Origin of the sequence: Alteromonas sp. MmMcT2-2, from assembly GCF_022348305.1 — a bacterium.
Lineage (GTDB): Bacteria > Pseudomonadota > Gammaproteobacteria > Enterobacterales > Alteromonadaceae > Alteromonas > Alteromonas macleodii.
The window spans coordinates 346029-403699 of sequence record NZ_JAKRFA010000001.1 but is presented as its reverse complement, the minus strand read 5'-3'; the positions used below and the strand labels follow the sequence as shown (position 1 = coordinate 403699).

45 protein-coding genes (2 of these 45 cut by a window edge) are annotated in these 57671 nt (G+C 46.0%); 27 read left to right on the top strand and 18 right to left on the bottom strand.

Going from position 1 to position 57671, the window contains the following annotated elements:
• From MHM99_RS01670 to MHM99_RS01655, 4 genes are all read right to left on the bottom strand, one after another.
• Positions 1-243, bottom strand: the start of a protein-coding gene (locus MHM99_RS01670) for an AarF/ABC1/UbiB kinase family protein (RefSeq protein WP_239217897.1). The gene continues 1125 nt to the left of window position 1, outside the view; only the first 243 of its 1368 coding nucleotides appear in the window; it begins with the start codon at positions 241-243; the stop codon falls past the left edge of the window.
• A gap of 375 nt (positions 244-618) precedes the next feature.
• The gene (locus MHM99_RS01665) at positions 619-1038 is read right to left on the bottom strand and encodes a hypothetical protein (RefSeq protein ID WP_239217895.1); all 420 of its coding nucleotides are present in this window, start codon (positions 1036-1038) and stop codon (positions 619-621) included.
• Between the two features lie 277 nt (positions 1039-1315).
• Positions 1316-1900, bottom strand: coding sequence for a DUF6702 family protein (locus tag MHM99_RS01660; RefSeq protein ID WP_014977821.1), 585 nt, complete (start codon positions 1898-1900; stop codon positions 1316-1318).
• Entirely contained in the window at positions 1890-4352 is a 2463-nt protein-coding gene (locus MHM99_RS01655; RefSeq protein WP_014980757.1) for a M1 family aminopeptidase, read from the bottom strand. Before MHM99_RS01655 ends, MHM99_RS01660 begins: the two co-directional genes overlap by 11 nt.
• Positions 4353-4545: 193 nt before the next feature.
• On the opposite strand from MHM99_RS01655, the gene proB reads away from it, so the two are divergent.
• The 4 genes from proB to MHM99_RS01635 all read left to right on the top strand — a co-directional run bounded on the left by proB (position 4546) and on the right by MHM99_RS01635 (position 8141).
• Positions 4546-5646, top strand: coding sequence for a glutamate 5-kinase (gene proB, locus MHM99_RS01650; RefSeq protein ID WP_014951417.1), 1101 nt, complete (start codon positions 4546-4548; stop codon positions 5644-5646).
• 125 nt (positions 5647-5771) lie between these two features.
• A complete protein-coding gene (locus tag MHM99_RS01645; RefSeq protein ID WP_014951416.1) occupies positions 5772-6209 on the top strand; it encodes a thioesterase family protein in 438 nt (145 codons plus the stop codon).
• A 3-nt stretch (positions 6210-6212) separates the two neighbouring features.
• Complete coding sequence (locus tag MHM99_RS01640; RefSeq protein ID WP_239217893.1) at positions 6213-7229, top strand: D-2-hydroxyacid dehydrogenase; 1017 nt, start codon at positions 6213-6215, stop codon at positions 7227-7229.
• Between the two features lie 9 nt (positions 7230-7238).
• The gene (locus MHM99_RS01635; RefSeq protein ID WP_049586437.1) at positions 7239-8141 is read left to right on the top strand and encodes an EamA family transporter; all 903 of its coding nucleotides are present in this window, start codon (positions 7239-7241) and stop codon (positions 8139-8141) included.
• A gap of 16 nt (positions 8142-8157) precedes the next feature.
• Here MHM99_RS01635 and MHM99_RS01630 read toward each other — a convergent pair whose 3' ends face one another.
• Positions 8158-8433, bottom strand: a complete 276-nt coding sequence (locus MHM99_RS01630; RefSeq protein ID WP_239217891.1) for a hypothetical protein — start codon at positions 8431-8433, stop codon at positions 8158-8160.
• Between the two features lie 210 nt (positions 8434-8643).
• On the opposite strand from MHM99_RS01630, the gene MHM99_RS01625 reads away from it, so the two are divergent.
• Positions 8644-9150 (top strand): sigma-70 family RNA polymerase sigma factor, encoded by a 507-nt coding sequence (locus tag MHM99_RS01625; RefSeq protein WP_014980752.1) that lies wholly within the window; start codon positions 8644-8646, stop codon positions 9148-9150.
• Positions 9143-9763 (top strand): hypothetical protein, encoded by a 621-nt coding sequence (locus MHM99_RS01620; RefSeq protein ID WP_239217889.1) that lies wholly within the window; start codon positions 9143-9145, stop codon positions 9761-9763. The genes MHM99_RS01625 and MHM99_RS01620 overlap by 8 nt, the downstream gene beginning before the upstream one ends.
• 42 nt (positions 9764-9805) lie before the next feature.
• On the opposite strand, the gene MHM99_RS01615 is transcribed toward MHM99_RS01620, so the two are convergent.
• Together MHM99_RS01615 and MHM99_RS01610 are read right to left on the bottom strand one after the other, a co-directional pair.
• The gene (locus tag MHM99_RS01615) at positions 9806-13690 is read right to left on the bottom strand and encodes a translocation/assembly module TamB domain-containing protein (RefSeq protein ID WP_239217886.1); all 3885 of its coding nucleotides are present in this window, start codon (positions 13688-13690) and stop codon (positions 9806-9808) included.
• Positions 13687-15525: an autotransporter assembly complex family protein gene (locus tag MHM99_RS01610; RefSeq protein ID WP_239217884.1), complete on the bottom strand. Its 1839-nt coding sequence runs from the start codon at positions 15523-15525 to the stop codon at positions 13687-13689. Before MHM99_RS01610 ends, MHM99_RS01615 begins: the two co-directional genes overlap by 4 nt.
• A gap of 367 nt (positions 15526-15892) precedes the next feature.
• Here MHM99_RS01610 and MHM99_RS01605 point away from each other — a divergent pair, with 367 nt between their 5' ends.
• Positions 15893-17884 carry an alpha/beta fold hydrolase gene (locus MHM99_RS01605; RefSeq protein WP_202941484.1) on the top strand — a complete coding sequence of 664 codons (1992 nt, stop codon included), beginning with the start codon at positions 15893-15895 and terminating at the stop codon, positions 17882-17884.
• Between the two features lie 140 nt (positions 17885-18024).
• Positions 18025-19272: a multidrug effflux MFS transporter gene (locus MHM99_RS01600; RefSeq protein WP_187289704.1), complete on the top strand. Its 1248-nt coding sequence runs from the start codon at positions 18025-18027 to the stop codon at positions 19270-19272.
• A 133-nt stretch (positions 19273-19405) separates the two neighbouring features.
• Here MHM99_RS01600 and ilvC read toward each other — a convergent pair whose 3' ends face one another.
• A complete protein-coding gene (ilvC, locus tag MHM99_RS01595) occupies positions 19406-20884 on the bottom strand; it encodes a ketol-acid reductoisomerase (RefSeq protein WP_014951396.1) in 1479 nt (492 codons plus the stop codon).
• A 157-nt stretch (positions 20885-21041) separates the two neighbouring features.
• Here ilvC and ilvY point away from each other — a divergent pair, with 157 nt between their 5' ends.
• Entirely contained in the window at positions 21042-21914 is an 873-nt protein-coding gene (gene ilvY / locus MHM99_RS01590; RefSeq protein ID WP_239217882.1) for an HTH-type transcriptional activator IlvY, read from the top strand.
• Between the two features lie 20 nt (positions 21915-21934).
• Here the strand turns inward: ilvY and MHM99_RS01585 are convergent, their stop codons facing one another.
• Both MHM99_RS01585 and MHM99_RS01580 read right to left on the bottom strand, forming a co-directional pair.
• Positions 21935-23449 carry a YifB family Mg chelatase-like AAA ATPase gene (locus MHM99_RS01585; RefSeq protein ID WP_239217880.1) on the bottom strand — a complete coding sequence of 505 codons (1515 nt, stop codon included), beginning with the start codon at positions 23447-23449 and terminating at the stop codon, positions 21935-21937.
• 208 nt (positions 23450-23657) lie between these two features.
• Positions 23658-24275 (bottom strand): trimeric intracellular cation channel family protein, encoded by a 618-nt coding sequence (locus MHM99_RS01580; RefSeq protein ID WP_014951393.1) that lies wholly within the window; start codon positions 24273-24275, stop codon positions 23658-23660.
• A 442-nt stretch (positions 24276-24717) separates the two neighbouring features.
• Here MHM99_RS01580 and ilvD point away from each other — a divergent pair, with 442 nt between their 5' ends.
• A complete protein-coding gene (ilvD, locus tag MHM99_RS01575) occupies positions 24718-26568 on the top strand; it encodes a dihydroxy-acid dehydratase (RefSeq protein ID WP_014977810.1) in 1851 nt (616 codons plus the stop codon).
• Positions 26568-28121: a threonine ammonia-lyase, biosynthetic gene (gene ilvA / locus MHM99_RS01570; protein WP_239217878.1), complete on the top strand. Its 1554-nt coding sequence runs from the start codon at positions 26568-26570 to the stop codon at positions 28119-28121. Before ilvD ends, ilvA begins: the two co-directional genes overlap by 1 nt.
• Before the next feature lie 245 nt (positions 28122-28366).
• Here the strand turns inward: ilvA and plsB are convergent, their stop codons facing one another.
• On the bottom strand, positions 28367-30820 hold the full coding sequence (plsB, locus tag MHM99_RS01565) for a glycerol-3-phosphate 1-O-acyltransferase PlsB (RefSeq protein ID WP_014951390.1): 2454 nt from the start codon (positions 30818-30820) through the stop codon (positions 28367-28369).
• Positions 30821-31087: 267 nt separating this feature from the next.
• Here plsB and MHM99_RS01560 point away from each other — a divergent pair, with 267 nt between their 5' ends.
• From MHM99_RS01560 to MHM99_RS01530, 7 genes are all read left to right on the top strand, one after another.
• Positions 31088-33373, top strand: a complete 2286-nt coding sequence (locus MHM99_RS01560) for a diguanylate cyclase (RefSeq protein WP_239217876.1) — start codon at positions 31088-31090, stop codon at positions 33371-33373.
• Between the two features lie 172 nt (positions 33374-33545).
• Positions 33546-37106: a hypothetical protein gene (locus MHM99_RS01555; protein WP_239217874.1), complete on the top strand. Its 3561-nt coding sequence runs from the start codon at positions 33546-33548 to the stop codon at positions 37104-37106.
• 112 nt (positions 37107-37218) lie between these two features.
• Positions 37219-37845, top strand: a complete 627-nt coding sequence (lexA, locus tag MHM99_RS01550) for a transcriptional repressor LexA (RefSeq protein WP_014951387.1) — start codon at positions 37219-37221, stop codon at positions 37843-37845.
• Between the two features lie 582 nt (positions 37846-38427).
• Positions 38428-39591, top strand: a complete 1164-nt coding sequence (gene coxB / locus MHM99_RS01545) for a cytochrome c oxidase subunit II (protein WP_239217872.1) — start codon at positions 38428-38430, stop codon at positions 39589-39591.
• A 9-nt stretch (positions 39592-39600) separates the two neighbouring features.
• On the top strand, positions 39601-41244 hold the full coding sequence (ctaD, locus tag MHM99_RS01540) for a cytochrome c oxidase subunit I (RefSeq protein WP_014977806.1): 1644 nt from the start codon (positions 39601-39603) through the stop codon (positions 41242-41244).
• Positions 41245-41391: 147 nt separating this feature from the next.
• Positions 41392-41979 carry a cytochrome c oxidase assembly protein gene (locus MHM99_RS01535; protein ID WP_239217963.1) on the top strand — a complete coding sequence of 196 codons (588 nt, stop codon included), beginning with the start codon at positions 41392-41394 and terminating at the stop codon, positions 41977-41979.
• A 23-nt stretch (positions 41980-42002) separates the two neighbouring features.
• Positions 42003-42896: a cytochrome c oxidase subunit 3 gene (locus MHM99_RS01530; RefSeq protein WP_239217870.1), complete on the top strand. Its 894-nt coding sequence runs from the start codon at positions 42003-42005 to the stop codon at positions 42894-42896.
• Between the two features lie 15 nt (positions 42897-42911).
• On the opposite strand, the gene MHM99_RS01525 is transcribed toward MHM99_RS01530, so the two are convergent.
• On the bottom strand, positions 42912-43121 hold the full coding sequence (locus tag MHM99_RS01525; RefSeq protein WP_039221374.1) for a DUF2909 domain-containing protein: 210 nt from the start codon (positions 43119-43121) through the stop codon (positions 42912-42914).
• Between the two features lie 45 nt (positions 43122-43166).
• Between MHM99_RS01525 and MHM99_RS01520 the strand changes: the two genes are divergently transcribed.
• The 6 genes from MHM99_RS01520 to MHM99_RS01495 are packed head-to-tail and all read left to right on the top strand — an operon-like array spanning position 43167 to position 47766.
• Entirely contained in the window at positions 43167-43871 is a 705-nt protein-coding gene (locus tag MHM99_RS01520) for an SURF1 family protein (protein ID WP_239217868.1), read from the top strand.
• Positions 43864-44403, top strand: a complete 540-nt coding sequence (locus tag MHM99_RS01515; RefSeq protein WP_239217866.1) for a hypothetical protein — start codon at positions 43864-43866, stop codon at positions 44401-44403. The genes MHM99_RS01520 and MHM99_RS01515 overlap by 8 nt, the downstream gene beginning before the upstream one ends.
• 5 nt (positions 44404-44408) lie before the next feature.
• Positions 44409-45626 carry a COX15/CtaA family protein gene (locus tag MHM99_RS01510; RefSeq protein WP_239217864.1) on the top strand — a complete coding sequence of 406 codons (1218 nt, stop codon included), beginning with the start codon at positions 44409-44411 and terminating at the stop codon, positions 45624-45626.
• Complete coding sequence (gene cyoE, locus MHM99_RS01505) at positions 45619-46536, top strand: heme o synthase (RefSeq protein WP_014980735.1); 918 nt, start codon at positions 45619-45621, stop codon at positions 46534-46536. The genes MHM99_RS01510 and cyoE overlap by 8 nt, the downstream gene beginning before the upstream one ends.
• Entirely contained in the window at positions 46533-47177 is a 645-nt protein-coding gene (locus MHM99_RS01500; protein ID WP_014977801.1) for an SCO family protein, read from the top strand. Before cyoE ends, MHM99_RS01500 begins: the two co-directional genes overlap by 4 nt.
• A gap of 1 nt (position 47178) precedes the next feature.
• Complete coding sequence (locus MHM99_RS01495) at positions 47179-47766, top strand: GNAT family N-acetyltransferase (RefSeq protein ID WP_014951376.1); 588 nt, start codon at positions 47179-47181, stop codon at positions 47764-47766.
• Positions 47767-47845: 79 nt separating this feature from the next.
• Here MHM99_RS01495 and MHM99_RS01490 read toward each other — a convergent pair whose 3' ends face one another.
• Positions 47846-49072 carry a polysaccharide deacetylase family protein gene (locus MHM99_RS01490; RefSeq protein ID WP_343213251.1) on the bottom strand — a complete coding sequence of 409 codons (1227 nt, stop codon included), beginning with the start codon at positions 49070-49072 and terminating at the stop codon, positions 47846-47848.
• 121 nt (positions 49073-49193) lie between these two features.
• On the opposite strand from MHM99_RS01490, the gene MHM99_RS01485 reads away from it, so the two are divergent.
• Positions 49194-50540, top strand: a complete 1347-nt coding sequence (locus MHM99_RS01485; RefSeq protein ID WP_061486841.1) for an MATE family efflux transporter — start codon at positions 49194-49196, stop codon at positions 50538-50540.
• Between the two features lie 96 nt (positions 50541-50636).
• Here the strand turns inward: MHM99_RS01485 and MHM99_RS01480 are convergent, their stop codons facing one another.
• The 4 genes from MHM99_RS01480 to nfuA form a co-directional block, all read right to left on the bottom strand.
• Positions 50637-51371: a class I SAM-dependent methyltransferase gene (locus MHM99_RS01480; RefSeq protein ID WP_239217860.1), complete on the bottom strand. Its 735-nt coding sequence runs from the start codon at positions 51369-51371 to the stop codon at positions 50637-50639.
• Positions 51372-51641: 270 nt separating this feature from the next.
• A complete protein-coding gene (locus tag MHM99_RS01475; RefSeq protein WP_014951372.1) occupies positions 51642-52025 on the bottom strand; it encodes a VOC family protein in 384 nt (127 codons plus the stop codon).
• A gap of 87 nt (positions 52026-52112) precedes the next feature.
• Positions 52113-52817, bottom strand: a complete 705-nt coding sequence (locus MHM99_RS01470) for an aspartate/glutamate racemase family protein (RefSeq protein ID WP_061486839.1) — start codon at positions 52815-52817, stop codon at positions 52113-52115.
• 473 nt (positions 52818-53290) lie between these two features.
• Positions 53291-53869, bottom strand: coding sequence for a Fe-S biogenesis protein NfuA (gene nfuA / locus MHM99_RS01465; protein ID WP_014951369.1), 579 nt, complete (start codon positions 53867-53869; stop codon positions 53291-53293).
• 160 nt (positions 53870-54029) lie between these two features.
• On the opposite strand from nfuA, the gene MHM99_RS01460 reads away from it, so the two are divergent.
• Entirely contained in the window at positions 54030-56687 is a 2658-nt protein-coding gene (locus MHM99_RS01460; RefSeq protein ID WP_239217858.1) for a M14 family zinc carboxypeptidase, read from the top strand.
• Between the two features lie 56 nt (positions 56688-56743).
• On the opposite strand, the gene MHM99_RS01455 is transcribed toward MHM99_RS01460, so the two are convergent.
• On the bottom strand, positions 56744-57457 hold the full coding sequence (locus MHM99_RS01455; protein WP_239217856.1) for a ComF family protein: 714 nt from the start codon (positions 57455-57457) through the stop codon (positions 56744-56746).
• Positions 57458-57555: 98 nt separating this feature from the next.
• On the opposite strand from MHM99_RS01455, the gene bioH reads away from it, so the two are divergent.
• Positions 57556-57671: the 5' portion of a pimeloyl-ACP methyl ester esterase BioH gene (gene bioH, locus MHM99_RS01450; RefSeq protein ID WP_014980724.1), read on the top strand. Its footprint extends 694 nt past the window's final position; 116 of the gene's 810 nt are visible here — the first part of the coding sequence; it begins with the start codon at positions 57556-57558; its stop codon lies off the right edge, out of view.

Sequence of the window (57671 nt, the reverse complement as noted above, 5' to 3'; positions counted from 1 at the left end):
AGCTGCACCACGCATACTGGCAAGCTGATCTGCAATGTTTGAAATGTTTTTGGGCGTTAAGAGCAGCGAAGACAACGCGGGCTTCTCGCCCTTTAACAGTTGTCCTGCACCTTGTGATACTACATTACCTGCAATTCTACCTGCCAATGAGCCCAAGCGGCCTATGCGCGATAAACGCGACGACGGTACCGCTCTACTAGAGCGGGTTGGTGATTCAGCGGATTTATTGGGCTTCTCTGCCATAGGCTCACTCAGTTTTATTAAGGGCGAAGGGTAACGTTTGTTTTTTTATTGGCTAAACATAACCTAAAAAAGTAACTGGAGTTTATAAATTATACTGTCGGACAAAACGTCTGGATCGGGTTTCCAGCCAAAAGTCATTGAGGACCTGTTGACCATTGCTGTACATCAAAGATCAACAGGACTTAATGTTTAGGAAGTGAGGTTGCTAACAGGGCAATCAACGGATAAGACAGCTGTTTAAACAGAAGTCTGATTTAAAAGCCGCGTTTAGATTGCCCATAATGTACTTAAAAGAAATGTGTACTTGCCGTTCCTAGTCGCTCAGCGGTTTCTTACTAGGCGAGTTGCATAAGGCAATTGTATAAACACTGTGTGCTAGATTATCTGTGAAATAAATTGAATCACTAGTCCAACAACGCTTCCATAAGCAAACCCAGCCCAGCCACTTGTCGCTCTATAACGCCAAAGTGCTGCACCAAAAAAGCCACACCAAAGCATGGCAGAATAGGTGGAAACAAGGCCGCCGCCCATCCCTGTATCTGGCAAAAACAGCATGACGACAAAGGTTAGCGCCATTGCGCCACTTAACAGCACCCACATGATATTTTTCTTATCAGCGAACGCATTGTTTTGTTTGACGTTCTTTGCATCGGCATCTTGCGTTTGTTGTGCATTTTCTGCTTGAACAGCGCACTGAGCTGCTTTGGATGCACGTAGTTTTCGTGCACTACGCTCGCTTCTTGATTGGGGGTTCTTGACCTGTGAAGGCAACGGTGATGCAGCGCTATGGGTCATGATGTACCTCATTAACTGAATTTAGTAACTGTTTATCCATAATTAAGGTAGAGCATGCATGCCAAGATGACTATACGACTTCGGTCTCACACGACAATTAGAAAATGTGTTTTAGATATTTGATTTTCCCTATTCGAATTAGAGGGGGCAAAAGCTGAGGTAGGCATCCATTATCTACAAGAACACCGTGAAGCACGTAAACAAAAAAGCCCACCCGCAATCACTGCCGTTTGACAAGGAATGCGGGTGGGCTTTCATAAACTTATACCGTTAGGTATTAGTGATGGTCGCTATTTTGGCTTTTGAAGCTTACTTCCAGCAAATTTACGCTATCAGCAAAGGTCAGGGTTTTGATATCACCCTTGCCTTCTACATTTAGCGTATTCACTTGTTTTGGCCACAAGTCACGCAATGCATCATGGCGAATTTTAATGCCTTCAAGTACAGGCGGCTCAGCAGTTTCCTGATAAACCCAAAAGTGCTTACCTTCAACTTCAAAGCCAACATCAGCAAGCTTTAATGGCTCGCCTGCTGCATTTAAAATTGCAAAGTGGTGGGCGACGTAATCAGCGAATTGTTGCTGCGTTTCTATATCGTCCATAATATCTGCATGCTTGTCGAACAATGCCTTAACCGCGTGTTCAGCATCGTGCAAATTAAAGCGGTGCATCACCTCAATATTTTCTGTTCTAGGATTGAACAGTACCGTGGTAATTGCTGCTTTTATTTGATGCGCTTGGGCTGCAGTGCTGTACGACATTGCGCTAACTAATAGCGCAGCCGTAATTGCGAATGCACTTACGCTTGCGAGCAGAGCATGAGCGCTCTGCTGCAAGCGAGCCAAAGACAACTTATTCGTCATCTTTGTCCTCGTCGTCGGTTTTCAGTTCGGTCTTTGAGTCGTGCATAAGGTCGCGGTACTCGTAAGTGTTACGCGGCTTATTCTTATACGCTTCAATACGCGAAGGAATGATACGACGGGGGTAGTGGTTATTTTCCACATCTACGTCTGCGGTTTCCCAGTGCGGATCAACGGTTACGCTTACCAGCTCTTTGTCTTTGTCGGTAACAATAAGCTTGCTTACGGCTTTAGGTGTACGACGCCAGATTTCCGCAGGAATACGCATTTCTTCTTTCGTGCCGTCTTCAAACGTTAGTTCAAGAATGATTGGCATCACCAACCCACCCTTGTTGCTGAAATCTAGCACGTAGTAGTTTTTGTCTTCTTTCACCGCACGCTCAAACGCTTTACGCTCCCAAGGCTCAAGATCTTTCAAGAATTTCTTGTACTTGTTGCGCTCTTTGTTAGTTACGGTGTAACGATCGTTTTCGTCGTAGAAGTCACTGATATCTTCAAAGCGATCTACCCAAAGCTTTTTGCCTTCTTCTTTATTACGAAGGTCGGTAAGTGACTTCGGTTTTTCCATTTCTGCTTCGCGTTCGCGAGCAAAATCGATATCTGGATCTTCAGTGTCTAAACGAAGCTTGTATACGCTGTCTAGGCTAATATCTACATGGTCTGTGGTGTAAAACCAACCACGCCAGAACCAGTCTAGGTCAACGCCTGACGCCTCTTCCATAGTACGGAAGAAATCTGATGGTGTAGGACGTTTAAACATCCAACGCTGCGCGTACTCTTTAAACGCGAAATCAAACAGCTCACGGCCAAGAATAGTTTCGCGAAGAATGTTAAGCGCTACTGCAGGCTTGGTATAGGCATTTGGGCCAAGGCGAAGTACTGAGTCAGACTGGGTCATAATTGGCACCTGCGTCTGAGACTTCATGTAGCCAGTGATATCACGTGGCTCAACGCCCCAAGGGATCGTAGGATCCCACTCGCGACCGGCAACGCCGTCTAGGAAGCTGTTCAGACCTTCATCCATCCATGTCCACTGGCGCTCGTCAGAGTTAACTGTCATAGGGAAATAGATATGACCTACTTCGTGAATAACCACGCCAATAAGGAAACGTTTCTCAGCAAGCGAGTACGTGCGTGAACCATCGTCACGAAGCTCTGTACGCGGGCCGTTGAAGGTGATCATGGGGTATTCCATGCCGCCAACTGGACCATTTACTGATTGGGCTACTGGGTATGGGTAATCGAAGCTAAAGCGGCTATAAACATCCATGGTGTGGATGATTGATTCTGTAGAATACTTCTGCCATAGCTCGCCACCTTCTTTCGGGTAGAAAGACATGGCCATTACCAATGGTTGAGTGTCACCGCCTTGCTGATAACCACGCGCATCCCACGCAAATTTACGCGAAGAGGCCCATGCAAAGTCACGTACGTTTTCTGCCTTAAAGGTCCAGGTTTTAAGCTTAGTCGTGCCTTCTTTTTCGTTCTCAATTGCTTCTTCTGGTGAAACAATGAATACGATACGGTCAGCTTTTTCTGCCTTTTTCAGACGGTCGCGCTGTGTTTTAGTTAACACGTCTTTCGGGTTTTGAAGCACACCCGTTGACGATACGATGTGGTCAGCAGGAACTGTAATATCTACTTCGTAGTTACCGAACTCTAGCGTGAACTCACCACGGCCAATAAATTCTTTATTAGTCCATGCTTCGTAGTCGGTGTATGCAGCTAGGCGTGGGAACCACTGTGCTAGCAAGAAGATGTCGTTACCACCTTCACGTTCGTCATCTGGGAAGTGCTCGTAACCTGCACGTGCTGAAACAGCGTCTTCTTCTACAATGTTAAACGCAAAATCGATATCGAACGTAACTTTGCTGCCTGGCTTCAACGGTTGAGCCAAGTCAACACGCATTAAGGTGCCAACTACTGTGTGACGTAAGTCATTGCCCGCTTTGTCTTCAACACGAGAAATGGTATAGCCCAGCTCGTTGTCGTCAACAAACTGCTGACGGCGCAATGCACCCATGCTTAGCTTAGCTGGCGCATCGCCGCTAGCAGCTTGCGTACCCGGCCCGCGGTTACCGATACCGCCAAACGTGGTAGTAAGCGCAGACATTGAATCGTCGCGGAATTTGTTTTGGTCAAGCTGGATCCACAAGTACTTAAGCGTATCTGGCGCGTTGTTGTGGTAAGTAATGGTTTCGCTTGCTTCAATGCGGCGTTTGTCTTCAAGTAGCTTTACGTCAATATCGTAATCTACTTGTTGTTGCCAATATTGGTGGCCTGGCTCACCAGCGGCGTTACGGTATACGTTTGGAGTAGGAAGAACTTCGTCCAGCTGACGGAATTTATCTTCGAAATCGCCTTTAGTTTGTTTAATAGCGGCGGTACTAGGAAGAGAAATCAGCATAGACAACACTGGCGCTAGCCAGAAAAAGTGTCGTTTTGCGGTGCTCATGCAGGTTCCTTGCAACTTGTAAGTTAGAATTGTTATAAGATAACACCGCCTAGTATATAAGTATGCCTGTCACAATCCAATTTTTTGACCGTAAACTAACCATGTTTTAACGCAAAAAAACTGTAACAGATCGTTTTGTTTCGCGCTTTAACTGTCGTATTCTTAAGCTCTTGTTTTCTTTTTTCTTCCCCCTATGAACCGTTTTAATTGGCAACGTGCCGTTATAAAAGTTGGCAGTGCGCTTATTGCTCCTGAAGGCAATGAGTGTAGTGGGCGTTATTTACTGTCTCTTGCTCGATTTATTACTGCTAGTCGCGAAGCTGGCAAAGAAATTATTCTTGTCTCTTCTGGCAGTGTTGCCGCGGGCCGCAGCAAAGTGAAGGTTCGTCACAACGCATCTATTGCAGAAAAACAAGCCATGGCTGCGATTGGCCAGAATTTAATGATGGCCAACTGGCAGCGCTTTTTCGACTTTCCCTGTGCACAAGTATTGTTAACGGCGGATGATCTACGCGATAGAACCCGCTACGTAAATATTAAAAATACCTTGCGCGAAATTTTGAATCACAATGCGTTACCCATTGTGAATGAAAACGACACGGTTGCAGTGAATGAACTTAAAGTGGGTGACAACGATAACTTAGGTGCCTATACGGCGTTAGTTGCTCAAGCTGACACGCTGATTATCTGCTCAGATATCGATGGTTTATTTACCGCAGATCCAAGAAAAGACGCCAGCGCCACACTCATTCCACAGGTAGATAAAATAGACAGCACCATTTACGGTCTTGCCGGCGGCGCTGGAACTGCGGTAGGAACTGGCGGCATGCGCACAAAAATTGAAGCGGCAGACAAGTGCACCAGTAGCGGTATTCAAACTCTTATTGTAAACGGTCGAAAAGGCGAAACCTTCGATGCATTACTTGAAGGTAAAGTGCCGGGAACCCTATTCAATGCTAGTAGCACTCCCGCCAGCGCGCGCAGACTGTGGCTTACCCATACTCTAAAAACCGCTGGCAGAATAGACGTTGATAGCGGTGCGAAAGAGGCGTTAGTGCGAAAAGGTGCGTCATTACTGCCATCGGGTATTGTTGATGTCGTCGGTTTGTTTGAACAAGGCGACGCTGTTGAAGTGGTGTGCCAAGGCGAAGTTATTGCCAAGGGGCTTTGCCTGTATAACGCAAAAGACTTAACGCTTATAAAAGGGAAAAAGTCGAAAGAAATTGCCAGTGTGTTAGGTTATGAAACAACGGATGTTGCCATTCACCGTGACGATATGGTGCTTTACTCATAGCGCTACTCAAAAGAATCGCTGCAATAGACTGCCGCACATTAAACATTAATTGGCGTTAGTCGTTCATCGATTTTCATTATTTGCGCCAACAACAAAGCGATACATTTATTCACTAAGGGACGATCATGACTGATATCACACCTACACTTGCCGACTACCCTTACAAAGTCACTATCGCCACGCGTTGGCAAGACAATGATGCGTACGGACATATCAATAATGTTGTGTACTATGGTTTCTTTGATACCGCGGTAAACCGCTTTTTAATTGAAGAAGGTGGGCTAGATATACACAACGGGCAATCCGTGGCGTATGTGGTAAGCAGTCAGTGTCAGTACATTGCTCCGGCAGCCTACCCTGAAGACATTTTTGTAGGCTTGCGCGTTATCAAAATTGGTAGAAGTTCAGTGACTTATGGTCTATCGGTTTATGCCGGAGAGAATAAGCGACGCGTGGCTCATGGCCAATTTGTGCATGTGTTTGTAGATAGAAAAACCGACAAGGCCATTCCTATTCCTGTTAATGTGAAAACAGCGTTAGAGTCGATTGTGGAAGTAATGTAGAGCATGGCAAAAATGACGAAACACAATGCATCACAAGCGATGAGCAACGGCAATCAAAAGCAGGTTGTTTTTCTGGACGCCGAAACCATGGATTTGCCCAGTCTTGATACCTCTTCACTCGATGACGTACAAAACAATTTCGACGCCGCGATTACGCTTCATCAACAAACTCAAGCCGAAGACGTTGCCGAGCGCATTAAAAATGCCGATGCTGTGCTGGTTAACAAAGTCGTGCTACAAGCCAAAGATTTACAGCAGGCCAGTCAGCTTCGCTATATTGGTGTAACTGCGACCGGCATGAACAATATCGACCGTGATTACTGCGAACAGGCTGGTATTACCGTTCAAAATGTAGAGGGCTATGGCACTGATAGCGTTGCTCAACATACGTTGACCTTGGCGTTGAATTTGGCCACCAATTTTGTGACGTATCAGCGCGATATGCGCAACCAAGCATGGTCTGCATCTTCTCATTTCTGCTTACTCAATCATCCCGTGGTGGAATTGGCGGGTAAGCATGCGGTAATTGTTGGGCATGGCGAGCTTGGCAAGCGTGTAGAGGCATTGTTTAAGGCTATGGGTATGCAGGTGAGTATCGCTGCTCGCCCAGGTAAACAAGACGACCCTCGTCCAAGTCTTGCATCGCTTTTACCAAATGCCGATGTGGTAAGTCTTCATTGCCCGCTTACTGAAGCCACCGATAAGCTGATTAATGCCGAGACGTTGTCGCTGATGAAGCCAACCGCTTTTCTCATTAATACGGCTCGCGGCGGTTTGATTGATGAGGAGGCACTCTATCATGCGCTTAAAAACAACCAAATTGGTGGCGCGGGATTAGATGTACTAAGTGTCGAGCCTCCGCCTTTTGATCATATATTGCTTAAAGAGGCACTACCTAACTTGCTGGTAACGCCGCATAATGCGTGGATTGGTAATGGCGCTAGGCAAAAACTGCTAGATAGTGCTATCGACCATTTATCTGCCCACTTATCTTCTTGTTTATCAGCTTCCCAGGGCTAGAACACCGCTATGAATAACGCAACCTTATTTGCTCTGTGCTGCCTGATTTGGGGCTCAACCTGGATAGCCATCACTTACCAAATAGGGCATACCTCTGAAACGTTTGCCATTGCGCTGCGTTATTTATTGGCGTCGGCCTGTTTAGGGATTTACTGTGTTATTAGGCGTTTGCCGCTTAAGCTACCGGTACATGTTCATGTGAAAATGGCCGCAGTCGGTCTCTTTTTATACAGCTTAAATTACACGCTGCTGTATATGGCGCAAGCGCACATAATTAGCGCGCTGTTAGCCCTTATGAGTTCTTGTATTATCTACATTAATGTTGTGCTTCGGCGATGGTGGCTTAAAGAGCCTATAAGAAAAGAAGTGGTTATAGGTGCTACATTTGGCTTGCTGGGCATTGTGTGTTTGTTTGTGCCGGAGTTTTCCAAAGTCTCCATGGATGCGGCGCTTGCTACCGGCCTCGCTATAGCGTTTGTCAGCTTTTTCTGCGCCTCAACAGGTAACGTTATCTCCGAGCGTATTTTGACCTCGGGTACGCCTGTTATCCAAATGAACTTCTATGCCATGAGCTATGCCATGGTGCTGCTTTTCATCACCTCACTGGCAATGCCGGGTAAGTTGGTCATTCCTACCCAACCCGAGTTCTATCTGTCGCTGCTTTATCTGGCTATCTTTGGCTCTGTGTTTGCGTTTGGCGCGTACATGAAACTGTTAAAGCAAATGGGCGCTGACAAGGCTGCATATGTGGTCTTGGTATACCCCATGGTTGCACTGGTTATTTCCACCTTTTTCGAAGGCTATACCTGGAGCGTTTTATCTGTGGTTGGGGTGGTCATTGTGCTGGTAGGCAACGCCATTGCAATGGGAAAAATTCCCCGCTTTATGCGTCGCCCACCGGTGTCGAGCTAGGAGCTGGTAAAACCGTTTATTTGAGCGCGTTGATTTTCTTATTCAGTTCGTAAGCAGGCTCGGTAACAATGGTTTCAAGGGTTTCGATTCGCGCCATCAAAGCTTCAATCCGCGCATCTTTTTCCTCTAAACGCTGCTGCTGTTTGTCGGTCACGCTTTTAACGAACGGGTTGCTGCACTCGCCGTTCATCCAGTCGTTTAGTCGCCACTGAAATTTTGCGTCTAAGTAGCTTGCCAAAAGCACAAGCGACGTCAGGCTGCCAATTAACAAAACTATACTTAACGTAGACATAATTTTTTCCTAATCCAAATTTCAAGGTTGAAGGCTTTTAGGGAAAATGCCCTAAACGCACGTTACTGCACTTACTGTTTTAACTAGTCGTTTGTTGCTTAAAAAAATTACAGCATTGACGAAAAAAGTTTGTAATAAAAATTCGTGGGGGCAGACTGATAGAAGTAACACAATAAAATAACAACAGTTTTTGTGATTAGGGATGTGACGTTGGGGCAGGGTTTTGAAGATGTTTTTGCGCAATACGGGGCAATACTGAGCCGTGTAGCCAACAGCTATGAAGCAAACGAAGCGATGCAGCAAGAATTATTGCAAGAAATTGCTATTGCCGTCTGGCAGGGGCTGTCTCGCTTCAAGGGCGATAGCAGCGTGAAAACCTATATTTTGAAGATAGCTCATAACCGCGCAGTTACTCACGTAGCAAATCAAGTGAAGCGTCTCGATACCCATCAATATGACCACGATGATTTGGGCTCTGACGGGTTCGCGAGTACTACCCATTCACCAGAGGAAATGTCTAGTCAACACCAGTCATTAGAACGCCTACTTCGCGCGGTACGGGCACTTCCATTGCAGTCAAGACAAGTGCTAACGCTTTCTCTTGAAGGCTTAAGTTACGATGAAATTGCAGACGTCTGTGGTCTGACTAAAAATCATGTTGGTGTGATATTAAAGCGCGCCAAACAAAGTATCATGCAGGAGCAACCGCATGCATAATTCAGATAATGAGAATCAAACGAACCCGCCCGTATCAGTAGACGATGCGCAAAATGATGGCCTTTCTGCGCTATGGCAAGCTCAGCCAGTTACGACTATCAACCTCTCGGAAGTAAAAGCCAGTTTAAGCAGCGAGCGAACCAAGCAACGCTGGTGTATGTTGGTTGACTCCTTAGCGTTTATCCCAGCGATCTACTTGCTAGTTGTTACTTGGGAAAAGTTCACTTTTGTCGCCCACGCGATGTTTGTTTTTATGCTGGTCACGGCTCTTCCCCTACTTGTTTATCAGCTGTGGTTAAGAAGAGTGGCCGCATTTTCAAAAGACACTCAAACCGCTGACCACCTAACGCAGCTAATAAAGCAAATTAAGAATAACGTTAAGATTGCTGTAATCACTAAACACTCGACATGGACCGCAGTGTTATTTGGATGTGCCTTTCTGGTGGAGCGCTATTTTTATGGGGAGCTTACCCCAGAGAAAGTTATGAAGATGGCTATAGTTATGACGTCCATGAGCGTTGTGATGATAGTGTGGTATGTGTGGGCGAGCAAAAGACAAAAGCGTTTTGAGCGTCAACTCGAAACGCTTGAGAAGATGGCACAGCAGCGTTAAGGGCGCATGAGTGCAAAAGTACGATGTTTTGACTTTGAGCGCTTAATTGTTATTACTTGTGCTCGGAGTGCTCACATTATCTTTCAGATCTTGCTCTGCGCTTTCATTGGACTCGTCAGCTTCACTGTCGTCTTCATCACTATCTCTACGGGTTCTGTTATCACCCAAGAAAAACTCATAATAAAGGTCTAACGCGAACTCAGATTGGTCTTCCAGTGTGGTTTGAATGGCTTCTAAATATAAACTAGGTAGAAGCTGATATTTTACCGCCAAGTCAGGCGGTAGTTGTCTGCGTCGTAGCGTGCTATTGGCGTCGTTGTTACTTAGACCAACGTCTACATTGTATTCCACAGATAATCGCTCGTTAATCTGCCCTCTTACCGACAGTAAATCTTCGTTAGTGCTTAAACTAAAATCATCAATACCTAGCGCGCTTCCTACTTGTCCTGTCAGGGTTTTGGTGTTGGATAAACCAAAGCCTACCAGCAGCGCAGCGTAGTTAGGATCTTGTGTGCCCGAGTTCGGTCCAGAACCTGTAAGTAGATATGACAATACGCCCTGTTGATCCATCGCAGGCTCAGAGAACAGGTTAATACTCGGCGAGTCAGCCGCGCCATCAATTCGGATACCTGCAATTACGTCGTCATCGGTTTTAGCCGGGTCGCGGATGGCTTCGACCAGCAACAAAGGTTGGTCAATTGGGCCGTTAAATTGTACTTCACCGGTTTGAATAATTAACTGTTGTCCGTAAGCGTTGTATCGACCATTTAAAATTTGAAGGTCACCATAGCCCACAAGTGCAGGTTGAGTGTTTACGCGAATGCCACCATATAAACTTGCAGTAAGGCCAAACGCTTCGAGTTTTACTTCTTCGGTTTTGTTTTTGTCGATGTTGACCAATACCGAAGCGTGGACGATATCTAGCGGTTCCTCTCTATCCGGTTCGCCACGCAGGTGCACGTCTTTTGATGGGGAAACAGCACTCTCAGGTAGCGACTCTATTTCAATTCTCGCCCAAGGAATATTTACCTCGCCACTCACGTCCACTTTTTCTTTTGTGGCGGCGATATCGATATTCGGTGACACTTTGAGTCGAATGTTTGGCTGACGAATTTCGAAACCGTTTCCTTTTAAATTAAATGTCGCACTGGGGTTGGATGACCAGTCTAACTCGCCTTTTAACGCCCCTTTTCCTCCGCCTAGTAAGAAGGTGCCGTCTAGTGCAGCGGTTTGACCATTAAGCGATACTTTTTGATTCCAATCGGCCAGTGTCACAGGCGTATCTTGTATATCGATAGCGCCATTTGAAACCGTCAATTCACCGTTAAGCGTAGGGTCGTCAATGTAACCACTTAACGATACGTTCCCGTTTAACTTTCCTGTAAGGGTTCTGATAGCAGGGGAAAGGGGTTTGAATGGTGCAACATTAAGACCTTGCATCTCTAGTTTACCATCAAGTGGTATACGCGATTCGAAAGGACGGGTATTTAAGGTTAGTGTTGCATCCCCGACATCTTGGCTTGAGATCACAGATGTTGATGCTAACTGCCCCTGCTTTATCTCTCCTTTAGTTTCTATGGAGTTAATTGTGAGCGTTAGCGGGCGCGTTTCACCAAGTTGCCATGGCGCAGAACTCATAGACGCAGTAAATGTGGCATCGATTGGGTCGTTAGCTGAGTAGCTGCCTTTGGTTTTTACGGTAAGTGTTGCTTGTGAGGGGCTTGAAACAACAGTAGGCGCTAACTCGTTCGCCCACAACCCGATGGGCAGCGCCGTCGCGCTGATATCCCAACTGGCTTTGTTTTGTTGATAATTCACGTTTGAAATACACAGCTCACCTTCTTTTCGAGAGGTCCAACAGTGCTGACCTATTTTAGCCGTTATAGGTGTGGAGCCTATATCTACACTGAACGGGCTTGATAGCGTCCACTGCATATTCGCGAGCTTCAATGCGGTATCACTAATTTCCCCCACCCAGTGATTGTTCGTCCATGCACCTTTTAAAGACAGCCCAATATTATTGTTGGGCACAGCTAGGTCAATATCTGCGGTGTGGTCGCGATAGGTACCGTTAACTTTGATTTCGCCGTTCAATGGTCCTTGCTGCGCGGCAGAGGCATTTAAATTGGGTGACACAGCGATATTAGATAGGGCGAGTGTGCCGTTAGCACTTGGATTTTGCCAAGGACCGGCGGCTGTGATATTGCCACTTACCGCACCTGTCACTTCTGGGTATAGGCTTGAAATAGCGTTAACGTTTATCGCAATATTTGCATTTAAATGACGCTTATTCAGTACCTGAGCAATGGCGCGTATCGTGTTTCGCTCTTGCTCGTGTTCTTGAATGATATTGACGTTAGTAACGAATAAGTCGCTGGGGCCAGCATAAACCGCATTCCCCTTCACCTGAAGCGGTTTGCCCTGAAGTACACCCGAGACAGTCATATCTCTTAGGCTCATGTGTAATCCGCCGCGCTCAGAGTATTGCAATATACTGTCTATTTCTCCGCTAATTTTTTCAGGCGCATAAGTGCTGAATTGCCGCCCTGATACATTCTTAAGCGTTGTCTTACCTTCCCACGCGATACTTTCATTTAGATAAAGGGTACCAGTGTTGGTTAAGCTCCCATCCAAAGCGTTTATATTGGCTTGATTAACAAAAATATTGTTCTTTTTCAGCACCACATCAAGTGATACTGGTACATTGCCAATGTCAGGCAATGTAGCTGCGCCTGCTCCTTTAAGTACGTAATCACCCATGGTGCCGGAAAGCGTTAACTGTCCTTCTTTGAGCGTAGTGTTTTCCAGTGTCGGTATGGCTTGTTCTTGCCAGTTCGCAGTGAATTCTATGGGAAGGTTACTGTCTAGAATGTTGGCCATTAGGTTAGCGTTTGCGGTTACCGCGCCTTTTGCTACAACTGACAGCGTTAAGTCGTCCAACGCACCCGCGGCCGCTACACTCAGTTCTTGTGGTGTGTCGCCAAGCTTCGTTTTCGCGTTAATAGCCACATTTAATGGGAAGTTTCCGTCAAGTGTTGCGCTCGCTTTTCCTTTCACCTCACCTTGTTCATGTACAACGGTCATTTCTTCAATAGCGACATCGCTGCCCTTAAAGTGAGCCTCTAACAGCGAGATGAGTGAAATGTGTTGTTTGCTCTCCCCTTGAATTATGTGTAGATCTTCTACTAAAAAAGTACCAAGAGACAAAGGAATAGGCGTAGCTATATTTGGTAGTACGGGGACGTCGTAGCTTAGTGAGTATGACGTAGGCAAAGCGCTATCAGCACTTGGAGCCTGTTCTTTTTTGGGAGCAGGTTTTTGAGCAGGCTGCTCACTATTAGTTTCCGACGCATTGGTCATGGCTGCCGGTGAAGAGCTGGCAGCTTCATCTTGGTTTAGCAGAGCAATGCGAACACCTTTCGCGGCTATGCTGTCAAGTATGAGGTCGCTATTTCCTTCAAAATCGGTTAGCTCTAGTTCATCAATTTCTACTGTTGTCGTAAGTAGAGCAAGTTTGATATTCGTTAGCGCTAAATACCCAACATCAATAGGCAGCGGTAATTCAATCTGGCCACCTGCAGGTGCATCATCGGAAGAGTCAGGCGCGTTTGAGCGCTGTGTAAGCGTAGCGTTTTCCAGCGTAACTTCATTGACACATACTCTAGGCTCAAACAAACAACGCCAGGTAATATCAATGTAGGCATATTGTGCAGACACCTTCCATTGCGGGTTTTCCCACTCCACATTATGCACTTCTAGTGTGTCAGCAAACCCACCGTCAATGGCATCGATGGAGAGGTTTTCAACAAACGTGTTGGCCAGTAACTTAACGGTAGGGCCGCCTAAGGGACTTATCAAAACGGCATACAACGCGACCAGTATAAGAACCGGTGAAAGTAAAATAGCCGAAAGCGTACGTTTTCTCATAGCTCAGGCCCCAACAAAATATGTAACTGCCATGTATTCTCGTCTGGCGCAAAGCCTCTTGCCACGTAAAGTCTGACTGGACCTATTGGTGAAAGCCAATGTACACCAGGCCCAACGCTATATGTCAGCGTTGTGCTGGTGTCGTTTGTTGCTGTACCTGCATCGACAAACGCTGCCACTCTCCAATTATCTGCCACTTGATAGGCATACTCTACACTCGATGTAGCAAGGTACTTCCCTCCAATAGAGTCAACAATGAGTTCTCCTGTTTCTGGATCAATGACTTCAGCTGTCGGAGAAATTTCGCGATAGTCGAAGCCGCGAACACTTTTATCGCCCCCTGCATAAAAACGCAACGACGTTGGCACCTCATCAAAACTATTGGTTTTAATAACCCCAGCTTCACCGCGTATGGTTATTCTGTGCACATTGTTAAAGGTACGGATAAGTGTGGCTTCAACCACGGCTTTGGCAAAATCGATATCAGAACCATAACCTTCTCTGCCTATTTGAGTGAGCATTTGAAGGTAGGTACCATTATTAATGTTGAGCTCACTGTCTTTATCGCGATAGGTTAACGAATACCCGGGTAATACTAGGGACGTGGTGTTTGTAATCAATTCCCCTTGATCATAAGTTTCACGTAGATAGGTCACCGAGCCATCGTGTTGCCATGGTGAATTGTCATGTTGCCAGTAACGGTGTGCAGACAAAGATAAGGTTTCACTCTCAAAGGAAGTGTTGCTGTACTCTATAAATTGGTAACCCGCCTCTATACTCGCGTAATCCCGCGTTATGTTTCTCATAGGTATACGGTAGTCGGCAGTCACTGATTGTTCTGGCGCTGAAATGAAAATATCAGATGAAACAGAGTGCCCTTTACTATTCACCCAAGGACGCTCCCATCCTAAGCGAACCCGTGGGCCCGTGTCAGTGGCTGCGCCAACAGAAACGTTAAATGCGTCTGTGGGTCTGTGAAGTAAAGATACCTCAACCGGTACCAGCAAACCATCAGCCTCACTTACAACCGGGCGAGCAATAACGCGGGTAAAATACCCAGATTGATTAAGGCTTCTGTTGAAATCGGCAAGTGTTGCTGAAGAGTACGCATCGCCTGTTTTAAACGGCTTTAGCCGCTCAATGATGGCTTTCGCCTTGTCATCGCCAATAAATTTTAGCTCTCCAAATTGGTACTGGGGCCCGCTTTGCGCAATCAAAAGCACGTTTGCTTGTTTTTCATCACGTACTAGGTCGAGACGCGTCGCCTGCCAAAAATAATCAAAATAGCCATTAGATAAGGCGTAGTTAAACATGGACGACTTAAACGACTCGTAAATGGTTTGGTTTAACACGTCGCCTTCTTTAAGCTTTAGTGAATTAAAACGTTCTCTGAAAGCCTTATCTTCACGTCCTGCACCTATTATTTCGCGAGTAACCTTATTTATGGTAAGCGGCGCATTCAAAGCAACATTCACTGTAACCTTGTCGCCCTCTTCAATACTTACCTTGGTCTCGCTGTTGTAATAACCATAAGGTTGAACCGCTGTCGCTACCGTTTCACCCACTTCATCTTGCCAGTAAGGGTCAGTAAGCAACGATTTTTCCACGTCAAGACTGTTTAAATGCAGGCGGATATTATTACGCAGTTTGTCGTCTTCTACGCCCTGAATGTTATAGGAAATAGGGTCTTGGGCATGTGAAAAAGTAAAGAGAGCACACGCTAGCGTGCACAATGTACTGCCCACCAAAACTCGGACTGCTTTGGTGATTCTGAACATAAATTGTCGGAAAAGATGGTCTTGCAAACTGGCAAGCCCGCTCCAAATCGAAGGCATGAAAAGGCTAAGTCCTTAAGGTAACGCTGGGCTGTGAAGCTTACCGCTTGATGGTAAAATCCATATTATGTTTGTGGTTAATGATACCACATTTGCAATTTGTATCCGCAAACTACGACGAGAGATCAAATAATTGCGCTGACATCGGTAAATAATACCAATCCGCATAGAATGCATTCAACGTATTATCCTAACTAGAATGCCCTTCTTCAGAACATATCTGGCACATCCACTCACTTAACATAGAGCCTAGTATTGCTTTGTTTTTGTACATATGGGCATGAGTGAGTATACTCTGTGTAACTTAACTTCGAGTTTTTTGCCTAAGCTAAGTTCCACTAACAATAAAAAACAACAAGGGAATGTTATGTCTTCTAATAAGGCTCTCTTACCTACGACACTAGTTACTTTGCTACTGTTGGTTTGCTCTTTCTCCACACTGGGCGCAGATCAAACTAAGGCAGAACCCGAGTACGAAAAATTCAGTTCTTTGCCAACTTATTGGACTCCGTCGCTGTCACCCGATGGCTCAAAAATCGCTTTTGTTCAAAACGTTGAGCAAGAAGAAGCGTTTGCCATGCTTGCCACTTACGACTTAAAAAAGGGTGAAAAGCACTACCTACTGCGATCGGACAATGAACGCGTAAAAATTAACTGGTACAACTGGGTGAACAATGAACGGCTGGTGGTTAGCGCTCGTTACGAAACCCGACGTGGCACCACGAAAGTTCACGACACACGGTTGTTAAGCATTAAGTTTGACGGTGAAGGCGGTGCATTCAACTTGGTTGAATGGGAGAGAATAAAGCGTCGAGCAGGTAACCCGAACCACATTCCTCAATTTCACGATGACGTTATCGACTGGCTGCCTGACGATCCAGAACATATTCTAATTGCCTTAGACGCTGAGGTGTTGGGGCTGCCGTCGGTTTACAAAATCAATGTTAATGATGGTGGCGTAAGTCGCATTATTCGCGGGAAAAAACGCATTAGAGATTGGATGACGGACCAACAAAATAACGTTCGTATAGGTGTTTCGCTTGATTACGATACAGGGGAGCGAGAAGTCTTTCTAAAAGAAGGAGACGATTGGCGCACCTTATTTGCTTACAACGCTATGTCTGACAAGGGTGAATACCCAGTTGGCTTTGCAAAAGACCCAAATATTCTTTATTTCAAAGGTTATAAAGGAGACTTCCGTGCATTGTACACCTTGAACCTTACTACTAATGAGCGAACAGAGGTGTATGCTGATGAAGGGTACGATGTTAATGGTAGCCTTATCTATTCACCGGTTACCCGAGATGCAATAGGAGTACGCCATGACGGTCGACATTATTGGGATGAACGTTACGTTGCTCTTCAAAATGGTATCGATGCTGGTCTTCCTGATTACGACAATACCTTAGTGAGCTTTAGCGACGACGAACAAACATATATTGTTTATTCAGAGTCTGACACCTTACCAGGAGTTTATTTGCTGGGTGACCGTAAAGAAGGCACGTTAGTGATGCTTTTTGAGCAATATGCTCAAATAGACCCGGCAAAATTATCTGAGCATACGTTAATTGAATATGAAGCCAGAGACGGCATCAAAATCGAAGCGTATTTGACTTTACCAAAAGGCGAAGGCCCGTTTCCTACCATTATTCATCCCCACGGTGGCCCTGGAGCAAGAGATTTCAGTGGTTTCGACTATTGGACAGCATATTTTACGTCGAAAGGTTATGCAGTACTAAGGCCTAACTTTAGAGGTTCTAGAGGGTATGGGTACAGCTTTGCGCAAAGCCAAATGAAAGGTTGGGGCTTGGCTATGCAAGATGATATCACCGATGCGGCAAACTGGATGGTAGAGCAGGGGCACGCTGAGCAAGACAACATGTGTATTGTGGGCGCTAGCTATGGCGGTTACGCCGCCCTGATGGCAACTGTCAAAACCCCGGATCTGTTTAAGTGTGCGGTGAGCTTTGCTGGCGTAAGTTCACTTAAACACGTCATTATTCATTCTCGCCGTTTCCTGAACAACGAATTTGTGAAAAACCAAATTGGGGATGATTATGATGACCTTGAAGCGCGCTCGCCTTACTACAATGCGAAAGGGATAAAGACGCCAATTTTGCTGGTACATGGAGATGAAGATAGAGTTGTCCCTCCACTTCATAGTCGCTACATGGCTGACGAGTTAGATGATTACGACAAGGTCTACAAATATGTAGAGCTTGAAAGTGGCGACCACAATTTGTCTATTCAGCGAAATCGTCATATTTTCTTTAAGGAAATGGATGCATTTTTAGACCAACACCTTAGGCCAGCGAGTAAAGCGAGTGCTGCAACGGCAAACGTTTCAGCTTCCGAGTAACACCCGTTAAATGCACCAGTATTTACGACAAGATTTTGCTTGGCTGGCGGCTTTTTAACCAAGTTTCAGGTATACTCAACAAGGCGCGTTAATTTCGCGCCTTTTTAATTTCCCCCACTTTATTTCATATTCGAGACTTTATGCCCCAGACTTCTAATGGCGTATCTGAGGATACTGCAGTTGTGCAAAAGCCAGCGCTTGGCCTTGTTGAATTTGTTGCGCTAATGGCTACGATGACATCCCTTGTCGCGTTGAGCATTGACGCTATGCTGCCTGCGTTGATTCAAATTGGCGAGTCACTACAGGTCGCCGAGGCGCATCAAACCCACTTAATCGTTACCGTGTTCTTTTTAGGCATGGCACTGGGTCAAATGTTCTTTGGGCCTTTTTCCGATAGCCGCGGCCGTCGCCTAACTATATTAGTGGGCCTGTGTATTTTCGCCTTAGGTACATTTGTTTGCATGATGGCCACCAATTTGGAGACCATGCTGGTAGGTCGCGTTATTCAAGCATTTGGGGTGTCTGGGCCACGAATAGCCTCTATGGCAATTATTCGCGACCTTTACGTGGGCGATGCGATGGCAAAAGTCATGTCGTTTATCATGATGGTGTTTATATTAGTGCCTATGTTGGCGCCTATTATTGGGCAAACGGTGATGGAGTTGACCTCATGGTTCCATATTTTCACTATGTTTCTCATTGTGGCTACCATGGCCGGCATTTGGTTTTTTTCTCGTCAAGGGGAAACCCTGCCAAGAGCAAGGCGTAAAAAGTTTTCATGGGCGCAGTTTTTCGCATCGTCAAAGTTCATTCTCACTAACCCAGCAGTGATGGGTTACACCTTTGCCATGGGCTGTATTTTTGGGGCATTCTTGGCGTATTTAAGTGCTTCGCAAACCATATTTACTGTGTTTTACAACGTAGGTGAATGGTTTCCCTACATCTTTGCAACGCTTGCTTTTTCAATTGGTCTCGCCTCTTACTTTAACGGCAAAATGGTAATGCGTTTTGGGATGCGCAAGCTTTGTCGTTTTGCACTTAAAGGAGTTAACGGGTTTGCTGTTGTGTATTTAGCGTTGCTGTTGGCGTACGACGGCTTGCCGCCTTTAATTCCTACGGTTACGGTTATGTTTGTAGGCTTTTTCTTTGTGGGCATACTGTTTGGTAACTTAAACGCCATGGCGATGCAGCCGCTTGGCGATATGGCAGGTTTAGGCGCGGCCATAATTGGCTCATTTTCTAGCCTTTTCTCGGTGCCTGTTGCACTGTTCGTCGACAGTTTCTTAAATGGAAATTTAATGCCTATCGGCTGGGGATTTCTCGTCTTTTTTGCTTTATCTTACGTATCCGTACGCTATGCTGAGCGCGTTCGTGAAGGTTCTATTTAGAAGGTGTATCGGCGTGTCGCAGAGGTCAGTTGCGTAAGAAAGATACTTATTAGCAGGCTTACGGACATAAAAAAGCCCGACCAAAATGGTCGGGCAAGAGGGCTTAGTTAAGCACCTAACGACAGAAACTGTCCTAACCTATGATGGCCTTCATGTCAGTCATGTAGCCACGTAAGGTCTTACCTACCGATTCCACACCGTGTGAGCGGATGGCTTCGTTAATTTCAACAAGGCGTTTGTTCTCTACCTGATTAGAAGTAGCGGCTAAACCCTTACCGATAACGCTGGTATCAATGGTAGGCATAAATTTCTCACGCAAAATTGGAATTGCTGCGTTAGCAAACAAATAGTTTCCGTATTCTGCTGTGTCTGAAATAACCACGTTCATTTCATACAAACGCTTACGTGCGATTGTGTTAGAAATAAGCGGTGTTTCATGCAGTGATTCATAGTACGCAGACTCAGGTAAAATACCGGCTTCAACCATTACGTCGAACGCAACTTCAACACCACACTTGATCATGGCAACCAGTAAGATGCCGTGGTCAAAGAATTCTTGTTCACTGATTTCACCTTCATAAGCCGGTGCGTTTTCAAACGCGGTTTCACCGGTTTCTTCACGCCACTTAAGCAGGTTCGCATCGCCATTGGCCCAATCTTCCATCATGGTGCGAGAGAACTCACCGCTGATGATGTCGTCTTGGTGCTTTTCAAATAGCGGACGAAGTAAATCAGTTAACTGCTCAGAAAGCTCAAACGCTTTCACTTTTGCAGGGTTTGATAGACGGTCCATCATGTTAGTCACACCGCCAATCTTAAGTGCTTCAGTAATAGCTTCTAGGCCGTACTGAATAAGTGCACCTGCGTATCCTGGCTCGATACCGTCATCAACCATTTTTTCAAACGCAAGTACCGCTGCAACTTGTTGCATACCACACAAAATGGTTTGCTCGCCCATGAGGTCAGATTTAACTTCAGCCACAAATGATGACTCAAGTACACCTGCGCGGTCACCGCCCGTTGCACTTGCAAGTGCTTTGGCTTGATCCCAACCTTTACCTTCAGGGTCGTTTTCTGGGTGTACAGCAATCAGAGTTGGTACACCAAAGCCACGCTTATATTCTTCACGTACTTCAGAACCCGGGCTTTTCGGCGCACACATGATTACTGTGATATCGCTACGAATTTGCTGCCCTTCTTCAACGATATTGAAACCGTGAGAGTAACCTAGCGTTGCACCTTCTTTCATAAGCGGCATAACGGCTTCGACTACGCTAGCGTGCTGCTTATCAGGTGTTAAGTTATATACTACGTCTGCTTCTGGAATGAGCTGTTGGTAAGTACCAACGGTAAATCCGTTACTGGTTGCGCGCTTATATGAGTCGCGTTGCTCATCAATGGCTGCTTGACGCAGCGCATAAGAAACATCTAACCCTGAGTCACGCATATTCAAGCCTTGGTTAAGGCCCTGCGCGCCGCAGCCTACAATGACAATTTTCTTGCCTTTTAAGAACTGACAACCGTCAGCGAATTCATCGCGTGCCATGAAACGGCAGCGGCCAAGCTGATCTAACTGCTGGCGAAGTGACAGGGTGTTGAAATAATTAGCCATAAAAATTTCCGAACAACATTCATTTTTGTCAATATCAAACACCGACCTTGGTGTTGACAGACCTCGTCTATGACGACTTGATATTGAGACTAAAAGATTTCTTTTGTTTTGGAAAATGATATATTTGCAAGATAATATTGCATAAAGTGAAATGTTTATGGATTTTCGCAGTCTACAGCTGTTCAATCACCTAGCTACCAGCCTACATTTTGGCATTACCGCCGAGGCCATGTATGTGTCGCCTTCTACATTAAGCCGGGTTATTCAACGCCTTGAGGACGAGTTAGGCTGCACGTTGTTTAAACGTGATAACCGCAAAGTGGCGCTAACCCACAGTGGGCACAAGCTGCTGTCTTTTTCAAAGCAAGCGCTGAAAGATTGGCAACAGCTAAAGGTCGACTTAAAAGAAGATAACGACGCATTGCAGGGTGAGCTCAGCGTATTTTGCTCGGTTACCGCTAGTCAAAGCCACTTACCCGCTATGCTTAGACAGTTCAGGCAACAGCACCCGGGTGTTGATATACGCCTAATTACCGGCGATCCTGCCCTTGCGATAGAAAAAGTGAAAGGCAAAGAGTGCGACTTATCTATTGCTATCTACACCCCTGATATGCCGACAGATTTGCATTTCACCGCGCTTGATAATGTGCCTTTGGTACTTATTGCCCCAAGAGAGTGGCGACTTACTCAACTAAGCCAGTTGGACTGGACTAAACATCAGGTGATTATGCCTGAAACTGGCCCAACCCGTCGTACTGCCTACCACTGGTTTGCTGAGCATGGCATTCGTCCAAATGTGTATGCTTATGTCGGCGGTAACGAGGCCATCGTGAGCATGGTGGCACTTGAATGTGGCGTGGGATTTGTGCCTAAAGTGGTACTTGATCACTCCAGTATGGCCAATGCTGTAACCCAAATACCTGTTGAAGATATTGAGCCTTATGCTTTAGGTTTATGCTGCTTGCAGGATAAGCAAAACGAGCCGCTTATAAACGCCTTTATGCAGCTTAATTTGCAAACTCGTGGGTAAGTTTAAGGCATAGCTGGTGCTTAGCTAGTGCTCAACTGTTTAATAAGGTTATCGAGGGCGCGATAGCCCAATGCTTCTGCAATGTGCGCCCGCGATACGGCGTGCTCATCTTCAAGATCTGCAATGGTTCTTGCCACTTTTAACGTGCGATGAAACACCCGCATAGACAAATTAAGCTGTTTAGCAGCGGCTTGTAGAAACTGCAAATCAGCGTCATCTAGCAGACATATATCGGCAAGCTCACCTGCGTGCAGCGCACCATTTGGCTTACCTTGCCGTAGCCCTTGTTTGTGACGAGCTGCAATGACTCGCTCTCGCGTTGCGTGTAACGAGTCGTCAGGTCTATTGGCTCGCTCTGGCAGGTCGTAGTCAGGTAGGCGCGGCACTTCGACTTGTATATCAATTCTATCAAGCAGTGGTCCCGATAACCGGTTCAAGTAGTTGAGCTGTTGCTGCGGGGTTAGTCGGTTATCATCAATATCACCCGTCGGGCTTGGATTCATCGCCGCTACTAGTTGAAAGTTGGCGGGGTATGTGGCGCTTCCTGAAGCACGAGACAAATGCACGTCGCCGGTTTCAAGTGGCTCGCGCAATACATCCAGTGCCTTTCGCCCAAATTCAGGCAGTTCGTCTAGAAACAAAATACCATTATGAGCCAGCGATATTTCACCCGGTACAGGGTTTGAGCCACCGCCAGTAAGCGCCACCGCAGAGCTAGTATGATGGGGCGAGCGGAGGTGGCGAGTTAGAAAACGCTCTGCATGCAGTTTTTCGCCTTTCACAGAGTGAATGGCAGCCACTTCCAACGCTTCTTCCTCGCTCATATCGGGTAATAGCGATAGCATTCGGCTGGCGAGTAAACTTTTGCCTGTGCCTGGAGGGCCAACCATCAAAAGATTATGTGCACCACTTGCCGCGATAATAAGCGCTCGTTTGGCCTGCTCTTGGCCGATAATGTCATCCCACCCTGTTAAGGTTTTGTTAGGCGCCCGTGAGGTAAACGGCTGGCCTTTGGCGAGCTTTTTGTTGCCGGTAAGGTGTTCATAAACAGACAGTAAATCGAAAGCGGGGTAGCGCGTTGCGTGAGAAACCAATGCAGCCTCTACGTCATTATCCCCCGGATATACGAGCGCAATATCTTCGTTTGCAGCTGCCATTACCACAGGAATCAGCCCGTTTACTGGCTTTATTTCGCCGTTTAATGCAAGCTCGCCCACAAAGGCAATGTTAAGTAGGCTAATGTCTGAGATGTAGCCCGACGCAGCTAAAATGCCTACGGCAATGGGAAGGTCGAACCGCCCGCCAAACTTGGGAATATCTGCTGGCGCTAAATTGACGGTTATTCGTTTTGCGGGAAACTCAAAACCACTGTTTATCAGGGCGCTGCGTACTCTTTCTCGCGCTTCTTTAACGCTGGTTTCTGCCATGCCGACCAGTTGAAAAGCAGGTAAACCATTAGCTAGGTGAATCTCTACACTTACCTCTGGCGCTGCCACGCCCTGCCCTGCAAAGGTTTTAACGACAGCCATTCCCATAATCTAAACAACCTCCTCTCGCTGAATACTTATGATTCGTGGTTATGAAACGCAAACGTGTCAGCGCGGTAAAAATGTAAGCCAACGCAGTCGGCGTAAACTTTAGAGAGAGTCGGGATAAGATGTAACTGTACTAACGATGGGATTTACTGAGAGTGCATAAAACGCTTGGCATGTAATGATCCTGCTCAGCAAACTTAGGCTAGTGCTAGTGGTGGTCGTTGTAGAAAACGGGCAGCTGCCAATGCCAGCGCATGGCGCCAAGCCTAAACAGTACGGTTGTTACAAGGGCCGCAATACCACACCACTGTGTGGCGAGTTCCATTTGCATGCCTATTCCATAAACCACGCCCCCTGCAATACAGGTCATGGCATACAGTTCGCCGTTGAGTACCAGCGGTACCTCTCGGCAAATAACGTCCCGTAACAGACCGCCAAACACGCCGGTAATGGTGCCCATGGCAACCGCCACGGCCATGCCTGTATCGTTTGCCAAGGCTTTCTCTATGCCTACTACGTTAAACAGCGCCAGCCCGAAAGCATCGGCAATTAATAAATAGTGAAAAGGAAAGCGTGGACTAATACGCAGCCAGATAATGGGTATAAAGGCGGCTATCAGTGTGGTGTATAAATAATCGGTATCGGCAATCCAGAAGACCGGGACATCTAACATGACATCACGCAGTGTTCCGCCGCCAATGGCGGTTGCGCTGGCAAGCACGACCACGCCAAATCCATCCATACGCTTTTGATAGGCCATCAGGGTGCCGGAAATTGCGCACACTGCAACCCCCGCTAAGTTTAACCAATGAAACCAATCAAACATCTTCTTGTACCCTTTTACTACCCTTAAAAACTCGCCATTCCTACCGCAAAATACTTGATCAGGCCTTATGTTTCATGCTATTTCTTTGCCCAATATCGAAACGTACTGTTGAGATTACGGTTCGTGATATTGAGTGATGAGGTAAAGCCATAACCTCTAACGAACAACATTTCATAACTACAATGCCAATGGATATAGGTATTGTATGTCAAATATATCATATAAAACAAAGCGCTACTGATGTGTTAGCAGTTAGGCTTTGTTGCTCCTCGCTTTGAACGACCTTAGATGATGTGTTACATCATCAGTATGACATGCAATTTTGAGTAAAACAGCGCGTATTGGAAGTTGAGCCAAAGCATTACTGGTTTACCACTGTTTTTTAGTTTCACAAAAAGGTCTAGCGCCTAAACCTAGAACCTTAAATTAACGGGAAGGATTTATGCCCAAGTTACGTTCAGCAACTACCACCCAAGGTAGAAATATGGCGGGAGCTCGCGCGTTATGGCGAGCAACTGGAATGAAAGACTCTGATTTCGGCAAGCCTATTATTGCTATTGCGAACTCATTTACGCAGTTCGTACCTGGGCATGTTCACCTAAAAGATCTCGGCCAATTAGTGGCACGCAGCGTTGAAGAAGCGGGTGGTGTGGCGAAAGAATTCAACACTATCGCAGTGGATGACGGTATCGCCATGGGGCACAGCGGTATGCTGTATAGCTTACCATCTCGAGAAATCATTGCTGATGCAGTGGAATACATGGTGAACGCACATTGCGCCGATGCCATCGTTTGTATTTCTAACTGCGACAAGATTACCCCGGGAATGCTAATGGCGTCTATGCGCTTGAACGTACCGGTCATTTTTGTGTCTGGGGGCCCAATGGAAGCGGGTAAAACCAAGCTTTCAGACCAGCTTATTAAACTAGACTTGGTTGACGCCATGGTAGCGGCTGCTGACGACAAAGTTAGCGATGCTGATACCGACGAAATTGAGCGCTCAGCCTGCCCTACCTGCGGCTCATGTTCAGGGATGTTCACCGCGAACTCCATGAACTGTCTAACCGAAGCGTTAGGTTTATCCTTGCCGGGCAACGGCTCTATGCTGGCTACCCACGCCGACCGTGAAGGTTTATTTAAACAAGCGGGCAAACAAATTGTTGAGCTGTGCAAGCGTTACTACGGCGACGATGATGACAGTGTATTACCACGTAATATCGCCAACTTTAAGGCTTTTGAGAATGCCATGAGCTTGGATATTGCCATGGGTGGGTCGACCAATACCATTTTGCATCTGTTAGCAGCGGCAATGGAAGGCGAAGTGCCGTTTACTATGGCAGACATCGACAGATTGTCTCGCAAAGTGCCTCACCTATGCAAAGTGGCACCTTCAACACCCAAATACCACATGGAAGACGTACACCGAGCGGGTGGCGTTTTGGGTATTTTGAACGAGCTAAATAAGGCTGGCTTGCTGAACACCGATGTTAATCATGTTTTAGGAAAACCGCTTACCGACGTTATCAGCGAGTGGGACATCACTAACCCTGAAAACGAAGATGCTATTACCTTTTATCGCGCGGGTCCTGCGGGTATTCGCACGACAAAAGCATTTAGCCAAGATTGTCGCTGGGACGAAGCCGATGACGACCGCGAAAACGGCTGCATTCGCTCTATCGACCATGCGTTCAGTCAAGAAGGTGGCCTAGCCGTGCTTTACGGTAATGTGGCTGAAGATGGCTGTATTGTAAAAACGGCTGGCGTAGATGAATCTATTCTTAAATTCAACGGAACTGCGAGAATCTACGAAAGCCAAGATGATGCGGTAGCAGGTATCTTGGGCGATGAAGTAAAAGCCGGTGATGTGGTCTTCATTCGCTACGAAGGTCCCCGCGGCGGCCCGGGTATGCAAGAAATGCTGTACCCAACGTCTTACTTGAAATCTAAAGGGTTAGGCAAGCACTGCGCTTTGGTAACAGACGGACGCTTTAGTGGCGGTACCAGTGGGTTGTCTATAGGTCACTGCTCACCTGAAGCCGCCAGTGGTGGTGGCATTGGTCTAGTGGAAGATGGCGATAAAATTGAAATAGATATCCCCAATAGAAGTATCAATATTGCTATTAGCGATGAAGAACTAGCAGAACGCCGCGCGAAAATGGAAGCCAGTGATAAGCCTTGGAAGCCGAAAGATCGCGTTCGTGAAGTCTCCACATCTCTTAAAACCTTTGCGGCGTTAGCAACCAGTGCCGATAAAGGTGCAGTGCGTGATGTGACTAAGCTGGAAAATCTATAATGGCAGCCGAACACGTTAGCGATCATGAATATTTGAAGAAGATCTTACTTGCCCCTGTTTACGATGTAGCAGTGGCAAGTGAACTTTCCTATATGTCTTTGCTTTCAGCCGAGCTTGGCAATGAAATTTTTCTGAAACGCGAAGATCAGCAGCCGGTAAAAAGCTTTAAGCTGCGCGGTGCCTATAACCGTATTTGCTCACTAAGCGACGAGCAATTGCAAGCTGGCGTAATTGGCGCCTCGGCGGGTAATCATGCGCAAGGCTTAGCGTACAGTGCAAAAATGAAAGGTATTCAGGCGACTATTGTCATGCCTGAAACCACGCCTGATATCAAGGTAGACGCAGTACGACGCTTCGGCGGTGAAAACGTGAATGTGGTATTGCATGGCACCAGCTTTGATCAAGCAAGTAGCCATGCAAAAGCATTATGTGAGACCCACGGTTATACCTTTGTTCCGCCCTTTGACGACCCCGATGTCATTGCAGGGCAAGGTACAGTCGCGCGAGAGCTGCTAGAGCAAAACCCACACCTCGATATCTTATTTATTGCTGTGGGCGGCGGTGGTTTAGCCGCTGGTATTGCGGTTTACTTAAAGCAACTAAAACCAAGCATAAAAATCGTTGCGGTAGAGTCGGAAGAATCGGCCTGTTTCATTAAAGCAAAGGCGCAAGGCGCGCCTACCGAGCTTGAAAGCGTCGGCATTTTTGCTGATGGCGTTGCTGTTAAAGTGATGGGGCAGGAAACTTTCCGTCTGTGTAATCGTTTAATTGATGAAACCATTACGGTTACTAATGATGAAATATGCGGAGCAATTAAGGATATCTTTGATGATACCCGTGTTATTGCAGAGCCTGCGGGCGCATTGTCGGTGGCGGCAATTCGCAAGTACGCTAAGCAACACGACCTCAAAGGTAAGAAGTTAGGCGGCATTCTGTGTGGCGCAAACATCAACTTTCATACCCTTCGCTATGTGTCTGAACGCTGTGAATTAGGTGAGCAGAAAGAAGCGGTCTTTGCGGTTAAAATTCCTGAAAACAAAGGTGCGTTTAAACAGTTTTGCGAGTGCGTTGGGGTAAAAGCAATCACCGAATTTAACTATCGCTATGCCAGTGAGAGCGAAGCACATATTTTCGTGGGCGTTAAGCTTAAAGGCGGGCAGCAAGAGTTTGCTGCACTGCAAAGCGACCTTGAAAGCAAAGGGTATGACTGCGTTAACTTAACCGATAATGAGTTAGCGAAGCTCCATGTTCGTCACATGGTTGGTGGCCGTCCGCCAACTATTCTTAACGAGCAAGTCTTCAGCTTTGAATTTCCTGAGCGTCCGGGTGCGCTACTGAACTTCTTAAATACGTTAGGTGAACAGTGGAATATTACCCTATTTCACTATCGCAACCATGGCGCAGCAGAAGGTTTGGTATTGGCAGGCTTTGATATCGCACCAGAAAGTAGAGATGACTTTAACCAGCATGTTGCTGAGTTAGGCTATAAGGTTGAAGAAGTAACAGACAACCCCGCCTATCGTTTTTTCCTGTCGCAACCAGCGAAGGTCTAAATAGCGAAACAGGCGAAACGAGCCTATCTCCCGTTTTCGCTTTGTATTGCTTCGCGTTAAGCGCAGGTTTACCGGGGAGCGATACGAAGCGGCACTATCTAGCGTCTATCTATCAATGAAGTATGGGGATTTTCAATGCCTGCCAAGATAGATTGACGCGCAATAAAAAGCCCATGCAGTAGCATGGGCTTTCTCTTTTTACCTAAGCTCCGTAGTGCTGGCAAATTCAGCCAGCTAGCGTCGCCTTAATTCGAAGCGTTTAGTGTAACGTTCTCCAAATGCTGCATCATTTCTGGCCAAATCAGGGCCATAACGTCAGCACGTAAGGCTTCACACTCTTCTGAGTACTTTAAGCTGCCATCTTTTTCAGAGTCCAGCCAGTGGTTTTCTTTCAATGCACTGATAAAGCTAGACAACACATTCTTATCGTAAAACTCTGGTGAGCTTAGCCCGTAGAGAGCAGATAAGCGTTCAGCCACTTGCTTACTTTCGCGCTCAAGTGCACTTCGGCTAATGACCTTTTCTTTATCTAGAATGGTCAATACCACCGCGTAACGCTGAAGCGTTTCCTGCATGCATCGGCTTAACAGCCATGCTGAGTGAAATTGTTTGCAGTGTGCATCTGGCGGCAACAGTTCATCGCCCTCCTGACGCAACAATCCTTTGTTTAGTAGCGCTGTTATAAGCGCATCAGTATGCGCAAGCGCTTCATCTTGGGTAAGGTGCAAGAACAGTTCTTTTTGCAGCAACGGATAAAGCGCCGCAATAAGCTGAAAAATACTGTTCTTCGTGGTGCCTTTCTTCGCGAAGATAGACGCCATTATAAGACCTGGGATCGCGAATAAGTGCAAAATGTTGTTGCGATAATAAGTGAGGTATACCGCTGATTTTGGTTGAGGACTGATCAAACGCCCATAATCGTCTTCTTTTACGTCAAAGCGGCCTAATTTCAGCGTATCGCGCAGTAGCTCTTCCGCTGATGAATCTGGAATGGTGGCATCATCGCTGAACGGTACCGCTTTAAACAAGTCCATGAAGTCGCCCATTGCTTGTTTTAACTCTGCTTCACTCATGGTCTGTCGTTTAGAAGACAGTAAGCATAACGACGCTAACGCCATACCATTTAATGCCGCTGCGCGATTAATTCGCGTCATGACATTATTGGCCAGTTCGTTAACCGCAGGTGTCAGCCACGCTGGTTTTTTCTCTGGCTCGGCATCGCGACAATCTCGCCAGTTAGGCACATGATTTTCAAGAAACTGGTTAAGCGCAATGGGTTCGCCAAAATTCACGTATCCGTGACCATAATTCTTGAGTTTACGAATAGCCGAGAACACCTGAAGGTTAGATTCCTTTTTCTTCTTAGAGCCTTTGAGTTCGTTCAAATAGCTCTTCACTTCCATCACGTTTTCATAGCCGATATAAACAGGCACGATACTAACTGGACGGTTAACGCCTTTGAGCATGGCTTGAATGGTCATGGCTAGCATGCCCGTTTTCGGTGGGATCAAACGGCCGGTTCGGCTGCGGCCACCTTCGGGATAGTATTTTACCGAATAGCCTTTGTTAAACAGCAGCTCTAGATATTCTCTGAAAACAGCTGTGTAGAGCTTGTTGCCTGCAAAACTGCGGCGTAAGAAAAAAGCACCGCCACGACGGAACATTTTTCCAACCGGCCAAAAGTTCAGATTGATACCTGCAGCGATATGTGGCGTAACCATACCCTCGTGATAAATCACGTAAGTCAATAATAGGTAATCCATGTGACTACGGTGGCACGGTACGTAGATGATTTCATGACCATTAGCCGCCAATTCACGAATACGATCGGCATGACCTACACTAATACCGTTATAAATTTTGTTCCATATACGGGTAAGTAGCCTGTCGCCAAAACGAATTAGCCCTTCGCGGTAGTCTGCCGCGATTTCTGTGATGTAGGTTTGGGCAGTCTCTTTCGCTTTTTCATGAGACACCTTCTTGCTTCGTGATTCCTCAGCAATAGCGCGACGCACTGCATCAGAGCCCAACACACTATTATTGAGTTCTTGGCGCTCTAACAGCGTAGGGCCAGTCATGCTTTGGCGCTTTCTTTGAAAGTGAGTGCTTGCTACGCGCACAAGCTTATGTGCAATACTTTGGTCACTACCATGTTGATTGGACATCGCGCGTGCAGAAACGGCTTTAGAGTAGTTAATAAAGTTGTCGCGGCCCAAAAACAGCACAATGAACAACTTACGAAGCCAACTTGGCGCCGCTTTATCAGCAATGAGATCGCTTAAGCCTGGCTTACCACGACCCGGGGCACGGCCCCACGTCACATAGACAGGAACAACTTGTAAATCTAGGTTTTCATGGTCTCTATGCAAATGAAAGAGGTCAGTAAAAACGTCTTCAATTCCCGTATCTTTAGCCGACGAACGGAAAAGAGGCTGGGTTTTGCGTAAAAATAAGGTCGACGAATACTCTCGCCCCGCTAATGTGAGGGTTTCTGTAGGACTAGGTAAACCTAGCGCTTTAGTCGACATTCTCAGTGCAAGTTGGTCTGTCACTGAGTTGGTGGGGAGTAGATAAACGATAGGTTTACTTTTATCTATTCCTAATTCGGTTTCAACGTTAACTGGAATGCTGTGGGCTTTAACCAGTAACTTAACAGGATAATGAAATACCGACAGAAGGGCTTTTCGCATCCACGACATGAATTATGTAATCCTATGAAATAAAAACGGGTGAAGTGTAACACAAACGCGTCACAATCTCGCGACAAGCCAATTTCATCGCTTCTCATGCTGTAATGACTATCCATAACATGGGAAGTTCAAAAGCGCCCTTCTCCTTTTCTTGTGAGTCACAGCCATTTCTATAATGGGTTCGAATACAGAGAACGTAACATTAGCTGTATTTAATTGCGGTACAGCCGGACTGTTACTACTTTTATAAGGGCAAATGAATATGAGCAAGCAGTAGTGGATGATCAAAGCCGGTTAAAGACAATTGATGACTTTATGCTCAATAGCGAAGTGCCGTTAGATCTTGATGATTTAATGATGGTGCTCGCAGAGGCATACAAGGTGCCGATCGCACTCATTGGCGTCGTCGGAGAGTTTGAAGAAACCTTTAAAGCACACTACGGAACCACTCTTTCTAAAGTCACTCGTGAACATGCGTTTTGTAGTCACGTCGTTGAAGAGCGCAAGCAGGTGGTTGTTAGCAACGCGCAAGAAGATCCACGGTTTATGCATAATCCTCTCGTCACCGGAGAACCTCACATTTGTTTCTACGCAGGAACGCCGATCGAGATAAATGATCAGGTAATCGGTGCCGTATGTTTAATTGATACCGTGCCAAGAGAAATAGACGCAAAACACTTAGAAGTTTTAGAGAGAATAGGTGCTTTGGTTAGTCAGCATATTTCGCTTTCAAGAGAACACGAAGCGCTTAAACGCGAGCACGGGCTTATTGAGAAGTCTCCTATTGTGTTGGCAACGTGGCGCTATGATACGTCGTTGAGGCTGGTGTATATCTCGAAAAATAGTGAGCGTGTATTGGGAGTTTCACCCCAAGATTTGCTCACTGGAACGGTGGCATTGAGTGAGGTGCTGTCTGAGGAGGCGGAGGGTGATTTTACCTTTGCTATGCAGGCCCACATGGAAGGTGTTGAAACGCACACCTGCCGTCTTCAGATAAGGACGCCAACGCGTACTATTTGGGTGAGCATGATATCAACGGCAAATTTTCGCGAAGACGGCATGTTGTACTCGGTTCAAGCATTTTTGTTTGACACTAGTGACCAAAAGTATGTGGAAGACAAGCTCAATAAAACCAATCAGCGGATGCGTTTATTACTCGAGGCTTCAGAGTTAGGAACATGGGACTGGAACTTGGCCGCCGATGTTAATCAAGTCAACAAGCGCTGGTGCGACATTGTTGGTCTTGAGTATGAATACTATGACAGTGGCTCCCGCTTTTTTAGACAGCTCATTCATCCCGCGGATTACGTCAAAGTTGAAAAGCAGCTCAACATGCATCTAATTGGTAAGAGCAAAGTCTTTAACACCACATTTCGCATGAAACACACTGATGGCTCTTGGGTTTGGGTTGAAAGTTATGGGAAAACCGTTGAGACAGATGCCCAAGGTAAGCCGGTTCGTATAGCAGGTATTCATAGAGATATAACGCAACGAATGGAAAGCGAACTGCATGAGAGAAAGAAAACCCAGCTCCTTCAATTTATCAATAAAACCCGGGCATCATATCTGCAAAACAATGACTTGACGATGGCGTGTCAGTCCGTATTGGCCGAACTCATAGATATCTCAGATAGCCAGTTTGCCTTCGTCGGCCAAATGAAAGGAGACGGTAGCTCATCTAGACTTTTCATTCATGCGATTTCTGAAATTGTTTGGGATAACAGTAGCTTTTCTCAATATGCAGAATACAAAAAACGAAACCTCTACTTTAGTAACTTCGACAACCTTTTTGGAACCTCAATTTTAACGGGAGAAGTTACCATTAGTAATGCGCCAAACAGTCACCCTAATTCCAAAGGTGTTCCGCACGGTCATCCGCGCATTAGCCGATTTTTAGGCCTACCTATAAAAGTGAAAGATAAAGTAGTGGGAATGGTCGGTTTAGCGAATAAGTTTGATACCTACACTGACGAAGATGCTGAGTTTCTACAGCCCTTTTTAGATGCATTGGCTGGCTTGTTCTACGCAGTAGAGCTTGAGGAAGCCCGAGCCGTTGCTGAAGAGAAGCTTAGGCATTTGGCGATGACCGATTCTTTAACGGGCCTTTATAACCGACGCGCGTTCCTTGACGAGTGCATTTCATTTTCAAAACAACATTGTCGTGGATGTGTTGCTATCGTCGATATTGATCACTTCAAAAAAGTAAACGATACCTACGGTCACGATGCTGGAGATCAGGCGCTTATTGCTGTTGCGAGAAAAATAGCTAAACATAATCAAACGCCAAATGTCGTGGCTCGATTAGGAGGAGAAGAGTTTGCAATAGTCATGATAGGTGACAAGAAAGAAGAGATCCATAGGCAGCTAGAAGCACTGCGCATTGCTGTTGAAGAAGGAAGGGTGACCTACAAGACAGACACGATGAATTTATCGATCAGCATCGGCGCAACATTTATCAAAGACACCTTTGAGGCGGATTTCAGCGCCCTCTTATCGCTTGCTGACAAGGCGCTGTACAGAGCCAAGGAGCAGGGCAGAAACCAAGTCGTATGGGATGAATAATAATAGTACGTGGCTTCGCCTACATTAAATATAAGCGTATACGCCCAAGGCGCTGTTGCTAGATTGATAAAGTTAAGTTATAAAAAACGAATATTTTATTAAACTTAATAATTAGGCATGTTTTGAGCTTTTAACTAAAAAGCCAACATGCCTTTTAAATCAGGGACGATGTATGAAAACTTCGCGCTTGGGTTTTTCTGGCCTTTTTTCTCTTGTAGCTCTAACTGCGTGTGGTGGCGGAGGTGGCTCTGATTCTTCTCCACCTACAAACCCACCACCTCCACCTGAGCCGACAGCACTAGAAATTTTATCAAATCCTTTAGATTACTCAGTGTCACGACTAAACTCGGCGGCAACCACCTATGCTGATGCGAACTACAGTGGAGAAACGAAAGTCTCTACTGTGGATATCAGCGCAGTACAAGAGGTTTACATCACGCTCTTTGGTGACAATACAAGTGGCTCACCCTATGTAGATCAATATGATATCTACACCTTCCTAGATGAGAACGGCAACGTTGAAGGTACGACCGAGTGCTATGAATCAGGATCAGTAACATACTCAGGTAAGCTTGATGAAGACACGGGTAAAGGAACGATTACTGTAGACTATGATCAGTGCATTCAATATTACGACTCCACTCGGTATGACGGACAGTTTTCGCTAGTTATTACTGACGCAGGTGAAAACAGCTCCGAAGTAACGTCTTATTTCACTACTTTGTCTATGCTAGACGGTGGCGTGCGCACAACATTAAAAGGCTACTTAAGTGTTGATTTTCGCTACCGCCCACAAACAGGTACGTTTTATGAAGAGACGAGGCAGTATCTTACTGTCACGCACAATGGTGAAACTTACAAGGTCAGTGGCACATCAGCAGAAGGGGTGACAAACAACACCTTCGTGTCTGAACTTAATGGTTCAATCTACATTGCGTCTAAAGGCAAATTGGACTTTGCATATTCTTCTGATCAGGGCGACCTTCCCTATTCGTCATCTGGCTCGCTGGTCGTAAAAGGAGATAAAACGGCTGGAATTGACGTTATTGATGGCGCAGTTCGCTATGGCGAAGATAACAACGGCGATGATATTTACGATGTAGGTGTATACTTTAATAATCTAACAGCGTTTGCCAGCGGAAATCATACTGGCCTTGCGCTTTCAGATATCGATGCGATATCCGTACCTCCTGTAGTGAATCAGCCTTATTACTATGCCTATGAGACTGTCTATACCACAGATGAAGTCACCGTTGAGCCTGGCTACTATCATGATTCAGATACTCCCGACTCAGAGCTGGTGATTTCGTTTCGCTGGTATGTAAATGGTGTAGTCCTTGACGATGTTAATGGTACCACGCTCCCACCTTACAGCGCAGTCTTCGGTGATGAAGTTAAAGTTACCATGGTGGTGTCAGACGGTATTAACGTTGTTGAATCCCAGCCTACTTTCGTTGAGATCGGCAATTCTCCTATGACGCTCACTGCATCGAATATGCCTGAAGTAGTAACTGCGGGCGGATACGTAGAGTTTACCGTATCGATGAGTGACCCAGACAGAATTGACGATGACGTCGCGGGACAGCTTATTTCAGCGCCTCCCGGTGCTTCGTTAAATGCGGAAGGTCTGATGACCTGGAACGTACCTGCGAATCAACTTTTCAACGCTCAAACTTATATGTTTAGTTTCGCTAGCTTAGACGGAACTGAATCCCAACAAACGCTCGAAATCACTTCTTATGCGGACAAGGCCCCGGCTTATGCTCGTACTACTGTGATGACACCAATTTATAATCATGGCTTTGCTATTGCTTCGACCAATGGTGCAAGTGAACTTATCACGGTAAATGCTCGCAACGTGGGCGCATTTTCGCTAGAAGGTAATACGCTTAAAAATACCTATGTGTATCCGTATAAACTGCCTACTAAAGGCGAAATTAGAAGCGTGCATACCCAAGATGTTGATGGTGACAATAATGATGAAATCTACCTTCTTACTCAACAGGGATTGTCTGTAATAAAAGACCGCGAAAGTAACGCAGAAGCGGTGTTTATTATTGAAGATAGTATTATTTCTGGCTTATTTTATGACATCAATGGTGACGGGGTTGATGAAGTTGCTTATTTATATGGGAGCGAATATTACAATGCGACTTCTATTGCCATTGTAGATGTTCGCACAGGTGAGCAGTTGCAACAGTACGATATTGACGGCGTCAATAACCTTGCTTTTGGTAACGTAGATGATGACGCATCGATAGAAATGGTAACGAACAATGGTTATGTATTTGATATCGAAAGCGGTGCCAACCAATGGCTATACGGTAGCGGGTTCAGCGACGCATTTGTTGTGCTGGGTGATATGAATAACGATGGTGTAGATGAAATCATCGGTGCCGATAGTTGGAATGATATCTCAATCTACTCTGCAGTATCGAAAAGCAGTTTGGCAACGGCGGAACATGGTGACATTTGTGATATCGCCTATAGTAAAGAAAGCCCAGCTACAGAAGGAATAGTGGTTGTCTCCGAGTGTCAGTGGGGACAAGTTAGAGGTTTTGCATTAGAAGCGGGACAAATCTCTGAGCAGTGGGCTCTTAACCACAACACTTACAGTGGCATGTCACTTCTCATTGACGATTTAGACAATGACAATGTGGACGACATTATTTGGACTGGTGAGAATCAAATTTTAGTAGCGCAACAAGATGCCAACGGTGAATATGCCTTGTCAGATATAAAAGGTGCGCCGCGCGCTAGTAGATATCATGCCGCGGGTTGGGCACCTTATGGCGATAATGATGAAAGAGCCGTCTTTGTTAGCGATACAAGTAGTTACGAATCATCTATTCAGATTTTATCGGTAGATAAAGAGGATAACTTTGCGATAAGTGCTGAGGTTGGCGAAGATGTCTATAACTATAGCAAACCGGTCGTTACAGACTACAACAATGACGGTGTGGGTGAGTTACTAATAGGGGCACTGGATTATAGTTCGTCGTTTAATGTCGTGAGACTTACAGATAACGCTATTCAGTGGACACTGAACAATAATCAGAATAGTGAAATTTCGTTTATTGAAGCCATTGACGTAAATAACGACAGTTACGCCGATGCAGTTATTATTGAGAACAATCGACTTAAAGCGTTTGATATCGAGAATCAGGTGCTTATCGACTCAATCATTAACGATTTTTCAATTAATGCGCTTGCTGCCTCTGAAAAAGACGGTGTGCATTATTTTGCTGTTGGGGGCTATAGTTCGCTCAAGCTCTATAAAATGCAGGATGGTGAATTTGTTGGATTGAATGAATTGGAAACCAATTGTGACCAATTGCTCACGGTAAATTTTGATAGTGATAGCGAACTTGAATTTGCGTGTTTAAATAGAAACTACAACACCATCAATGTTTATGACGTGGCGAGCGATGCATTAGAACTCAAAGACGCTATAGCACCGTCATTCTACCCTCAGTATATAGCGGCTGTTCCAACTAAGTCGTCTAATCAGTCGATTCTCGCTATCTACCAGCCTAACGAGAATGACTATTCGTACAATTATTATGACAGCATCGCATATCGCGTGGTTGAGATTGATAATAAAGGCAATGTGGTGTGGCAAAGCCCTGGACTTGGGCTCGATAATGTTGAAGGCATGCGCACACGTCAAAATAGTGATGGGGAGCTGGAGTTACAAATTAGTAACCCGAACATGGCTCTTCTCGTAAAATAAGAAGAAAGCACTTGTCGTAGGCTATTGCAGATCGCAAAAGACGCGGCAAGTGCTTGTTATTTAGTTTTAGGTGTATATACTTACAGGAACTGTATGAACAGACAGGTCTTTTATGCGCCCACTCACAGCTCGACAAACCGAAGTTTTAGAACTTATTAAAACAACCATGTTAGAAACGGGAATGCCGCCTACTCGTGCGGAAATAGCCCGTCAGCTTGGCTTTCGTTCTGCTAATGCAGCAGAGGAACATTTGAAAGCATTGGCGCGTAAAGGCGTGATTGAAATTTTGCCTGGTACGTCTCGTGGCATTAAGCTCAATATCCCTCTTGATAACGACGCACAAGAAGAAGAAGGCCTACCGTTAATTGGGCGTGTTGCAGCCGGTGAGCCGATCTTGGCGCAAGAGCATGTTGAATCGCACTACAAAGTCGATCCTGCACTGTTTCAACCCCATGCCGACTTTTTGCTACGCGTTAACGGTATGAGCATGAAAGACATTGGTATTTTAGACGGTGATCTTCTCGCTGTTCATCGCACCACTGATGTACACAACGGTCAGGTGGTTGTGGCGCGTGTAGATGAAGACGTCACCGTAAAGCGTCTAGAGAAACGCGGGCGTGAAGTATTGCTTCATGCTGAGAATGATGAGTTTGCACCAATAAAAGTTGATTTGGCGACTGAACATTTTGCGATAGAAGGCATTGCGGTGGGTGTGATCAGAAACGCTGACTGGATGTAGTATTTTAGCTTGTTTGTATAAAAGCGGCGCGTTAGCCGCTTTTTTTATGTCTTTTGTTCCTGTTTTTTTCTTCAATCTGCCAACTTAGGTTTTATCCTGCCCAGCAAACCTGTTGGTTTTCTGCGCGCTTATTTTTATCATTACTCACGTTATTCTTTCTATGAATGCTTCAAGTATTTTCCATTTTTTATTTTGAATTTTGTTTGAAATCGACATTGAGTCATCGATTACTTATTGATTTCTTAACTAGTTAGTCGAGCATTTACTTTAACCCCGTGTTCAAAATGCCTGTTTGATTCCAAGGGCATCCCACAGCAATGGCTTTCTCTTTTTGCACGTGAAATCCCCCGCGACCATTTTAGTAAATGATTAAAAATTAACCACTTCGTTAAATTTTTAATAGAAAAGACTAGACGGCACGACATTATTGCGCAATTCTTATACAGAGATCAACAAAATAATAACAATGGCTCTAAATTTGTTTTACAAGTTGAGGTTATGGGTCAATCGTTCGCAAACCATTTGGTAGGGCATCGCGCAAATTAATCAGCGTCTTTGACCACGCCATTACGGAGGTGCTGAGTGAAACAACTAACGACCGTTTTCGCAAAATGGTGTTCTAGTATACCAATTTTGCTTTTTTCCCCTTTGCTTTTTGCGCAAGAAGCAAGCGAAGAAGCCTCTTCGCTTAATTTGAGACGCGGTGCTACCGACATCAGTGGGCAGGTATACGACCTCCATATGTTGATGTTCTTCATTTGTGTAGGTATCGCGGTTGTAGTTTTTGGCGTGATGTTCGCCTCAATGTATCTACATAGAAAGTCCCGTGGTGCCAAGCCAGCTAATTTTCACGAAAACGTGAAGGTCGAAATTGCTTGGACCGTTATTCCTTTCCTTATTCTTATTTTCATGGCGGTACCCGCAGCGAATACTCTAATTGCTATGGAAGACACGTCTGAGCCTGACATGACGGTGTTAGTAACAGGCTCTCAATGGAAATGGCACTACAAGTACATGGATAGCGATGTAGAGTTTTATTCTTTACTCGCCACTCAGCGCGAGCAAATAGAAAACAAATTTCAGAAAACAGATAACTACCTGCTGGAAGTCGACCGTCCCTTGGTTATTCCTACTGGGAAAAAAGTACGCTTTCTTATTACTTCTGACGACGTTATCCACTCTTGGTGGGTTCCTGACTTTGCCGTGAAAAAAGATGCCAACCCCGGCTTTATTAACGAGTCTTGGGCCAAGGTGAATGAGCCGGGTATTTATCGCGGACAGTGCGCAGAGCTTTGTGGTAAAGACCATGGCTATATGCCGGTTGTGGTAATTGCTAAAGAACCCGCCGAGTTTGAAAAGTGGATGGGCGAACAAGAAGAGATTGTTCGTAAAGCAAAAGAAGAAGAGCAGCGTCTACTTTCTATGAATATGTCTATGGATGAACTGATGAAAGAGGGCGAGCGAGTATACAACGCAACGTGCGCTGCTTGCCATATGCCAAATGGTGAAGGTTTACCTGGCGTGTTCCCGGCATTAAAAGGCAGCAAGATGGTACTAGAAGATCAGCAAGGTCACATTGACATCGTGCTGCATGGAAAGTCAGGAACAGCCATGCAAGCGTTTGGAAAAATGCTAAGTCTTAAGGAAATTGCCGCCGTAGTCACTTACGAGCGAAATGCCTGGGGCAATAAAACTGGCGATATGGTTCAAGCCAAAGATGTCAACGCAGTGGCAAACGGAAACTAGGAGCAGACAATGAGCAAAGCAACTGAAGTTATTTCGCCAGATACCTCTGCGCCTCACAGTGGTCAAGTAAATGGTGGTCACCTACATGATGACCATGAACACCACGATCATATTCCTAAAGGGATAACGCGTTGGTTGTTTACCACTAACCACAAAGACATAGGCACACTGTATCTGTGGTTTGCCTTTATTATGTTTTTAGTTGGTGGTGCGATGGCCATGGTGATCCGCGCTGAACTATTCCAACCCGGTCTACAAATTGTAGAGCCAAACTTCTTTAACCAAATGACTACGGTACACGGGCTTATCATGGTATTTGGTGCAGTAATGCCTGCCTTTACTGGGCTCGCAAACTGGCTTATTCCCATGATGATCGGCGCCCCTGACATGGCGTTACCGCGCATGAATAACTGGAGCTTCTGGATTTTACCAGGTGCCTTTCTCATTCTATTGAGCTCGCTCTTTATGGAAGGCGGCGGCCCTGCTTTTGGATGGACTTTCTACGCGCCCCTTTCAACGACTTACAGTGGCGATTCGACAGCGTTGTTTGTGTTCTCTGTTCACATCATGGGTATTTCATCCATTATGGGTGCGATTAACGTGATTGTGACCATCTTTAATATGCGTGCGCCAGGCATGACCTGGATGAAAATGCCGCTGTTTGTATGGACGTGGCTTATCACGGCATTCTTGCTGATTGCGGTAATGCCAGTGCTCGCCGGTGCGGTTACCATGGTGTTAACTGATAAGTTCTTTGGCACGAGCTTTTTTGATGCTGCTGGTGGCGGCGACCCGGTTATGTTCCAGCATATTTTCTGGTTCTTCGGGCACCCTGAAGTGTACATTATGATCTTGCCTGCTTTCGGCATTATCTCGCAAATTGTTCCTACCTTCTCTCGAAAGCAGCTGTTTGGATACGCATCTATGGTGTACGCCACGGCGTCGATTGCACTGCTCTCTTTTGTAGTGTGGGCTCACCACATGTTTACCACAGGCATGCCGGTGTACATGGAAATGTTCTTCATGTTTGCCACCATGCTTATCTCGGTGCCCACTGGCGTTAAAGTGTTTAACTGGGTAGCAACCATGTGGCGTGGTTCACTAAGTTTTGAAATGCCAATGATGTTCGCTATTGCCTTTATTGTGCTGTTCACCATTGGGGGGCTTTCAGGATTAATGTTGGCGATTACACCTGTGGACTTCCAGTACCACGACACTTATTTCGTTGTGGCCCATTTCCACTATGTTCTGGTAACAGGGGCAGTCTTTTCTATCATGGCAGCGGTGTATTACTGGTTGCCTAAATGGACGGGAAAAATGTATGACACAACCTTAGCTAAATGGCATTTCTGGTGTTCATTGGTATCGGTCAATGTGTTGTTCTTCCCTATGCACTTTGTGGGTTTGGCTGGTATGCCACGCCGTATTCCTGACTATGCATTGCAGTTCGCTGATTTTAATAAATGGATAAGCCTGGGTGGTTTTGCATTCGGTTTATCTCAGCTCATCTTTCTTGCCCTGCTTATCAAGGCATGCAAAAAGCAAGGTGAGCCGGTATCTGCGCAAGTTTGGGACGGCGCAGAAGGATTGGAATGGGAAATTCCATCACCCGCTCCTTATCACACGTTTGAAACGCCACCTGTCGTTAAGTAACGGTAGGTGGAGTTGTGAATAGGTCATTCCTTTCAACCGGCAAAAGCCGATGGGAATGACATTCACACATTGCAGGTGGTGAGGGAGATAAACGACTAAACAAGCGTTTACCAACCTTCATCTATGGATTTACCCGGAGGTCACGTGATGTCACAGCAAAGCGCAAACAACAAGATGGTTATTAAACTTGTTGCTATTGTCATTGGCATGTTTGGCTTCGGCTTTGCCCTTGTTCCCTTGTACGACGTATTTTGCGACGTTACGGGAATTAACGGAAAAACCGAAGGCACGGCTGCGGTTTATCATTCGGTTGAGATTGATGAGTCGCGAGAAGTGACCGTCGAGTTTATTACTCGCACAAATACCGGTATGCCGTGGGAGTTTCGTGCTGAAACCAAGCGCGTGAAAGTGCACCCTGGCGAACTTAATACGGTGTCGTTTTATGTGAGAAACCCTGCATCAAGCAATATCGTAGCTCAGGCCATTCCCTCTGTATCCCCCGGAACGGCAGCACTGTACCTGAACAAGACTGAATGCTTCTGCTTCAATCAGCAGCCATTAGATGCGGGTAGTGAAGCCTATATGCCCATGCAGTTTTATGTAGACCCTCAGCTACCTGAAGAAATTACGTTTTTTACCTTGCAGTACACACTCTATGACGTCACAGCGCGAGCCAGTGACCTAACGACAACACCGAATCCCTTTATGGCTTCAACACCATCAAATGGCGAATAGGCCGAAGGGGTAAGGAGAAGAAAATGCAACCCGAAGTACAGAATCACGAATACCAAAAATATTATGTACCCGCACAAAGTCCATGGCCCATCGTAGGGGCCGTTGCTCTATTTCTTATCGCCGTAGGTGCGGGCAATTATGTGGTGCAAGCAACCAAAGGTGAAACAGGCTATGGCGGTCATATCCTTTTAGCGGGGATAGTAGTATTGCTCGTTATGCTTGTAGGTTGGTTTAAAAATCAAATAGATGAATCTATGGCAGGGCTTTACAGCGATCAGCTGGGGCGTTCATATCGACAAGGTATGAGCTGGTTTATCTTTTCAGAGGTGATGTTTTTCGCTGCGTTTTTCGGCGCCCTCTACTACGCGAGATTTATTTCCGTTCCGTGGCTGGGCGGCGCATCGAATAACGCTATGACCAATGAGGTCTTATGGCCGACCTTTGAGGCCATGTGGCCGCTGGTGTCAACGCCAGGCGGCACTACCACACAGGAAATGAGTGCTGCGGGGTTGCCCACAATCAACACGGTTATCTTGCTTATCTCATCTATTACACTGCACTTCGCTCATGTGGGACTAGAGCAAAACAAACGCAAACAGCTAACCCTAATGCTGGGTATCACTATCTTACTTGGATGTGGGTTCTTGTTCCTACAGGTAGAAGAGTACATACATGCGTATCGCGACTTGGGGCTTACGCTTCAGTCAGGCATTTACGGCAACACCTTCTTTATGCTCACAGGGTTTCACGGCATGCATGTGACCCTTGGCACCATCATTCTAATTGTACTGTTTTTTAGGGTCTTGAAAGGGCATTTCACGCCTGAAAACCACTTCGCGTTTCAGGCGGGGAGCTGGTACTGGCACTTTGTAGATGTAGTGTGGGTCATGCTCTACATCTTTGTTTACGTACTTTAAAAGGAATCCCCAAACTCAGTAAGGCCTTGGGTTTGGGGTAATTAAACCGGTACCAATAGCGATAAGAATAATAATAACAATGACGGCAGAAGTGAGCACGCGTCGACCAATGTACTTACTCATAGGGCCCTTAGACGTGTCATTTTTCATCATGATTCGCATCGCCATGAACAAATTCACAATCATGTACAGCACCAACGCAACAAGGACTATTTTTATCAACATATTCACCTCTGTTTTTATTCTAATTTTGCATGGTGCGAAATAATCATGTTTTCTCGCACTCGCCACGTTATTCCTTGGTTACTCACGGGCTTTAGTGTGGCGATTATGTGCGGTTTAGGGTACTGGCAACTTGATCGCATGGTCCAAAAGCAACAACGCTTAGCTAGCATAGCGCAAAAGCAAAGTAATGGAACCTTGAGTTTAGAAGAGGCGTTGTCTCATGATGAACCTCGGGATATTACCGTATCGTTCAGCGGCGCAATAGACGCTAACCATGTGTTGCTATTAGATAATCAGATTCACAATCAGCGGGTGGGTTTCGATGTCATCGTACCGGTAAATACCAATGTCGGGTGGCTCCTGGTTAACTTTGGCTGGGTGCCTGCGCCAGACTTAACGCGCACGTTACCGGATATAAGTTTTACAAGCCAAACGCGCGAATTTATCGGCGTGCTTAGCGTGCCGGGTAACAACCCCTTAGTGAAAGAAACCAACATGGCTTTGTCGCAAAGCCCCGCGCTGGTACAACATATAGAATTCCCTGCACTAAGCAACGCCTTAGAGCGCAAACTTTTACCCTTTATTCTTCACCTTACCACGCCTGACCCTGCGTTTATTCGTGAACATCAGGCCGTCGTAATGTCTCCTGAAAAGCACCTTGGCTATGCAGTTCAATGGTTTGGTTTAGCCATTGCCGCTGCAGCCATTGGCGGCTTTGCAATTAGTAAGAAAGGACGTAGTTATGAGTAATGCTGCTTCGAAAAAAACATTAATTATTATGGTAGCCGTGTTTGTTTTGCCTGTTGTCTTGGCAAAGCTTGCACTTGATAGCGATTGGTTTAATAAAGGCGCGACAAATAAAGGTCAGCTGCTCGCGCCGACCATCGACATGAGTGCGCTTTTAGAAAACGCGGAACCTAAATGGCGTTTGTTGTATGTGATGCCAAGTAAATGTGACGCAGTGTGCGAGAACGCACTTTTTAGCATTAACCAAGTGTGGCTTGCGCTAGGTAAAGAATCGGACCGTGCCCAAGCAGTGGTCGTTACTACCGCTTCAAGCGACCAAACTGCGATAGCCGCGCTAGAAGACTACCCTTTTGTCGAAACCTTACCCGTTACTACACCAACGGCGCTTGCCTCTAGCAGTGTTTATATTGTTGATACGCAAAATAACGCCATGCTCTTTTACGACATTAAAGACGATAGAAAAGACGCCGTGATGGAAAGCCGCAACATGCTGGCAGATATGAGAAAGCTCCTAAAATTATCGCGTATAGGATAATGGCCATGAAAAAATTAACCCTATTCAGTATTTTTTTGGCGGCGGTCGTTATTATTCTCGGTGCGTATACGCGTTTGACCGACGCGGGGCTAGGATGCCCCGACTGGCCTGGATGCTACGGTAATTTAACCGTGCCTTTGAGTGAGGAAAAAGTGGCACAAGCCAACGCCGCTTTTCCCGAACGTCCAGTTGAGGCGTTTAAGGCGTGGAATGAAATGATTCACCGCTATTTTGCAGGAACGCTGGGGCTGTGTGTTCTGGCTATTGCCATTATTGCTATTCGGCAGCGCGACAAAGGAATGCCCGTTAAATTACCTCTGTTACTGCTGGGGCTTATTATCTTCCAGGCAGCACTTGGTATGTGGACCGTGACGCTCAATCTGCTTCCCGTCGTAGTTATGGGGCATTTGCTGGGGGGCTTCTCTGTACTCTCTTGCCTGTTTATTCTCTACCTCCGCTTGCGCAACACCGCAGGCGATGCATCGAAAACTAAACAAGCGCCCATAGCGTCAGCTATGCATGATCAGGATATTACCGACTTACCTCAAGCCAAAGTCTTTCAACGAAACCTTAAACTTTTCGCCTTCATTGGGCTTGGCGTGCTTGTTACCCAGATTGCTCTTGGTGGATGGACTTCTGCCAATTATGCTGCGTTGGCCTGTACGGAAATGCCGGTCTGTGAAAGCGGTTGGCAGGAAAGAATTGATTTGGCAGGTGCATTCAGTGTGCCTGATGCAGACAACTATGAGTTTGGTGCTCACGATTACGGCGAACGAGTTACCATGCACATAGTGCATAGGTTCGGCGCGGTCATCACGTTTTTATACTTGCTAGCACTAGGTATAAGTGTGTTGGTAAGCCGCTACACCACAAGTAAACAAAAATATGTGGGTGCGTTTATGTTGGTAGCATTGTGCACGCAAGTGGCATTAGGACTTAGCAACATTATCTTTATGCTGCCACTGGCTATCGCTGTAATGCATAACGCGGTCGCAGCCGTGTTACTTCTCTCCCTACTCAACCTCATTTTTACCGTATTTTTGGCACTAGAAAACGATAACGTCTTCGGTACAGAAAAACGAAATACAGGCTCATTCTCAGGTTCGAAACCACTGCAGGGTGCAGGTGCATTTAGCATCCACGAAGCGCCTTTGCACGACCCTTTAAACGCGTCAACGTCTTCTCATATTCTCCCTAAAGCTCCAGGAGGTTTCCATGGCTAAATCGGTCTCTTTACATGCGCGCACTTCACGTCAGCACAATGTAGTCACGTGGCGAGATTACTATGAAATGACTAAGCCTAATGTCGTCATGTTGTTGCTGTTAACCGCGTTAGTAGGCATGTGTTTAGCTACGCCTTCGTGGGTAAACGCAACCGTACTTATCTGTGGCTTATTGGGTATTGGTATGTTGTCTGCGTCTGCTGCGGTTATTAATCACGTTGTCGACCATAAGATAGATAGTGTGATGGCGCGTACTTTTAATCGCCCCGTCGCAAAAGGCAAGGTTAGCGTAAACAACGCGCTGTGGTTTGCAGGCGTTTTAGGTGTGGTTGGATTTGTAGTGTTAGCTCTTTTTGTGAATATGCTAACCGCGTGGTTAACCTTAGCAAGTCTAGTAGGCTACGCGTTTATCTACACGATGTATTTAAAGCGAGCGACACCGCAAAACATCGTGATTGGCGGTTTAGCAGGGGCTGCTCCACCGCTTCTAGGTTGGACCGCGGTTACAGGGGAAATACATGCCCATGCCCTGCTTTTAGTGCTGATTATCTTTACCTGGACGCCGCCGCATTTTTGGGCGCTCGCTATTCATAGAGAAAAAGATTACGCCAAAGCGAAGGTGCCCATGCTGCCGGTAACCCACGGTGTGTCATTTACGAAAACGTCAGTGTTGCTGTATACAGTATTGTTGGGGCTTGTATGTTTGCTGCCCTATCTTACAGGCATGAGCGATCTCATTTATTTAATTGGCTCAAGTGTGCTTAACATTGGGTTTTTATACTATGCATTAAAGTTAAAATTCGATGCAGAGCCACAAACTGCAATGAAAACTTTTAGGTTTTCAATTATTCATCTCATGGTATTGTTTGTCGTATTACTCTTAGATCACTACATACCACTGAGTTTATGAATCAACGAACTACCGTCGGCCTTGTTGCATTTTTAGCGCTATGTGCAGGCATCGTAGGGGCGCTGTATATCGCGCCCCCAAATGTTGAAAGTCAGCCTGAATACTTTCAGACTTACCCAGAGCCGAGAGCATTATCACCGTTTTCACTTACATCTCATGAAGGTGAAGTGTTTGATAATTCGTCGCTTGAAGGGCAGTGGAGCTTAGTATTTGTGGGCTATACCTTCTGCCCCGATATTTGCCCAACTACCATGGCTGAACTGAACGGCATATATCCTGAACTAAAAGCATTAAATAGTGTCGAACCTATTCGAATTGTTTTTGTATCCGTTGATCCAAATCGCGATTCAATTGAAAGACTTTCAGAGTATGTGAGCTATTTTAATGAGGAGTTCATTGCCGTAACTGGAGAGCACAAGGCGCTATTCCCGTTTGTACGTAATTTAGGAATGATGTATGCCATTGCTGAAAGTACCGATAACCCCAACTATTTAGTTGATCACAGTGCATCTGTCGTACTTGTCGACCCTGAAGCTAGGGTGATAGGAAGATTCAAACCAAAAAGAGAGCCAGGAAAGCTATCGATAAGTGATTCCCAGCAAATATTGGCTGATATGCCAATAATAATCTCGAAGCAGTAATATGGAAATCAAAATAAGGCAAGGTGTGGCATCTGATGCTGCGCAAACTACGCCGCTTATATTGAATGCGGCGCAGTCTTTGTTAACGTCTATTTTTGGACAAAATAAAAATAAAACAGCTGAGGGCTACCTGTCTCATGCATGGGAGCTCGGTGGCGGGCAATATGGCTTTAAGAATCATTGGGTGGCGTGTAGCGGCGACGAAGTACTCGGCGTTGTGACCTCTTGGCACAGCAAACTTGGTGCAACATTTGATAGGGCGACCCTTGATAGCATCACATCGTACTTTACCCTCGATGAGGCTATGACAGTGCTCATGCGCAATCAGACCGTGGCCATCAATCTTACGCCGCCTACTAATACCGAACTCATGATAGGCCATCTCTCTGTTGAAGAAAGTGCCCGTCGAACGGGCGTGGGAACGATACTGGTTGATGCTATGCAAGCGCGAGCAGAAAAACTGAACAAACGTAAAGTGGTACTAGATGTTGAAGTGTCGAACGTGCCAGCCATTCGTTTCTATCAGCGTCATAGTTTTGTGGAAGAGTCGATAAATAAAGGTTTTATTCGATTTTCTAAACCTGTATAGGTAAACGTTTCCTTATATAAGCGCGAGCCCAATCGATATGCGCTCGCGCTCAAGCCTGGATGTGCCTTATCGGCATGCCCTAGTCTGGGTAATTGCCGTCTTCATCTGCCACAAAGAAAAGCGTAGAGTACCAATAATAACGCCCTGATTGCGCATTAGACGGTGCTGTACAATTCACACGTGAACGTCCTATTGGAAGTGTTTCATCAAGGGTAAACGTAAGCACATTTTCTTCTAGGCTAGTCTCGATAGGGTCGCCGCCGAAAAAACAATTTACTTGTGTGAGGCGAACATCGTCACTGTCTATCGTTAAACTAATGGGCGATGACAGGTTTCGCGTTGTCATACGAGGGTCTTTATGTGAACTTTGCGTCACTGGCATGGCAAGACTATTAAGCTTGGTCTTTAGCGTTGCCAAATTGGCGTAAGGACCGGCCGCGGGGAAGCGCGGTAGTGCCTGCATGTCGCTAGATGGGCCCACAGCCCCGGAATGCTGCCCGAATCCAATGTAACCTTCAGCTTTGAGCTTATTAGCGAGCGCCGTGTTGTATTCACCAAACGGGTACGCTAAATATTTAAGGCTAATATCCAGTTTATCTTCAATCTTCTTTTCAGCACTTTCTACGTTCTGCCAAACTTTCTCCAGCCATGCGCGCTCGCCCATTGCTTGCTCACCGTTTAGCATATGAAGGTGGTCTAGCGTGTGGTTGGCAAAAACAACGCCATCGTTATGCATAGCAATAACTTGCTCCCATGTTAGCTGCTTAGGACCTACGCCAATTTCATCAGGGTTGATAAACACGGTATAGGGAAAACCTAGGTCAGCCAGTATTGGGTGAGCATTGTCTAAAATGTTTGCGTAGCCATCGTCAAACGTAATCGCAACCGCATTTTCTGGCAGTGTAGTGTTGTGTTGTATCGCAGAAACAACGTCCTGAAGCGAAACGACTGTGTGGTGTGCGTCCAAGTATTCCATATGCGATTTAAAGGCTTCAGGCGAAATACTGGTACTGGCTGGTGTTGAAGACGACACATGGTGATAAAGCAAAATGGCGGCGTTAGGCGTGGTGCTCACAATAGAGTCGATGTTATTACCACTTTGTTCCTTTGTAGAGGAAGTCGCATCAGCAACAGGGTTTGCATCTGAGCCTGAAGCAATGCTAGGTGAGACCAACAAAACATTGAAAATTCCCGCAAGCATTGAAGATAAGATCTTCAAACGCGTACGACTCGTCGTTCTATTTTGAATTACATTGTTGGTTTTCATATCATCATCCACTGAGTGCCTAATCAAATTCAATAGCATGGTAAACTCCAAATAATGCGACTTGGCCAATCTTATACATGGTCAAGCTGGTACGCATTTCACTTATGCCGCTGCATATGTTGATAGTATATAGCGAAATTAACCCCTACTGAGATCATTTATGTCCCCTGCCCAACTAACTCAGCGCTCCTTTTTTGACGACCATTCCCGTCTGTTGGCGTTAGCGCTTCCCATGATCTTAGCGAATATTACTACGCCTCTATTAGGTTTGGTGGATACCGCGGTTTTGGGACACATGTCTTTACCAGCCATGCTTGCAGGGGCTTCGGTGGGCGCACTTATCTTAACGCAAATATACTGGGTGTGCGGGTTTCTTCGCATGTCATCAACAGGCTTGAGTGCACAAGCTAAAGGCTCACCGAACAATACATTAGAGTCAGCAAAAGTGCTGTGGCAAACGGTGGCGGTTGCTCTAGTGTTAGGGGCTGTGGTACTTGCTCTTCAATCTCCTATCTTGTCTATAGGCTTAGCTTTAACTCAGCCAAACAGTGAAGTTGCCCTGCATCTTCAAGACTATTTTTCGACGCGGGTATGGGGCGCACCAGCTGCCATGCTTAATCTGGCATTAGTTGGATGGTTAGTAGGGCAGCAAAAAACGCGCAGCGTCATGGCTATTCAAATTGTGGGAAATTTATTGAATGCGGGACTCGATGTAGTGTTTGTGTTCGGGCTTGGTTTGTCTGTTGCTGGCGTGGCGCTGGCCAGTGTTATCGCTGAGTATACCATGGCTATAATGGCGCTAGCGGTGGCGTTTAAGCGCGTTGGCGGTGTCGCGGTGAGTGCATCGTGGTTTAACCGTGCAGCTCGGAAGGTACTGATGAAGCTTAATGGTGACATGCTATTGCGTAACTTAGCATTACAGGGCTGCTTAGCGTTTCTCACCATTCAAGGTGCCCGTTACGGCGAAACGTCGGCGGCCGTCAATGCCATACTCATGCAGTTCTTTATTCTTATTGCATTGGGACTTGATGGCATAGCCTATGGTGTGGAAGCGCTGGTGGGTGAAGCCAAGGGGGCGTCTGACAGCAGCGAAGTGAAACGACGCACCTACCAAGGGTTAGTCTGGTCGAGTATTTTTGCCCTTATTTATAGCGTGATATTTTTCGCTGGCGGTGAAGCCATTATCGCGCTGCTTACCGAACATAGTGACATTGTAAAAGCTGCGCTACCTTATCTTGGTTTAATGGTATTACTTCCTCTATTAGCGCATTGGTGTTTTTTGTACGATGGCGTATTTGTTGGTCTTACCCGAGCCAGCGCAATGAGAAATACCATGATAATAAGTGCGTTAGGGGTGTATTTCCCCGTTTGGTATCTCACGCAAGATCAGGGTAACGTCAGCCTTTGGTATGCTCTCCTTGCCTTTTTACTCGCTCGCGGTGTGACATTGGCCTGGAGCTTTTATCGTTTAGATAAACGCGGTGAGCTAGCGACACCGCAAAGCTAGTGTTTTATAACGCTTCGCTGACCTTACTTAGGGAAGGCGTGCTGAGCACGCTGACTCTCTCAGTTTTTCTAGGGCATCATTCAGTATTATTTTTTGCTACTGTGTTTTTTGCGCGGTTCTTTTTTGCACAATGATAATAGTGTGTAGTTCAGGGTGCTGATCGAATTCAACGTGACGAACAAACCCGCCTGCTTCTATCAATATTTCTATGTATCTATGTAGCCCCAGCGAGGCGTAGTAGACTTCTGGGCCCATCACTTCGTTTGTGTGTTGGCCGCTTTCACCTGTACCCCCACAGCTAAAAAGCAACACTCCGTTATCGTCTAAGTGATCCACTAGCTTCTTAAGCAAAGGCTCTTGCTGCGTTAGGGGAATATGCCAAAAGCTATCCCAAGCGCTAATAAACGAATAGTGCTTGGGGATAGTGAATGTACACACGTCGGCGCAATAGAAGGTATGAGCGGGTAATTGGGACGTCGCAATGGCCAGCATATCTTTAGAAACATCTATGCCTTCGTAAGCTAGCCCTGCGCTTTCGATAATCGGCACAAACCGATTGGTGCATCCGCAACCTATGTCTAGTGCGTAACCTCGTTTCTTTGGTTTGTCGTTATTGCTCGCTTCTCCCTTATTAGGCGCTTCACTCTTATCATGCGCTTCTCCCTTATCAAGCGCTTCGCTAGGCACCGTATCAGGCTCTTGTGATGGGGTGTCCGCTAAAAATGACAGTGCTTTTTGGTAGGCGGTTAACCCATTTTTCTGATTAAATTCAGGGCGAGTCCAAAGGTGTGTAATGGTGTCGTAGGCCTTGCCAGTTTCTTCAGGTGTCATATTCCCTCTGTTAGCTGAGCTTTTACTGGTTCAAGGTTAATTCATCTAGCAACAATGTATAGTGCAAAGAAGAGAAAAGGCGAAACCCGTTTAGGATATTGAGCGGCCAGACAGTAACACCTATGCAGTTTCGTTTGGTTAGGGCTTATATGTAGACATAACTAGGCATTACCCAAAACGCTATTATTCAAAGGGCTTTGGGCCAAATAGACAGCTAAAAGTGAATAGCCTGCAAAAAGAGCGTGATCATTTAAGCAGGCAGCACTACAGCTATTTTCTTACGATGTGCGTGGCACAGAGCTTGTTGCCTGCTGGGTCTCGCAAATAAGCAAGGTAAAGTTGGCGTTCCCCATTGCCTCGAATACCCGGTGGGTCCTCGCATGGCACGCCCCCATTCTCGCTTCCTACTTTATGCCATTCATCAACGATGTCTGGTGTTCGAGCGGCAAGGCCGAGTGTGGTGCCATTACCGTGTGTGGCAGCCTCTCCGTTAATCGGCTTTGTTAGCGCTAAAATACCTTTCGGCGTATAGTAAAAAACCCGTCCGTATTCATCAAAAACGCCTGGTTCGTATCCTAATACTCCTAAAATAGCATCGTAGAATTTCTTTGATGCTTCAAGGTCGTTCGCACCAATCATTACGTGGCTAAACATAGCTGTGTCCTCTGAAAATAGTAGGGCCAATTCCCCTTTATCAAAGTTAAGTTATGTGTGTTTCGCTACTTACCCTTTGCTAACGCTTTAGGGAGCTAATGCAAAATCTACCGCAGCTGAAGCATGGATAGCGGTAGTATCGTATAACTTAACTTTGGTGTGATGTTGTTGAACTAATAAGGCAATTTCTGTGCAGCCTAAAATGATGCCTTCAGCACCCTCGGCCGCCAGTTCATTTATAATGTCAATATACGCGTTACGGGATTCAACACAAATCACGCCCTTGCATAATTGTTCATAAATAATGTTATGAACCGTGTCTCGTTGTTGGGCATTTGGAGTAACAACATCAATGCCAAAAATCTCTTTAAGGCGTGATGTATAAAAGGTTTGTTCCATGGTGAAGCGGGTGCCCAGTAGCCCAACTTTCTTAACCCTATCTTGTTGCAACACGCACCCCGTAGCGTCGGCAATGTGAATAAGTGGAATGGTGATCTTCTGCTCTATGTCTGTTGCTACTTTGTGCATGGTATTGGTACAAATTAATATGGCTTTTGCACCCGCAGTTTCTAAGTGCTTCGCCTCGCGGATCAGTATATCGGCGGTTTTATCCCATTCTCCTTTATGCTGAAGCTGCTCTATGTGGGCAAAGTCAACGCTGCTTATTATCAGCGGTGCGCTGTGAAGGCCGCCAAGTCGAGCGTTTACACCACGGTTTATGGCTTGATAGTAACTGACCGTTGATTCCCAACTCATTCCGCCAAGCAGGCCCAGCTTCTTTGTTGTATTCACCACAGCTCCTTTTCATATTGTTAGGCACTTTGCGCAACCTCTAATCTACCTATAACCCGAGACGAGCGCTAGGCGAACATAAATGAACGGGAGACAGTTGCGCAATGTAGAGTATGGCGTATGGGTAAAACTGAGTGCAATCAGACTGGCTTACATAAAGAATAGGGCAAGAAGGTATGGCGTAGAGCCGGAAGAAATCAGAATTTAGGCGGTGGCTTTTTGTTTTTTATAAACGAAAAACGCTGAATAAAAATTCCCCAGTAACCCAACATGGCGATAGCGAAACCGACAAATAATATAAGAAGGCTCAGGTAATGCAGCGTGATATGAAGTTCACTTAAGGTAAACAACAGCAAGACGCCGACAACGAAAATAGATAGACCTATTTTGAATCGTTGCCAGCTTTTGTGAATGTCTTGCTTTAGCATGAGATAGTTATCGAGATATACACTTAAGCAAGTGCAATATTACGCTTAGTAGTAAGAGTGCTCACCCGCTTGGTGCTCAGTCGCATCGCGCACGCCCTTAAGCTCGCCAGCGAATTGCTCGACCATTTGCTTCTCAATACCTTCTTTAAGCGTTACGTCTACCATTGAGCAACCATTGCAGCCGCCGCCGAACTGAAGTATGGCGTAGCCGTCGTCAGTCAGTTCTGTCAATACAACATTGCCACCATGGCTCGCTAACTGAGGATTGATTTCCGACTCAATCATATAGTTGATTCGCTCAATTAATGGTGCGTCGTCAGACACTTTACGCGCTTTTGCATTAGGTGCTTTTAAGGTTAACTGTGAGCCCATCTGATCGGTAACGTAGTCAATTTCCGCTTCCTCTAAATAAGGCGCGCTTTCTTCATCTACGACCGCATCGAAACCATTAAATGGCAAACGGGTATCCGTTTCTTCAACCGCGTCTGGTGGGCAATAGGACACACCACACTCAGCCGACGAAGTGCCTGGATTTACGACGAATACACGAATATTCGTGCCAGACTCTTGTTTACTCAACAGTTTTACGAAGTGAGCCTGGGCTTCTTCTGATATAGTTATCATCAGCAAGTCCTACATATTTTGAAATTTGGATTATTGTATCAAATTTACCTGAGTAAAACAGTCAGGTATTAATTAAATAAATTATTCCAGTGAATCGAATTTGTTGAGAGGCGTGCACGTCGACACTATTCTCAACCATAACAACAAGACGGGAAGCGCTATGTTCGCGAAATTGCATTACACCGCCAAAAAGAATCCATTCTCACTCGTTTCATTATTAGCCATTGGTACCATCGCCTTTGGGGCAGCAGCCAGTCAGAAATCATTAGCACATCCCGCCTCTGCTTCAACTGTTACTATTGCACCTGATGTAGGCGGGCAGCCGGTGACAGCATACTTACCTGACACGGTATCCTACAACCCAGCTATTCCCACGCCTGAATCGATACTAGGCGCCAACATTGGCGAGTGGCATGTGCGTCACGACCAAGTCGTCAATTATATGAAGCTACTTGCCGAGAAGTCTGACCGTATCACCATTGAAGAAACCGGCCGTACTCACGAAAACCGCCCACTTCTGTTACTGACAATCACAGCGCCCTCAAATAGAAACAATATTGAGGCGATGAGGCAGCAACACATTGATGCAATGGAAAGCGGCAAGAAAGTAGGTAGCGATGCTCCCCTTATTTTCTACATGGGCTACAGTATTCACGGTAACGAGCCTTCCGGAACCAATGCTTCACTTGCGTTGGCTTATTATTTGGCCGCGGCTGAAGGTAAAGAAATTGATGCCTTGTTGAATAACAATATTGTGCTGTTTGATCCGTCTTTCAACCCCGACGGGCTTTCTCGATTTGCTCAGTGGGCAAATATGCACAAGGGCAAGCAGCTGGTTTCTGACAGTCGACATCGTGAACACGATGAGGGGTGGCCGTCAGGTAGAACAAATCATTACTGGTTTGATTTAAACCGCGACTGGCTATTGCTGGCGCACCCAGAGTCGCAGGCGCGAATTAAACAGTTTCATAAATGGCGCCCACATATCCTCACCGATTTTCATGAGATGGGGACAGACAGCACCTATTTTTTCCAGCCTGGTGTGCGCTCGCGTAAAAATCCACTGACGCCTGATGAGAACGTTACGCTAACTGAAGCGCTTGCCCAGTATCACGCTGCCGCGTTTGATGAGCAAGGGGAGCTCTATTTTACCCAAGAAGCGTTTGACGATTTCTACGCAGGCAAAGGCTCGACCTATCCAGATTTACACGGCAGTGTGGGTATTCTTTTTGAGCAAGCAAGCTCACGGGGCCACATTCAGGACTCTATTAATGGCAAGCTTGCCTTCAAAGACACCATAGCAAATCAAATTACTACGTCTTTAAGCACTTTTAGAGGCGCATTGGCAAATAAGGCTGCTATTCTCGATTATCAATCGGGTTTTGTTAAGAGCACAAAGTCACTGGCTGAAAAGGATGAGCAGGTAGGTTTTGTTGTTAGTGCATCGAATGACACAGCTCGCTTTAACGCATTTGTTGCATTGCTTGAACAGCATCATATTAATTACGAGGTGTTAACGAAAGATGTTGAGGTAAGCAAAGTTCGCTATGGTGCAGGTAGCGCGATTTATATTCCTTCAAACCAGCCTCAATACCGTTTAGTAAAGTCAATTTTCTCTACCCAAACCTCGTTTGAGAACAACACGTTTTACGATGTATCAACGTGGAATTTGGCTTTGGCTTTCAATTTGGATTACGCGCCTCTAGATAGGGGCGATGCGCGAAGCCTAAAACTTAGCGACAGCACCGCACTTGCACAACCCGCACTTAATGATATTCACCCAGAGGCATACGCGTATGCGTTTTCATGGCAGCAGTACTATGCGCCAGCCATGCTGCAAACGTTATTGGAAGCTGGCGTTAAGGTGCGTAGTAGTGAAGAAGCGTTTTCCGCTATTAAATACGATGGCAACAGCATTGAGCTTCAGCCTGGCAGCATAGTTGTACCGAAAGGGCTGGGTCAGCCAGAAAACTTGGCGGCCATTTTGCGCGATGCGCAACAGCAACTTCAGGTGCCTGTGTTTAGTTTGCGCAGTGGGTTAACACCCACTGGGCACGATTTGGGTAGCCGGAGCATGGCACCTGTTACCTTGCCACAGGTGTTAATAGTGGGCGGCGAAGGCACCAGTGAATACGAAGCAGGTGAAATATGGCACTATTTCGACACAAAAGTGGGGCTGGCTGCCAGTATTGTTGAGCAACAACATCTGACAAGCGCGCTTAATGATCCGAGCGTTACTTATACGCACCTTTTATTCCCTAGCGGTGGATATCGCTTTACCGAAAGTGAAAGAACTCAAATTGAACAGTGGGTGAAAGCCGGTGGCGTGATCGTGGGGCAGAAATCCGCGTTGCGTTATTTCGCTCAACATAAATGGTTAGACGTAGAAATTGTTAGTCGAGAGAGTATTGATAACGCGTTCGATGAAAGCGAACTCAGCTATAAAGATGGCGCATCGTTATACGCCAGAAAGTTGGTGGCTGGCGCTGTGTTTGAAGCCGATATCGACAATACTCATCCATTGTTCTACGGCTATGATGACGACACACTGCCCATGTTTAAAACCAATAATATGATAGTGGAGGCCAGTAGTTCACCCTTTATAACGCCTGCGCGCTATACTGATGAGCCTCTCATGGCTGGGTTTAGTGACAAACGAATGGTTGCGCTAATGGCTGAATCAACTGCTGTGACGACTCAAAAAATGGGTCGCGGCGTTGTCATTGGCTTTACCGACAATACGCAGTTTAGAGGGTATTGGTATGGCACGAACAAAATGCTGGCCAATGCAATCTACCAATCGCACTTTATTCGCTAAATCAGTTTGAAAGGCGCGGCGAATGCCGCGCTTTTCAGTATCACCGCTTCTGATCACTAGGCTTTCTGATACAGACTGCTTTTAGGCGGTGGCGTAAATGCCGCGACCCACACCTGAATGTGTAAATTTGGGTAGCGTTTTTTGAGCCTTTTACTCAATGTATTCACGGTTACGCCGGTGGTGAGTACGTCATCGACAATTGCAACGCTGAAGTTGCTGCCATCTTTATTACCTTGCGCTATTGCTATCTCATCATCGATACACCGTGTCGACAGGCTAAATACACGGCTTGCATTTTCGGCTCTCGCTATTTTGGATAAGTGATGCTGCACGCTAAAGCCCCGTCGTTTGGCCCACGACTGGTTAACTGGAATATTCAGCTCACTACTTATGCTTTCACACAGAAGCGTAGCCTGATTGTAGTGCCGTGTAGCAAGTCGCCATGCACTAATTGGCACCGGAAGCAGCACATTGGGCACTGATAAAGTGCACTGTCGCATTTTATGGACAAACCAGTTACTTAATACTTTTCCTGCCGTAAGGGAATGCGTAAACTTTAACTGGTAAACCAGCGATGACATTGGCCACGTATGAAGTCCCAAAACGCGTAACGCGTTATAGTGGCTATGCTTGACGTGGCCTGCCACAGGACCATATTGAAGTAAGTTACTTCCGTGCAACGTGGCATCGAAAAAAAATATGTCATCTTCACACCAGTGACATACTGGCGTAGGACTTGCCTGATAACATAGCAAGCATGAAAGGTTCATAGTGTTGATTCCATCAACTTCCTTGAATTGTCGAACGTCGACCTGTTTTCATTATTTCGTGTTGCCTCAAAAACACGTGACTGCCTAAGGAGGTGTAAATGGAAAGTTTGCATACAAACGGCGAGCTTGTCACCCGTACTCAGGGTACAGGCGTAGATGTGGTATTTCTTCATGGTTGGGGTATGAACAGCGGAGCGTTCACATCCTTTATTCC

Coding starts and splice junctions, on each gene's coding strand:
- MHM99_RS01665 (WP_239217895.1), bottom strand. CDS start 1,038: ATGACCCATAGCGCTGCATCACCGTTGCCTTCACAGGTCAAGAACCCC.
- MHM99_RS01660 (WP_014977821.1), bottom strand. CDS start 1,900: ATGACGAATAAGTTGTCTTTGGCTCGCTTGCAGCAGAGCGCTCATGCT.
- MHM99_RS01655 (WP_014980757.1), bottom strand. CDS start 4,352: ATGAGCACCGCAAAACGACACTTTTTCTGGCTAGCGCCAGTGTTGTCT.
- proB (WP_014951417.1), top strand. CDS start 4,546: ATGAACCGTTTTAATTGGCAACGTGCCGTTATAAAAGTTGGCAGTGCG.
- MHM99_RS01645 (WP_014951416.1), top strand. CDS start 5,772: ATGACTGATATCACACCTACACTTGCCGACTACCCTTACAAAGTCACT.
- MHM99_RS01640 (WP_239217893.1), top strand. CDS start 6,213: ATGGCAAAAATGACGAAACACAATGCATCACAAGCGATGAGCAACGGC.
- MHM99_RS01635 (WP_049586437.1), top strand. CDS start 7,239: ATGAATAACGCAACCTTATTTGCTCTGTGCTGCCTGATTTGGGGCTCA.
- MHM99_RS01630 (WP_239217891.1), bottom strand. CDS start 8,433: ATGTCTACGTTAAGTATAGTTTTGTTAATTGGCAGCCTGACGTCGCTT.
- MHM99_RS01620 (WP_239217889.1), top strand. CDS start 9,143: ATGCATAATTCAGATAATGAGAATCAAACGAACCCGCCCGTATCAGTA.
- MHM99_RS01615 (WP_239217886.1), bottom strand. CDS start 13,690: ATGAGAAAACGTACGCTTTCGGCTATTTTACTTTCACCGGTTCTTATA.
- MHM99_RS01610 (WP_239217884.1), bottom strand. CDS start 15,525: ATGCCTTCGATTTGGAGCGGGCTTGCCAGTTTGCAAGACCATCTTTTC.
- MHM99_RS01605 (WP_202941484.1), top strand. CDS start 15,893: ATGTCTTCTAATAAGGCTCTCTTACCTACGACACTAGTTACTTTGCTA.
- MHM99_RS01600 (WP_187289704.1), top strand. CDS start 18,025: ATGCCCCAGACTTCTAATGGCGTATCTGAGGATACTGCAGTTGTGCAA.
- ilvC (WP_014951396.1), bottom strand. CDS start 20,884: ATGGCTAATTATTTCAACACCCTGTCACTTCGCCAGCAGTTAGATCAG.
- ilvY (WP_239217882.1), top strand. CDS start 21,042: ATGGATTTTCGCAGTCTACAGCTGTTCAATCACCTAGCTACCAGCCTA.
- MHM99_RS01585 (WP_239217880.1), bottom strand. CDS start 23,449: ATGGGAATGGCTGTCGTTAAAACCTTTGCAGGGCAGGGCGTGGCAGCG.
- MHM99_RS01580 (WP_014951393.1), bottom strand. CDS start 24,275: ATGTTTGATTGGTTTCATTGGTTAAACTTAGCGGGGGTTGCAGTGTGC.
- ilvD (WP_014977810.1), top strand. CDS start 24,718: ATGCCCAAGTTACGTTCAGCAACTACCACCCAAGGTAGAAATATGGCG.
- ilvA (WP_239217878.1), top strand. CDS start 26,568: ATGGCAGCCGAACACGTTAGCGATCATGAATATTTGAAGAAGATCTTA.
- plsB (WP_014951390.1), bottom strand. CDS start 30,820: ATGTCGTGGATGCGAAAAGCCCTTCTGTCGGTATTTCATTATCCTGTT.
- MHM99_RS01555 (WP_239217874.1), top strand. CDS start 33,546: ATGAAAACTTCGCGCTTGGGTTTTTCTGGCCTTTTTTCTCTTGTAGCT.
- lexA (WP_014951387.1), top strand. CDS start 37,219: ATGCGCCCACTCACAGCTCGACAAACCGAAGTTTTAGAACTTATTAAA.
- ctaD (WP_014977806.1), top strand. CDS start 39,601: ATGAGCAAAGCAACTGAAGTTATTTCGCCAGATACCTCTGCGCCTCAC.
- MHM99_RS01535 (WP_239217963.1), top strand. CDS start 41,392: ATGTCACAGCAAAGCGCAAACAACAAGATGGTTATTAAACTTGTTGCT.
- MHM99_RS01530 (WP_239217870.1), top strand. CDS start 42,003: ATGCAACCCGAAGTACAGAATCACGAATACCAAAAATATTATGTACCC.
- MHM99_RS01525 (WP_039221374.1), bottom strand. CDS start 43,121: ATGTTGATAAAAATAGTCCTTGTTGCGTTGGTGCTGTACATGATTGTG.
- MHM99_RS01520 (WP_239217868.1), top strand. CDS start 43,167: ATGTTTTCTCGCACTCGCCACGTTATTCCTTGGTTACTCACGGGCTTT.
- MHM99_RS01515 (WP_239217866.1), top strand. CDS start 43,864: ATGAGTAATGCTGCTTCGAAAAAAACATTAATTATTATGGTAGCCGTG.
- MHM99_RS01510 (WP_239217864.1), top strand. CDS start 44,409: ATGAAAAAATTAACCCTATTCAGTATTTTTTTGGCGGCGGTCGTTATT.
- cyoE (WP_014980735.1), top strand. CDS start 45,619: ATGGCTAAATCGGTCTCTTTACATGCGCGCACTTCACGTCAGCACAAT.
- MHM99_RS01500 (WP_014977801.1), top strand. CDS start 46,533: ATGAATCAACGAACTACCGTCGGCCTTGTTGCATTTTTAGCGCTATGT.
- MHM99_RS01495 (WP_014951376.1), top strand. CDS start 47,179: ATGGAAATCAAAATAAGGCAAGGTGTGGCATCTGATGCTGCGCAAACT.
- MHM99_RS01490 (WP_343213251.1), bottom strand. CDS start 49,072: ATGCTATTGAATTTGATTAGGCACTCAGTGGATGATGATATGAAAACC.
- MHM99_RS01485 (WP_061486841.1), top strand. CDS start 49,194: ATGTCCCCTGCCCAACTAACTCAGCGCTCCTTTTTTGACGACCATTCC.
- MHM99_RS01480 (WP_239217860.1), bottom strand. CDS start 51,371: ATGACACCTGAAGAAACTGGCAAGGCCTACGACACCATTACACACCTT.
- MHM99_RS01475 (WP_014951372.1), bottom strand. CDS start 52,025: ATGTTTAGCCACGTAATGATTGGTGCGAACGACCTTGAAGCATCAAAG.
- nfuA (WP_014951369.1), bottom strand. CDS start 53,869: ATGATAACTATATCAGAAGAAGCCCAGGCTCACTTCGTAAAACTGTTG.
- MHM99_RS01460 (WP_239217858.1), top strand. CDS start 54,030: ATGTTCGCGAAATTGCATTACACCGCCAAAAAGAATCCATTCTCACTC.
- MHM99_RS01455 (WP_239217856.1), bottom strand. CDS start 57,457: ATGAACCTTTCATGCTTGCTATGTTATCAGGCAAGTCCTACGCCAGTA.